Source organism: Cupriavidus sp. SW-Y-13 (genome assembly GCF_009793345.1).
GTDB lineage: Bacteria > Pseudomonadota > Gammaproteobacteria > Burkholderiales > Burkholderiaceae > Cupriavidus.
The window spans coordinates 805,342-863,012 of sequence record NZ_WHLX01000002.1; the positions used below are offsets into that span (position 1 = coordinate 805,342).

Genomic DNA, 57,671 nt, shown 5'->3' on the forward strand with positions numbered 1-57,671 from the left:
TAACCCCAGACGTAGGCCGACAGGCCAAGTTGATACGCATCGAACTCATTCCCCTTCGCGACGTTCTCCGGCGTTCCGGCTGTTTCCAGCAACGGGTCAGGCCAATCCTTTGCCTGACTTGCCGGGATCACACTGCAAAGAACTGCTGCCGCCAGACTCATGGTGATGCGCTTCGAGAGGCTTGTCATCGGGATGCTCCGTTAGTCAGCTGGGCAATATCGGCTCATGCCCAATCTGACCTAGTATGCCGAGCCAGTGCCCGGAAATGCTGCCCCCTTCGCATTTCTCGCAAAGTTTCAGAACGGTTCAGAAATCTTTCATTTCGCGGATGGCCTCGCCCTAGGCACCATGGCCACCATTCGGTGAAATCCGGTCAGTCAGATTCCCGGTATTCAAGGAGCTACCCATGTGTCGTCGAGGGAGAGCAGTCAGATCCATGTTAAGGATCGCCATGCCGCTGTTCGGCGCAACCGTAGCGTCAGCCCACGCGGAAGATTCGGCCGATCTGGCAAAAAAGTTGAGCAATCCTGTCGCAGCATTGATCAGCGTCCCGTTTCAGTTCAACTACGATCGCGGAATCGGGCCGGCCCATGATGGGGATCGACTGACGATGAACTTTCAGCCAGTCGTTCCCATTTCGCTCAATCAGGATTGGAATCTGATATCGCGAACGATCTTGCCCTTTACCTATCAGTCATCGGTCACGCCTGGCTCGGGATCGCAGACCGGACTGGGCGATACGGTGCAGAGCCTGTTTTTCTCACCGAAAGCGCCCACGGCGGGCGGCTTGATCTGGGGAGTGGGGCCGGCAATGCTATTGCCCACGGGTACCGAAAACCAGCTCAGCAGTCGCAAGTGGGGTCTGGGCCCAACCGCAGTGGGCCTCGTTCAACATGGCCCGTGGACCTACGGGATGCTCGGGAACCATATCTGGTCAGTTGCGGGCGACAACGGCAGGCCAGCGGTAAGCAGTACCTTCCTACAGCCATTCCTTGCTTATACGACGCCCACCGCGTGGACGTACACGATCAATACCGAGTCCACCTATGACTGGAAACAGTCGCAATGGAGCGTGCCGGTTCATGCGGGTGTCAGCAAGCTTGTAAAGATCAGGGATCAGCCGGTCAGTTTCGGATTGTTCGCGACATACTGGGCGGATTCGCCTGTCAGTGGGGCACATGGATGGGGCGGTCGCGCCGTGGTGACATTGTTGTTTCCGAAATAACGCCTGGCGCTTTGATGCGGGTATGAAATGCTCCGATCCTGCGGCGTTTGAAGATCGGAAAGAAGACTGGCTGGTAACCGCAGGATGTCGTTGGTACAGTCGCCCACCTCGCATAGAGGAGGGTACCTGCAACGGGATAAACCAGACCGGCAGGGCAGTAGCCGACCCGTTGCAGTCCCCTCAGCATTGCAGTGCCACCGGCAGCTTAGGCCGGTGAACGGTCATGTAGAGTCGCCGCCCCGGCCACCGGAGGTTTGCGATGGGTTGCATCTTAGTTTCGTCAGTTCAACGTTTTGGTCTGCCTGAACGCCGCCAGGATGGCCAGGTCATAGCCGATCTTCAGCAAGCCGCAGGCCAGCAGAGGGGCTCCGGTCCAGCCTATTGCCATGAGGCCACCGGCAAGCATCGGGCCGATCGCTGCGGCCAGGCTGCGCGGTACTGCGGTGAGACTTGCTGCCGCACTGCGCTCGGCGGGGGTGACGACTGCCATCACGAACGCCGTACGCGTTGGCACATCCATCTGGGACAGTGCGCTGCGCGCCAGCAGCAACAGTAGCGTCAGGGACAACGACGGTGCGAACGCCGCCGCAATCAGGAACATGCTGGATGGAATATGCGTGAACACCATGGTGTTCAATAGTCCGATCTTCCGGGCGAGCGGGACGGCGGCGAGTTGGGACGCGGTTGTCAGCAGTCCCGCCCAGAAGAAGAATTGTCCTGCTGCACCGGAAGTCATGCCGAAACGCTGCATTAGCCAAAGCGAGAGCAAGGCATTGACGACCAGGCCGCCTGCGAATGCATCCACGCTAAACAGCATTGCCAGCCGCACGACTATGCAGCGCGATGGACCTAACGGTGCTGGTGGCGACATTGATTGCGGATGTGGATCGGGCAACCTCGCATAGAGTGCCCACAGTGCGATGCCCGACAGCGTGTAGACGGCGAACATCAGACGCATGGCGTCAAGAGACGATACGCCGGCATGCATGGACATCCAGCCCGGAATGGCTGCGGCCAACGCCCCGAACGCTGCGGACAGGGAACCCGCAAGACCGTAGCGTGCAAACAGTGCCGTGCGTGAATCGGGTGTCGCCGCCTCAGCCAGTCGTGATTGTTCCAACGGCAGGAACACGCTCACATCGCCCGAGCTAGGGTTCAGTGTGCCGACGAATGCGACGATCAACAGTGGCCATAGCGATGTCAAGCCCGCAAAGGCCGCACCCGTGGCCGCCATCAGGACGGCGGCCAACATCAGCAGGCGTCGCTGTGCAAAGCGATGGCCGACAAATCCGACGAGGATGGTGGCGAGTGCGGAGCCGATCAGCGTGGCACTGCTGATCGCTCCCACCGCGAACTCGTCGAAGCCGAGGGCCAGCAGGTATGCGGGCAGGAGCACGGCAATGAAGCCATCGCAGAAGCCACGCAACGAGCGTCCGGCAAGAAGCGGCAGGACGGTTGCGTCGACACCGGACGGCACGATGAGGCGGGAAAGCATGGTGTGCCGTATCAATGGTGCAGCAATGGATAGACCACCAGACCAATTAATGCAGCGCCAGCAACAATCATCGGCTCTGACAGCTTCTTGAACTTGAGCAGCAGTGCAACTGTGGCGAGCGCCAGCAACGCAGTCGGGATATCGACGATCGAACGCTTCGCCAGAACGATCACCGCCCCGGTGATGGCGCCGATCGCCGCTGCGGTCACGCCATCGACGAACGCCAGGATCGCAGGCAGCTTGCCGTATTTCTTGAAATACGGCGCAGGGAGAACGGTGAACAGGTAGCAAGGCAGAAACGTTGCGGCAGCCGCGACGCAGGCGCCGGGGAAGCCCGCCACGAGGTAGCCGATGAAGCCCACCGTGATGACAACTGGGCCGGGTGTGATCATCGCGACGGCTACGGCATCGACAAACTGCTTGTCGTTCAGCCAGTGATGCTCGGTCACCACGCCACCGTACAGGAATGGCACGATGGCAAGCCCGGAACCGAATACGAACGCACCAGCCTTGGCGAAGAACACGGCGATTTGCGACAGCAGCGGCCAGTCAACCGTACTCATCAAGCCGCCCGCCGCCAGCGGGGTAGCCGCTATCGCATTCAGTCTGCCTTGCCGCAGCCATTTGGGCGGCGCGCGGCAGAACCATACCAGCACGCCGGCCGCGAGGAACAGCCACGCAACCTCCGATTCGGTGATCACCGTCACGGCGACAAGTACGAGATAGATCAGCCAGAGTAGCTTGTCCTTGCCTACGCTCTTCTTGGTCAGCTTGTAGGCGCTGATGGCGATGATGCCGATCACCGCAGCACCCACGCCGTAGAACACCGACTGCATCCAGCTCAGGCCACCAAAGCGCACATACGTCCAGCCAAGCGCCAACACCATCAGGAACGACGGCAGCACGAAGGCGATGCCGACCAGTGTCGCGCCGAGGATGCGGTAGTGTACGTAGCCGAGGTAGATCGCGAGCTGGGCAGCAAGCGGGCCCGGTGCGAGTTGCGCCAGCGATAGCCCCTCCTTGTAGTCGCCATCGGTAATCCACTGCCGCGTATCGACCAGATCCCGATGCATATAGCCGGCGAGCGCTACCGGACCGCCAAAGCCCAGCGTGCCAAGCTTCAGGAAGTACATCACCAGTTGGCGCAGCGTATAGCCGGGAAGCGCGTGCTCCGGCTCGATCAAGGTGGTTGGCTGGGGCGCGTTCATTGTCTTGCGTAGAGAGTGTTGCGGAGAGCTGGAAGCCGTCGACGAACTGGCGTGTCCTAGCGTTTGCGCGCGCTGGAGAAATGCGTATAGAGCGAGTCGAGGACATAACCGACCTCCTCCAGCAATGCGTCGTCATCGGACAGTCGCTCGCGTGCGCCGGCCAATATCGCTTCAAAGCCACTGGCTTCCGCTACGGGCGTGCCGCCGATGTCGAGCACGTGAACCATCTGGCCCAGTCGCGCCAGACCCTTGTTCTCGTCGAGTGCAAAACTGGCGAGCAGCACCTCGAAGGAAACCCGGTCGCCCACATGCGTGAAGGCGGCGCCATCGAAATCGAAACCGAGCACATCCTCCGGGCACTGGTGTATGTCGTCGAGCCACAGGAACGTGGCGTGGGGATCGATGAAGCGTCGGATCAGCCAGGCGCAGGCAACACGATCCACCCAGAGGTGCTTCCGGGTGGCCCAGCGACGTCCCTGGTACTGCATGGGATCTCGCTGTGGAATGCGGCCGGCCCCGCCTTGCGGTTCGCCCGGCGACAGCATGATGTCGATGGCCGCGTTGAAATCGCGCCACTGCGCTTCAGCGCGGGCCGTGGCCTCGTTCGGGAAGAAATCGATCTTGCGGATAGCGTCGTAGCCGCGGCCGTAACGGCGCGTCATGCGCAGGAGTTCCGCTTCGTCGGCATCGGCCAATGTTGCTCGCGCGCTGGAGACTTCCTTCATCCAGTCTGCATATTCGGCCGTGCGATCGAACAGCGCGCGATATTCGGCATCCTGCTCGGGGGCGGTGGCATGCACGGAAAGCGTCCAGACCTTGCCATCCTCCTGGATCGCGTCGGTAGAGAGGGCTCGCAGTGGCTCGTGCAATCCAGCGAGATCGGGTAGCAGATAGACCCCGTCGCGCAAGGCCGCCGCACCAAGCGCCTTGATGCCGCGCCAGAACCGCATGCGGGCGGTGGCGGCAGATGTGGGCAGGCTGACGATCAGCAGCACCCACGGGGAGGAGGACGGAACAGGAGTCATGCGCCCAGCTTAGTGGGTCGTAGTTCCTGTTTCAATGTTGTAGAGGTCTCTACAAAGAAGGGTTGTGTACGGCAGCTAAGTGTCGATTGCAGCGCAAATGATCGGCGACCCTCCTGTCAGGGTCGCCGATCCTCATCGTCTTACTTCACCGAAAAACGTACCGTCACCGTCTGACCATCGGCAAACGTCACCGTTGCAACCGCCTTGGCCCCCGACGGCAGCGCGATGGCGTCCTTGGCAACCAACGCGTTGTCGTTGCCCGGTGCCAGCGTGGTTTCCTTCTTGTCCGTGCCGGCCAGTACGGTCAGCTTGCCTTTGGCGCCAGTGACGGATTTCTTTTCGTCGTGATCGTCGACGTACAGGCTGATCTTGCCGTCCGTTTTCACCAGTTCGAACTGCATGTCGCTAGCGGTCTGCACCACGCCGCCGTACTGCGCCGGCTTTGCGCCGTGGGCATGGACGAGACCGGCGGTGCCCAGGGCGGCGGCAGCAATGGCGATGGCGATCAACTTCTTCATGGGATAACTCCAGAAAACGGGCGACTTCCAGGGCGTCGCCACGAAGCCCTTGGATCCAGTGCGATCCGTGCAATCAATACGCTTCGCGTCCGCCTTCCTTCACAATCCGCTCGATGGGTTCGCGTCCGAAGGACCAGACGATCACTGGTGTGAGCACGGCATCGAGCAGTGTGGAGCTGAGCAGTCCGCCAAAGATCACGACGGCCACGGGGTGCAGGATTTCCTTGCCGGGCGCATCCGCCGAAATCAGCAGCGGCACCAGCGCAAACGCCGCCACCAGCGCCGTCATCAGCACCGGCGTGAGCCGTTCGAGCGATCCGCGCACCAGCATGGGAATGCCGAATTGCTCGCCCTCGAAGCGATAAAGGTTGATGTAGTGGCTCACCTTGAGAATGCCGTTGCGCGTGGCGATGCCGGTGAGCGTGATGAAGCCCACCATCGACGCCACCGACAGCGTCAGTCCGCCGATCCACATCGCGGCCACGCTGCCGATCAGCGCGAACGGGATGTTCCCCATGATGGCGAGCGTCAGACGATGTGAGCGGTACCGCGAGAACAGCACGAGATAGATCATCGCCAGCGAGCCCAGCGCCAGTAGCGCAATCAGGCGGCTGGCCTGTTCCTGCGCCTGGAACTGGCCTTCGACGCTGACGAAGTAGCCACCGGGCAGCCCCGATTGCGCGATGGCGTCGCGTACGCCGCCGATGATGCGCGACATGTCGGAGCCATCGGTATTCGCGTAGACCACGATGCGTCGCCGGCCGTTTTCTCGACCCACCTGATTCGGGCCGTCGGCTTCCTCCACCGTGGCGATGGCCGAGAGCGGGATGGCGCCGCGCGGAGACTGGATCATGATGCGCGCCAGATCCTGCGGTGTGCGACCGGCATCGGGCAGGCGTACAACGAGATCGAACCGTTTCACGCCTTCGATGACTTGCGAGACGCGCGCGCCTTCGGCGAGCGTTTGCAGGCTCGCCAGCGCATCACCGGGCGCGATGCCGTACTGCGCAGCCTTGCGATAGTCGAGCCGGATATTGACCTGTGGAATCAGCACCTGCTTTTCCACCGAAATATCGACCAGCCCGGGAATGCCAGTGAGCCGTCCGCGCAAGTTCTCTGCGAGTCCACGCAGCGTGTCGAGATCGTCGCCATAGATCTTGAGCGCGATCTGCGCGCGCACGCCAGACAGCAGGTGATCGAGCCGGTGCGAGATTGGCTGACCGATGGCAACCGAGGCCGGCAGCGTGGATAGCTGCGCGCGAATGGCGGCCATCACGACTTCCCGGCTGCGGCCGGAGCGTTTTAGGTCCACATCGATTTCCGATGAGTGAACGCCTTCGGCATGCTCGTCGAGTTCCGCGCGGCCCGTGCGTCGGCCGACCTGGATCACCTCGGGCACCTGCCGGATCAGTGTTTCGGCCAGCGCACCCATGCGGTTGGCCTCGGCCAGCGAGGTGCCGGGATTGAACATCAGCGACATCACGAGCGAGCCTTCGTTGAAGGCTGGCAGAAATGCGCGCGGCAGGAAGGGCACGGTGGCCGCGGCGAGCAGCACCGTTGCCACGGCGGCGGACAGCACCATCCGCGCACGGGGAAAGGCCCAGCGCAGCACCCGCGTTTCCACGCCCTTGAGCCATCGCACCAGCGGACTGTCTGGATGATCGAGGCGCTTCATCGCCGGCAGCAGGTAGTACGACAGCACCGGCGTGACCGTCATCGACACTAGCATCGACGCGAGGATCGACACGATATAGGCAATGCCCAGCGGCGCGAACAATCGACCTTCGATACCGGGCAGCGCGAACAGCGGTACGAACACCAGCACGACGATCAGCGTGGCGTAGACGATGCCCGAACGAACTTCGATCGATGCGCGCCAGATGACATCGAGTACGGACGGCGGGTTGTCCATGGTCCGCCGCTGCTTGAGCCGTCGCAGGATGTTCTCGACATCCACCACGGCATCATCGACCAGTTCGCCGATGGCGATGGCGAGGCCACCCAGCGTCATCACGTTGATCGACTGGCCCAGCAGCTTGAACGCGAGCGCCGTCACGGCCAGCGACAACGGAATGGCGATCAGCGAGATCGCCGTGGTGCGCGCGCTAAGCAGGAACGCAAACAACACGATGGCCACCATGATGGCGCCATCGCGCAGCGCCTCGACCACGTTGCCGATCGATGCCTCGATAAAGTCGGCTTGCCGGAACAGGATCTGCGGCGCAGCCATGCCCGCAGGCAGGCCCTGCTTCAGTTCGCCAAGCGCCTGCTCAAGCTCTCGCGTGAGCTTGACGGTATCGGCTACCGGTTGCTTCTGCACGCTGACGATGACGGCTGGCAGGCCATTGAAGCCCGCGTCGCCACGCTTGACCGCCGCGGCGTGCCGCACCGTCGCGATCTGCTCCAGCAGCACGGGGGCGTTGTCCCGATAGCTCACGGCCAGTCCGCGCAAGTCTTCGAGTCGAGTGGTGCGCGCCAGATTGCGGATCAGGTATTCGCGGCCATTCAGGTCGATAAAGCCGCCGCTTGAATTTGCGGCGAAGTCGCGTAATGCGCGGCTGACATCGGCCAGCGTGACACCGAACTGCGCCATGCGTGCGGTGTCGGGTTCGACGCGCAACTGTCGGACTTCGCCACCAATGGGAATGACTTGCGACACACCGGGCACGGACAGCAACCGTGGGCGCAGCACGAAGTCGGCGTACTCGCGCGCCACCATGGGGCTGACTTTCGCGGCATCGACAGGCAGCGCAACCAGCATGATCTCACCCATGATCGACGACACGGGGCCGAGGATCGGCGTGAGACCACCGGGCAATTGCTCCTTGACCAACGCCAGCCGTTCGGACACCAGTTGGCGGTTGCGATAGATATCGCTGCCCCAGTCGAACTCCGCATAGACGATGGACAGGCCCACGCCCGACACCGAGCGCACGCGGGTGACACCGGGCATGCCGTTGAGTGCGGTTTCGATGGGGAACGACGCCAGCAGTTCCACTTCCTGAGGTGCCATGCCGCCGGCTTCGGTGATCACGGTGACCAGTGGTTTGTTGAGGTCAGGGAACACGTCGACCGGAGTGCGCCATGCGGTGAGCGCGCCGTACACCATCAGGATGATGGCGACGGCGAGCACCATCAGGCGATTGCCAAGGCTGGCGCGGACGATCCAGTTGAACATGGCGCGTCCTTATCGAATCTGATTGATCAGCGAGGCACCGCTCACAACGACGCGGTTCTCCGGCGACAGGCCGCGCGTGACCACGATGGTCCGTGCGTCGAGTATGCGAATTTCCACCGGCTGGGCGATAAAGCGTTGCGCGCCCGACTTGATCCAGACAGTCGGTTCATTGTTCTGGTTGCGCACTACGGCCTCGCTCGGCAGCGCGATACCCTTCACGGTGTCCGACAGATGCGCGATCACGGTGACGGGCTGGCCGACGGCAAACGTCGTCGAACCGTCGGTCAACCGGAATGTCAGCGGCACGGCGCCATTCTTGAGGCTGCGGCCTGCGCCGACGAATGACAGCTTGCCGCCGTCGACGAGCACGCCATTGCGGATACGGCCGACCAGCGAGGCATCCGCACTCTGCGCCTCGATCATGAGCCGTTGCGGATCGACGATCTCGAACAGGATGTCCTGAGCGGTCACCACCTGTCCCGCGATCACATTTGCCGATGCAATGACACCCCCAACAGGCGCGCGCAGCGTATCGGTGGGATGGAGGCTCGTAGCCACGGCCTCGCGCTGGCCCGTCAGGCTTTGCACTTCCGCGCGCGCCGCATCGATATCCTTGCGCGGAATGCTGTCTTGCAGAGATTCCAGTCGTTCCAGCCGTTGCCGGGCCAGCTTGAGATTGGCCGTCAGCGTGGCAAGCTGCGCCTGCTGGTTGCCAATGTCGAACGGCTCGTTCTTGTGCCGCAGCACCGCCAGGATCTGTCCCTTCGAGACGCGTTGCCCAAGCACCGGGAAGCCATCGTGCGGTGCTTCGAGCCAGCCCGGATGACCGGCCTGCACTCGGCCGCCGGCGTTGGGGTCCATCACGACAGACGCGTTCAGCGGCACCGTCTGCGGATGCTCGCCGGCTTGCGGCAAGACGGTGCGAATGCCCATGCGCCGTTGCGCGAGCTTGGGCACCTGCACGCTGCCATCCGGCAGGCGCGCGAGTCCGCTGGCTGTAGCGGTTGCACCCGGTGCATCGAGATGCTCGCCGCCGGGACCATGGGCACCGGGGGCGGCGTTGGCGAACAAGGCATGGCTCGCCAGGAGGGCGACGAGGGTCTGGGTCAGGAATGTCTTCATGATGGCTTTGCCCTTAACGAACGGTGCGGCGACGACGGAGGCGCCATGCCATCACCATCACGAACAGCACGACCAGAACAACCGCGCCGATTTTTACAACGGGGCTCGCGTACCAGTGGCCATGCGCGCCACCGCCCTGCGCCACGTGCAACTTTCCTTCGATCAGGTCCGTGTCGTTACCGGTGAGCAGTGTGAACACCAGCGCGTGGTCTCCCGGCTGCCGCAGTGCAGCCAGCAGCTTTGGCTCGGTGAAGGAGAAGCTGCCGATGTCGGCATTCAACTTCCCTTGCGCCTTCAACGCTCCGAGTTCGACTTCCAACGTTCCGGTCGTGACCGGCTCGTTGGTCACATAGCGATCGACGAGGACGGAGAACTCGCTGTCCTGCAGCGTGCCAACGAGTTCAAAGCTCTCGGTGTTGGCTTCGATGACCGGGCGAGTGGTAGCACCGGATGCCGTAGCGCCCGGCGCATCGAGATGTTCGCCATTGGGGCCGTGGGCACCCGGTGCGGCGTGCGCCGCAGATACGGTCAGGGCCGCGCAGAGCCAGATGGATGAAATCAGCAGTCGGATCATGGCAGCACTCCCAGTGCCTGGTTCAGGTTGGCAATGGCGAAGCCGCGCTGCGCGCGGACGCGGGTCAGTTCGACCTCGGCGTCCAGTGCCTGGTTTTGGGCGCGCAAGACTTCGGGCAGGCCGATCTCGCCGGCATTGAAGGTCTTGCGTAGAAGGAGGGCGCGTTCGGCCAGCGTGGCATTGCGCTGGCTGACGAGCGCAAGCTGCTGCTCGGCCAGTGCCAGCCTCTGCTGCGCGGTATCGATCTCGGATTGCACGACGCGTTCGGCGCGGTCCCGCTCCGCACGTGCGGTCATCAGTTCGGTCTGCGCAGCAGTTTCGCGCGGCAAGTTGCGCGCATCGGTGGCGAACGGAAAACGCACATAGACGCCGACCGTCTGGTCGCTGGGCAGGCCGCCGCCAGCGGAGTCACGACGGTAGGTCACGCCAACTTCGGGCGCGTCACGTCGGGATTTTTGCAGGTAGCCGATCTGGCGTTCTCCGCGCTCGACGGCCCGCAGCGCGGCGTCGAGCCGGGGATGCGGTGCGCCGGCGATCACTGGCGCCGGCAGTTCGTCGTAGCGCAGCGGCAACGCCTGGACGCCCGAGGTCTGCATGAGCCGCGCGCGCATCTCGATGACGCGTGCTTCGCTTTCCGTCATCAAAGCACGGTTTGCCAGCAGATCCTGTTCCGCGAACAGCAGGTCGGTGCGGGCCAGGTCGCCTGCGGTGACACGTCGCTGAACATCGTCGCGCAATGACCTCGCGACGGCCGTGCGGCGGCGCAGCACCTCGTTCTCCGATTCTGCGGCGGCGAGTTGCCAGACCCGTTCGCGCACTTCGGCTGCGACGGCGAGCTGACCGAGCATCATCGAAGATTCCGCCTCAGCAGCCTGTGCGTCCGCCAGTGCGCCCCGCGCGCTACGCTGTCCGGGCATCCAGACGGGCACGCCGAGCGCGACTTCGCTCTCGCGGATGCCGCGCCGATCCGTCAACTGGTCACCACGATGGCGCAGGTCGATAGAGGGCGAGCCCGCGATCAGCGCGTTGGCCTGGACGCGGCTGGCGGCGGCTTCCTGCCGGCGGCCCGCCGTGGTCTGCATGGCAACGGAGCGTTCCCAGGCAACCTCGAACAATGCGTGCAGATCCGTTGCCGGTGTCTGCGCGCACACGTCGGCCAGCATCGCGAACGATGCGGCCAGCAATACGAAAAACTTCTGCATGACTTCCCCAAACGCTTATGGCTCGACAAGCGTCACGGCGGGGCACCGTGTCACGTCAGGACACGGCGAGCAGGAAAGGACAAGGCCCCGCCGTCAGGCGGGCGCGTGAGGTGGACGTAAGGGAGGACCGAAGGCGACGGCGGGCACGGCGCGGGCTGCAAAGGCCGGCTTTACGTGCGTCATGTCAAGCAGAAGCGGCGAGGCCATCGACGGCAGAGCACCAAGGAGGTTCGACAGCAGGTCGAATTCGAGCTGGTGGCTGGCAGAGAGGAAATCGTCGTCCACGTCCGTGCCATCTTCGTCGTGGTGATGATGCGGGATGTTCTCCGCGTGTGCAGCCAGATGCTCGATCGTTTCCACTGCATCGGAAGCCTCGGACGATGCATGCGCGAAATGTCGCTCCGCCGCAGCCAGCGCGTGCAGCGGGAGAATCAGCATCATGAGAATGGCAATGATTCGCGACATGGCGCGGCATTCTACAGGACTGCAGGTATGGGTGGCGGAAGTCCCCGGCCCACGCAATGGAATGAAGCCGCGTCGAGAGCACGAAGGCGCAGAGGCGAACCCTCTTATGGGAAGGGCGCTTTCGTCACTCGGCGACCTGCTCGCCATCGGGATGGGAAAGCGCGTTCCCTGAGCTGGAGCCCGAAGATTGACGGGCAATTACATCTTGGCAATAAAGCCGGATCGTCGATGGCGCTGCATAGAATGCCGCGAACAGTTGGGCCTTCCATTGCGCCGGCTCTGCTGTGGTCCGCTGCATGTCTCCCGATCTTCCTTAGCCCTCGTATATCCATGTCGCCAATCCAGTACCAGGCTTCAGTCTTTTCTTCGTCTATCGACAGCTTCCTGACCCGTCATCGCATAGGAGTCTGGCGTGGTGTGGGTGCCGTGGTGCTGATTGCACTACTGGTAGGTGACTCGCGATGGGACGATTCGCGATTCTCGTCGCTGCTAGCCATCGTCGGTGTACTGGGCGTTGTGGCAGCAACCATCGGGCGCCTGTGGTGTGCGCTCTATATATCGGGCAGGAAGAGCGAGGAACTGGTGGTGGAGGGGCCGTATTCGATGTGCCGCCATCCGCTCTATGTCTGCAATTTCCTGGGCATCGCCGGATTGGGCGCCATGACAGGCTCGATGATCATCGTGGGATTTCTCGTAATTGCCTTTGCGCTCGTCTATCCCGCCGTGATCCGGTCAGAAGACCGTTTGCTGGCAAGGAACTTCCCGTCCTTCACGGAATATTTTGCGCGAACCCCTGCGTTCTTCCCGAACCGTTCGCTCTATCGATCCGAGCGTAGCTGGACGGTGCATCTCGGGTCCTTCCATCGAAACGTGGCCGATTCCATCTGGTTTCCGCTGGCGGCGCTGCTGTTTGAATCGCTGGACCAACTCCATGCCGAAGGCATCTTGCCGACCTGGATCCTGCTTGGCTGACCGGACGCCGAAATGCGAGGGGAGGTGGGGATCAGCGCCGTATATAGAATGTCCACCGCACCTAGAGATCGGAGAGCTGGCCATGGCTGATATCGACAGTTGGCTTGAGAATGCAAAGAAAGTGACGCACGAGGCATCGAGTGATCTCGATATTTCCGGCGTCCAGCGGCAGATTCGCCGCGAGCCTGCGCAGATGGTTCTGGCCGCGCGCCATGACATCTGGCGCGCGGTCGCCTGCGCCGCACTGGCGTCGCTGGTGGCGTTTACCGCGATTGATCGTATTGCTGGCGGCCTGCTGGAAAAGCCCCAGCCCACATGGGTGGCCGCCCCGTCTGCGGCGTCGCCATTCAGCCTGCTGATCGGGAAATGATGAAGTCGCGCACGCTCCGTTTATCGCTCTCCACGCTCGTTGGCGCGCTGGTGGGTGTCCTGGTTGCCATCGGCGGCATCTATTTCACGCATACGAACGAGGATTCGCATACGAGCCTGCACGAGGTGCTGCACGATGCGGTGCCGCTGGATGCCAACGAACGCGGCATCCTGGAGTTGAAGGAGCAGGCGTTTGCCGAGCGCCGGCGGGAAATCGAAACGCGGCTCCGGGCGGCCAACGGCAAGCTGGCCGATGCCATTGCGAAGAATCCGCAATGGACCCCCGAGGTCGAAGCGGCCACGCAGGAAGTGGAGCGGGCTGCGGGGGATCTTCAGCGCGCCACGCTCGTTCACGTGTTTGAAATGCGTGCGGGGCTGAAGCCCGAACATCGCGCGGCCTATGATCGTGTGCTGGTGGATGCCTTGCGTCGCGGGTCGCAGTGACCGGACTATCGACAGACAATTTCCTTGCCGAACGCGCTGCGGACGGCGATCAGCACGCCTTTGGCCAACTGGTGCAACGGCACGCGCGCGCGCTCGCTCAAGCTGCACGCTCGTTCGGCATTCCAGAGACCGACATCGACGATGTCGTGCAGGACACGTTTATTGCTGCCTGGCACGCGCTGGACGAATTCGATCAAGAGAAGGCTTTCCGTCCGTGGCTGTTCCGCATCGGTCTGAACAAGATGCGCGACCTCTATCGATTTCGGCGTGTCAGGCATTTTTTCTTTGGTGCAGCGGACGTCAATGACGCGGCAGTCGCCGACGTCGCCCCCACCGATGCGCCCGGTCCCGAGCGCGAGATTGGCGCGCGGCGCGAACTCGCACATATCAACAAGACTCTCGACAAGCTGGACCGCGCATCGCGCGAAGTCATCATCCTCACCTCGTTCGTAGAGATGTCACATGCCGAGGCGGCTGCCGCGCTCAATATCTCGCCCAAGGCAGTGGAAAGCCGGGTGGCACGGGCGCGGGCAAGGCTGACGGCGCTACTGGAAGCCGAAGAAAAAAAGATTTAGTCGCATTGCGAGGGGGCCTTGCATCGGGCGCCGTATTGAAAAGTGGAGCAGCCAATTTCGGCTTCATCTTTTCTCGCAATGAATCAGGTGACCTTCTCATTACCCACGATCGCGCGACAGGCGGGTGCCGCTGCCGCGCTGATGTTGATGGCGGCAGCAACAGTCCATGCAGCGGAAGCCCCGCCTTATGCCGATCTTCTGCGGCAGTCTCTGGCATTCGCACCGACCATGGCTGCACAAGCGGCCACGGTACGCGCTGCAGGTGCTGACGCTGCGCAGGCCCGCGCATGGCTCAATCCGCGTATCGACACGGTGATCGAGAATCTCGGCGCGCCTGCTGCGGATGGCTCGAGCCAACGTCAAAACACCTACACACTGAGCCAGCCGCTGGAAATCGGCGGAAAACGCGGCGCACGCATTGCAGTGGGCGAGCGAAATTTCGCTGCCGCGCAGGCGCGAGAGCGGCAAATCCAGGTCGCCTACTCGGCGGAACTGGCTGTCGCGTATGCATCGGCGGAAGCCATGCTCGCGCGCAAGACGCTGGCCTCCGAAAACCTCGGACGCGCCAACGATGAACTGAAGGCGGCGCGCGCGCTGGTGGAATCGGGCAAGGAAGCCTCGTTGCGCACCGCGCAGGCGCAGGCCAGTGTCTCGGCTGCGCAGGCTGCGGAAGCCGCCGCGCAAAACGATGCGACACAAGCGCTCGCGCGATTGTCCGCCATAACGGGCGCTACCGAACCCTATACCAGCCTTACCAGTTCGCTGCTGTCCGTGAAGCCGTCGCTACCCAATCAAAGCTTGCCAGCGGCCGATTCCTCCAGCGTGCTGGCAGCCGAAGCCGAACGCAATGCGTTGGACGCTCAGGTCGATGTCGAACGCAAACGCTGGATTCCCGATATCGCGCTGAGCGCGGGTGTGCGCCGCTATGGCTGGACCAATGCCAGCGGGTATGTCGTTGGCGTGACCGCATCGATTCCGTTGTTCGATCAAAACCGCTATGGCGTGAACGCAGCCGTCGAGCGTGTATCGGCGGCACAGGCCCGACTCGACAACGCGAGACTTGAGGCCGTGGCGGCACGCCGCTCGGCGATCTCGCAGGCCATGGCCACTGACCAGCAGCTTGCCGCTGCAGCCGTAGGCGAGCAGGCTGCCTCGGAAGCCTATCGGCTCGGGCGCATTGGATACGACTCCGGCAAGACCCCGCTCGTGGAACTGCTTGCCGTACGGCGCGCACTGGTGGAAGCGCGGCAATTGACGATTGATGCCCGACTGGCCCGCGTGCGCGCGCTGGCGGCGATGGCGCAGGCGGACGGCCGTCTGGCATTTGAGGAAGCACGATGATGACGAAGAACGAGCGCCGGCAACCGAGCTGGCCCATGATCGCCGGAGTTGCCGCCGCAGCGGCACTGGTTGGCTTTGGCGTGGCGCGCGGCCTGGGTTCGGGTGCCGAGTCCGGCAAGGCGGCTGCTGCACCGGAGAAGGTCGCCGCTTCGGCTCCGGCCGCCGAACCTGCCGAAGTGAAGATTCCCGGCGAGTATCTTGCTGCGGCCAATATCGCTGTAGAGCCGGTATCGGCCGGAGGTGTCGGTTCGGAGCTGCTGGCGCCGGCGACAGTGTCTGCGATGCCCGGCAGCGAAGCCGTCATCGTCTCGCGTGCTGCGGGTGCGGTACTGCGCATCCAGCGCAAGCTTGGCGATGCCGTGCGAGCCGGCGACGTGCTCGCACTCGTGGATAGCCCCGAGGCCGCCGCCATGGCTGCCGAGCGCAAGGTGGCGCAGGCCCGCGCGGATCTCGCACGCAAGACGTACGAACGCGAATCGAGCCTGTTCCAGCAAGGCGTGACGCCCCGCCAGGAGATGGAAGCTGCGCGCATGGCGCTGGATGTGGCGCAGGCCGAGGTGCAACGCGCGGCAACGGTGGCGCAGGCTGCCAAGGTATCGAGCGATGGTCGCTCGGTGGCCGTCGTCAGTCCCATCGCCGGCAAGATCACTGCGCAGGCGGTCACCCTCGGCGCTTATGTTGCACCTCAGGCTGAGTTATTCCGCGTGGCCGGATCGGGTGCCGTGCAAGTCGAAGCGTATGTGACTGCCGCCGACACCAGCCGCATTGCCGCCGGCAGCGACGCAACCATCGTGCTGGCCAACGGTGCGCCGCTGGCTGGCCGCGTGCAGGCCGTCACGCCGACGGTCTCCGGCAGTGCTCGCGCCGCCACGGTGGTGGTGACGCCAGTGGATGCGAACAACGGCCTGATCGTGGGTGAAGGGGTGCAGGTGCGTCTGCATACCAAGGCTGCCGATATGAATGCGATGTCGGTGCCCGAAGACGCCGTGCAGAATCTCGATGGCCGCGATGTGGTCTTTGTGCGCACGCAGCAGGGCTTCCGTCCGAAGTCCGTACTGGTGGGAACACGTAGCGGCGGTGTGGCGCAGATCCTGTCGGGCGTGCGCGCCGGTGAGCAGGTGGCTACGCGCAATGCGTTCTTGATCAAGGCAGAAATGAACAAGGCCGGCGGGGACGACGAATGATCGAAAGCATCCTGAGCGGCGCCGTCCGCTTCCGGTGGCTCGTGCTGTTCCTGACCGCTGTAGTGGGCGTGTTCGGCGCATGGCAGCTCAACCTGCTGCCCATCGACGTAACGCCGGACATCACGAACAAGCAGGTGCAGATCAACACCGTGGTACCGACGCTGAGTCCCGTTGAAGTGGAAAAACGCGTGACGTACCCCATCGAGACTGCCATTGCCGGCCTGAACGGCGTGGAGAACACGCGCTCGCTCTCCCGCAATGGCTTCAGCCAGGTGACGGTGATCTTCAAGGAAAGCGCCAACCTCTACTTCATGCGCCAGCAGGTCACTGAGCGGCTGGCACAGGCGCGACCCAATCTGCCGGACGGTGTGGAGCCGCAGATGGGTCCGGTGTCTACGGGGCTGGGCGAAGTCTTTCACTACAGCGTCGAGTACCAGTTCCCTGATGGCAAGGGTGCCACCGTGAAGGATGGCGAACCCGGGTGGCAAAGCGATGGCAGTTTCCTTACTGACCGTGGCGAACGTCTGTCGGATCGCGTGTCGAAGCTGGCCTACCTGCGCACGGTGCAGGACTGGATCATCCGGCCGCAACTGCGCACCACGCCGGGCGTGGCGGACGTCGATTCGCTCGGAGGCTACGTCAAGCAGTTCGTAGTGGAGCCCGATACGGCAAAGATGGCGGCTTACGGGATCTCGTACTCGGAGCTGGGCCAGGCGCTGGAGGATGCCAACCTGTCCGTCGGCGCCAACTTCATCCGCCGCTCCGGCGAGTCGTATCTGGTGCGCGCCGATGCCCGTATCAAGACGGCGGACGAGATCGCACGCGCCGTGGTGGCGCAGCGGCAAGGCGTGCCGATCACGGTGGGTCAGGTGGCCAACGTCAATATCGGCGGCGAACTGCGCTCGGGTGCGGCAAGCCGCAACGGCGTGGAGACCGTGGTCGGCAGCGCGCTGATGCTGGTGGGCGCCAATAGCCGCACAGTGGCGCAGGCCGTGGGCGACAAACTCGACCAGATCACCAAGACCTTGCCTCCCGGCGTGGTGATCGTGCCCACATTGAACCGTTCGCAACTGGTGGTCGCGACGATCGAGACGGTAGCCAAGAACCTGGCCGAGGGTGCGCTGCTGGTCGTGGTGATCCTGTTCGCGCTGTTGGGTAACTGGCGCGCGGCGCTGATTGCCGCGATGGTGATCCCGTTGTCGCTGCTGATCAGTGCCATCGGCATGAACGGCCTGAACATCTCGGGCAACCTGATGAGCCTGGGCGCACTGGATTTTGGCTTGATCATCGACGGCGCCGTCATCATCGTCGAGAACGCATTGCGCCGCCTGGCCGAGCGCCAGAAGCACGAGGGTCGCCTGTTGACATTGGAAGAGCGCCTTGAAGAAGTCATCGCATCGTCGCGCGAAATGGTGAAGCCGACGATCTACGGCCAGCTCGTCATCTTCCTGGTCTTCCTGCCGTGCCTGACCTTCCAGGGCGTGGAAGGCAAGATGTTCTCGCCGATGGTCATCACGCTGATGCTGGCGCTGGCCTCTGCCTTCGTGCTGTCGCTGACGTTTGTGCCCGCGATGATTGCCGTGCTGCTGCGCAAGGAGGTGTCGGAGACCGAGGTCAAGGTCATCGCGGTGACCAAGCAACGCTACCGGCCGTGGCTGGAACGTGCCGTCGCGCGCCCCGCGCCGTTCATCGGCGCAGGCGTTGCGGTGCTGGCGCTGGCCGCGCTGTCGTTCACGTTCGTTGGCCGCGAGTTCATGCCTACGCTCGATGAGCAGAACCTGAACCTGTCGTCGGTGCGGATTCCGTCCACGTCGATTGACCAGTCTGTGGCAATCGACCTGCCGCTGGAGCGCGCGGTCATGACGCTGCCCGAGGTGCAGACCGTGTATTCGAAGGCCGGTACGGCAAGCCTTGCTGCGGACCCGATGCCGCCGAATGCATCTGACAACTACATCATCCTGAAGCCCAAGAGCGAATGGCCGGAAGGCATCACGACCAAGGAGCAGGTGATCGAGCGCATTCGCGAAAAGACCGCGCCGATGGTGGGCAACAACTACGACGTGACGCAGCCCATCGAGATGCGCTTCAACGAGCTGATCGGTGGCGTGCGCAGCGATGTAGCCGTCAAGCTCTATGGCGAGAACCTTGATGAACTGGCCGCCACGGCGCAAAAGATTGCGGTGGTGCTGCGCAAGACGCCGGGTGCAACGGACGTGCGCGTGCCGTTGACGGGTGGCTTTCCCACCTTCGATCTGGTGTTCGACCGCGCCGCCATTGCACGCTACGGCCTGACCGTCAAGGAAGTGGCCGACACGATTTCCGCTGCGATGGCGGGCAGGGCTGCAGGCCAGGTGTTCGATGGTGATCGTCGCTTCGACATCGTTGTCCGCCTGCCCGGCGCACAACGCGAGAACCTCGATGTGCTCGGCGCATTGCCCGTCATGCTGCCAGCGGTGGATGGCCAATCGCGCGCCTCCGTTCCCTTGCGCCAACTGGTGCAGTTCCGCTTCACGCAGGGCCTGAACGAAGTGAGCCGGGATAACGGCAAGCGCCGCGTCTATATCGAGGCTAACGTTGGTGATGGTCGAGACCTGGGTAGCTTTGTCGACGATGCGGCGGACCGTATCGCCAGGGAAGTGAAGCTGCCACCGGGAATGTGGATCGAGTGGGGTGGCCAGTTCCAGAACCTGCAGGCCGCCACCAAGCGGCTGGCAATCATTGTTCCTGCATGTTTCGTGCTGATTGCTGCCGCGTTGTATCTCGCCATCGGCAGTGCAGTGTTGACTGCTACGGTGCTGACGGCTGTACCGCTGGCGCTGGCCGGAGGCGTGTTCGCACTGTTGCTGCGCGGCATCCCGTTCTCGATCTCGGCGGCAGTTGGTTTCATTGCGGTGTCAGGCGTGGCGGTGCTGAACGGACTGGTGCTGATCTCCGCCATTCACAAGCGGATGGAAGACGGCATGGCGCCGAACACTGCCGTGATCGAAGGCGCGATGGAGCGTGTGCGACCTGTGCTGATGACCGCGCTGGTGGCATCGCTCGGCTTTGTGCCGATGGCGATTGCCACGGGTACGGGCGCGGAGGTGCAGAAGCCGCTGGCAACGGTGGTGATCGGCGGGCTGGTGACGGCTACCGTGCTCACGCTGTTCGTGCTGCCGGCGATCTGCGGCATGGTGCTGCGGCGCCGTGCATCGCAGTCGCCAAATACCGCACCGATGCTGGAGTCGTAATCATGGATCCATGGGAGCACATCGATGCTTGAAGTCCTCGCCAATCGAACTTACCGGCATCTGTTTCTTGCGCAGGTCATCGCGCTGGTGGGCACTGGTCTTGCAACCGTTGCGCTTGGCTTGCTGGCGTATGACCTTGCCGGTGCCGATGCTGGCAGCGTGCTGGGCACGGCGCTCGCCATCAAGATGGTGGCCTATGTGGGGATTGCGCCCGTGGTGGGCGCTTTCGCGAACCGGCTACCCCGGCGCGCGTTCCTCGTGTCGATGGACCTGATTCGCGCAGGCGTGGCCATCTCGCTGCCCTTCGTGACGCAGGTATGGCAGATCTACATCCTGATCTTCCTGCTGCAATCGGCATCGGCGGCATTCACGCCGACGTTCCAGGCCACGATTCCCGATGTATTGCCGGAAGAGAAGGACTACACCCGCGCACTGTCGCTGTCGCGCCTCGCCTATGACATGGAGAGCCTGGCGAGCCCGGCGCTCGCAGCGGCGCTGCTATCGGTCATCAGCTTCCATTGGCTGTTTGGCGGCACGGTGGTCGGCTTCCTGATTTCGGCTGCAATGGTGGTGTCCGTGCGGTTGCCGCAATCGCGCGCTGTCGAGCGTTCGGGCAGCATCTACGCGAAGACGTTTCGCGGGATGTCGATCTATCTGCGCACGCCGCGTTTGCGCGGACTGCTGTCGCTGAATCTTGCTGCAGCGGCCGCGAGTTCCATGGTGATCGTGAACACGGTGGTCTACGTGCAGAGCAAGCTGCAGCGTCCCGCTTCCGATGTGCCATTCGGTCTGGCCGCGTTCGGCTTTGGATCGATGCTGGTGGCGTTGTTGTTGCCGCGCCTGCTCAACGACCGTCCCGATCGTCCTGCGATGCTGACCGGTGCCACGATCATGACGGCAGGGCTGGCCTTCGGCATTGCACTGACGGGATTCGCGCCCGCCGTGGAGTGGCCGGTATTCCTGCTGACGTGGTTCGTCATCGGTATTGGCTACTCGATGACGCAGACCCCGAGCGGCCGGTTGCTGCGGCGCTCCGCCACGTCCGCCGACCGTCCCGCCGTGTTCGCCGCGCAATTCTCGCTGTCGCATGCCTGCTGGCTCATCACGTATCCGCTGGCCGGACAGATCGGCGCGCGGTTCGGCATGACCGCAGCATTCGCCGCGCTTGCCGCGATCTCGGCGGTGGGTGTGCTGGCCGCATGGCGCTTCTGGCCTGCCAACGATCCCGACATCATCGAACACCATCATGCAGAAGGCGATACCGCACACCTTGCAGAAGGCGACCGTACCGGTGAGACCAGCCATCGCCACGCGTTCACCATCGACGACGATCACCCGCGCTGGCCAGACTCGCGCTGAGTTTCACGACTGGATTGGGGAAGGAGCAGACCGCATGAAGTTGCTCGTGGTCGAGGATGAAGTACGGGCAGCCGAGTATCTTCTCAAGGGACTTTCGGAATCGGGCTTCAGCGTCGACGTGGTCAACGATGGGCTCGACGGCATGCATGCGTTCAGGGAGGGCGAATATGACGCCGTCATCCTGGACGTCATGCTGCCGGGCGCGGACGGCTGGGCCGTCATCCGCTCCATCAAGACGCTGCGCGATACGCCCGTACTGTTCCTGTCGGCACGCGACGAGGTTGCGGATCGCGTGCGCGCGTTCGAGCTGGGCGCTGACGACTATCTGGTGAAGCCCTATGCGTTTGCCGAACTGCTCGCGCGTTTGCGCCGCTGCCTGCGGCAGACATCGGCGCGCGATTGCGAACGCATGCAGGTGCGCGATCTCGACATCGACCTGCTCGGCAGACGCGTGTATCGCGGCGGTAAATGGATCGAACTGACCAACCAGGAATTCATGCTGCTTCATCTTCTGGTACGCCGGCAGGGCGAGGTGTTGTCGCGCGCGATGATCGCCTCGCAGGTCTGGGATGTGAACTTCGAAACCAACACCAACGTCGTGGATGTAGCCATTCGTCGTTTGCGAGCCAAGGTGGACGATCCGTTCGACATCCGGCTGATCCATACTATTCGCGGGATGGGCTACGTGCTCGACCCGGATCGGGGCTGAACGGATGCCGATTGCGAAGTCATCGCGTCATACCGGCGAGCACGTGACCCCATTTGCATGGCGCGCCACGCTGCTGGCGCTCGTCACGATCGCGCTGCTGGTCGGCATGTTCAAGGCGCCGTGGCGCGGCGAATCGGCCACGCATGACGCGCGCGAGATGCTGGCTGCGGAGGTAGCTGCCGGGCATTCGCACGATGGCGACACAGGCATCGACACCGGAACCGAAAGCGTGTCCGGCCATGTGCATGGGCACGATGCATCCGATCACCAGCACGACGTGATGCACCTGCCGCCGGTGGTGCATACGATGCGGTGCCGGCTGGACTACGGCTGGCGAGCCGCTCACGTGCCGCAGCGATTGCCCGGGTCTCCGTGGCAAATCGAGCGGCCACCGCGTCAGCACACCCCTCTCGCCTGACAGGCCGCGCTGCGGCCGCCCCAACATCCAGAAATTTCGGAGTTTTATGCAAATGCCGTTATCACACGGAGGCTGGAACGCGCCCCTATTGCGCCGCTGCCTCATGTTCGTGACCCTTGCCGCGTTGCTGCTGTTCGCCATGAGCGGCGCAGCGTTCGCGCACGCCGTTGCCGAAGGCGACAAGGGCTACATACAGGAAATCACCGGTGTCCATGTGCTGCCCTTCATCTACCTGGGCGCAAAGCATATGGTGACCGGATACGACCACATCCTGTTCCTGCTGGGTGTGATCTTCTTCCTCTACCGCCTGCGGCACATCGGCCTGTATGTCAGCCTGTTTGCCATCGGGCATTCCACCACGATGCTGCTGGGCGTGTATTTCAACATCGGCATCAACAGCTACATCATCGACGCAATCATCGGCCTGTCCGTGGTCTACAAGGCGCTGGACAACCTCGGCGCCTACCAGCGCTGGTTCGGGTTCCAGCCCAACACCAGGGTGGCAACGCTGATCTTCGGCTTCTTCCACGGCTTTGGCCTTTCGACGAAGATCATCGAGTACGACATCTCGCCCGATGGCCTCGTCCCCAATTTGCTGGCGTTCAACGTCGGTGTGGAGATCGGCCAGTTGCTGGCGCTGTCCGCCATCCTGATCGTCATGGGCTACTGGCGCCGCACAGGCAGCTTCCTGCGCCATGCCTACACCGCCAACGTCGCCATGATGTCCGCCGGTTTTGTGCTGATCGGATATCAGCTCGCCGGCCTCTTCGTGTCCTAAGGATTCTCACGCATGTACAACACCGATATTCCGGCTCGCGCAGAGCTGCCGACTTCCGCGCAACTGTTTCGCTCCACCGCCATTGCTGCTGCAGCAGCAGTCGCCATCCTGATCACGATCGTGCTTCCTTCGGAGTATGCGATCGACCCGACAGGCGTGGGCCGCGCTCTCGGGCTCACGCAGATGGGGGAAACCAAGGTACAACTCGCAGCGGAGGCTGCGGCCGATGCGGCTGCCGACCGTAAGGCAGCGCAAGCGAGCCTGCAACCGAGAACGCAGCCCGAGCAGGCGCATGGTCACGACCATGCATCGCCTGATGCGCATGCCCACGACGCGCCGTCGGCGTCAGTCAGCGCTACCGCCGCCACTGCCCAGCCGCCAGCAGCGCCGCAGCCCGCTGCCGCAGCAGGGCGTTCGGACAAGGTCAGCCTGGTTCTGCGTCCTGGTCAAGGTGCGGAAGTGAAGCTCACGATGAAGGCCGGCGACAAGGCGTATTTCGATTGGACGGCCAATGGTGCCGCCGTCAACTTCGACGCGCACGGCGACGGAGGTGGCCGATCCATCTCGTACAAGAAGGGCCGTCAGGTTGGCGAAGACACCGGGGTCATCCAGGCAGCGTTCAACGGCAACCACGGCTGGTATTGGCGCAACCGTGGCGACAAGGACGTGACGATGACGCTGTGGACGCAGGGCGACTACACGGAGATCAAACGCGTCGACTGATCGGCGATCGGCGCTCCAGACGCATGACGTCGCGGCCCCGCCAGCCGGCTGGTTGGTGCGGCCGCGACGTTGCGGATCGACGCCGATATTATCCGGACGCAATCTTGTTGGGACGACGTCTGCATGGATCGCCAGATCGTGGCGTCGTCCGCATGACTTATCGGAGTTCGTGATGGACCGGAACGCCCCCGGCGCTGTCGTGGAATCGCCTGCGAGGCTAGCAGATCGCCGTCCTGTCATGGAGCGTAGGGAAGAGGGGTGTTGGCAGCGAGCTACAGCCACCATTGCAGCTACAGAACCAGCGGCACCTCCACACCCACCGGCGCTACATATTCCGTCATGCGTCGGCGCGAGAGATCCATATGGGCACGCACGATGTCGCCTGCCGTTTCGGGATCATGGCGCGCGATGGCCTCGATGATTTCGTCGTGCTGGTCGGCCGCCTTGCCGAGATCCAGTTCCATGTCGACGGGTGCGGGATGCCGGTAGAAGATCTTCCCCAGCCGCGCATGGTCGATCAGGATTCGGCGCAGGCTCGGCATCAAATACGGGTTGTGCGCCATCTTGCCGATCTGCAGATGGAACTGGTCGTTGTTGAGCACGCGGTTTTCCACGTCGTTCCGCTCGATGGCTTCGCGGAAGCGGCGCTGGATGGCCTTCAATTCCTCGATCTCCTGCGCGGTGGCGTTCGTCGCGGCGAGTTGCGTGGTGGCGATGTAGATCATCGGCGCGGCCAGGAAGAAATTCCGTAGCGACTGGTGGTTCATCGAGGACACCCGCGCCGCACGGTTGGCTTCCAGTTCGATATAGCCCTCGGCCGCCATCTGCCGCATCAGCTCCCGCACCGGAGGGCGTGACAGGCCAAATTCCTCGCTCAGCGCCAGCTCGTCCACCACTGCGCCAGGCGCCATATCCATGCTGACGATCCGCCGGCGCAATGCGTCGGCGAGCAGCGCCTTGCGATCCACCGATGCGTCGGAAATCGGCGCGTCGTCCGCGCCCGCCTTGGTTCTTGCCATCTCAGACCCCTGTCTATCAATCGTAGACATTCTAGGCCAACCGCCCGGCCAATCACTCATCTCCTTTGAAAAGTGCTGCGAAAGCAACGCTGCGGCGTATTTGATCTTGCCGCGCGTAAACCCTCATAGCTGTTTGTCTATCGTAGAAATATTCTTTGTCTACAAATGATAGACACGAAAAAGGGCGCGGCCAGAGACATCCAGGCAGGCGCTCAGGAGTGAGGCTCACATGACGAAAGTAACTGCGATACCGGCTGACGATTCCACCTGCGGCTGGTTTCACCTAAGCCGGGCACGCAAGCCGATGCCGGCGCGTTCCGGCAAGACCAGCGCGCGCTGGGCGATCATCGGCGCGGGCTTCACAGGCCTGGCCGCTGCCCGCCAGTTGGCACACCGGTTCCCGGACGACACCGTGGTGCTGGTCGATGCGCAGCAAGTGGGTTTCGGCTCATCCGGCCGGAATGCAGGCTTTGCGATCGACCTCCCGCACGACATCGGAGCCGACGACTACATCGGCGACATCGCCACGGCCCGGCATTGCATGAACCTGAACCTGACCGGCCAGCGCATTCTCAAGGGGTTGGTGGACGAGTACCGGATCGACTGCCAGTTCCGCGCGTCGGGCAAGTACCAGGCGGCCATCGAGGATCGCGGCATTGCGGTGCTGGACGCGTATCGGCGCGGGCTCGACAAGCTGGGCCAGCCGTACGACGTGATCGAAGCGGCGGACCTGCCCGGCCATATCGGCACGTCGTTCTATCGGAAGGCGCTTTTTACGCCGGGCACCGCGCTGATCCAGCCGGCCGCGCTGGTGAAAGGGCTGGCCGACAGCTTGCCGCCCAATGTGGAGTTGTACGAAAACACGCCGATCACCGATGTGGAATACGGCGACAAGATCGTACTCACGCATCGCGGCGGCAGCATCACCGCCGACACGCTGATCCTGACCAACAATGCTTTCGGCCAGCGCTTCGGATTTCTCCAGGGCACGATGCTGCCCGTCTTCACCTATGCCAGCCTCACGCGTCCGCTGACGGCGGCCGAGCAGGCGCAGCTCGGCGGCAAGGAATTCTGGGGCCTGATCCCGGCCGACCCGTACGGCACCACGCTGCGCCGCACGCATGACAACCGCATCCTGGTTCGAAACAGCTTCAGCTACAACGCGGATGGCCGCAGCCATCCCAAATATCTCGAACGCTTTGTGAAAACCCATCGCGATTCGTTCGAGCGGCGCTTTCCGATGCTGCCGGGTGTGGAGTTCGAATACACGTGGGGCGGCTCGCTCGCGCTCTCGCGCAATCACATGGGCCACTTTGGCCAGCTCGCACCCAACGTCTTTGGCGCGTTGTGCTGCAACGGACTCGGCATCACGCGGGGCACGGTCACGGGGCACCTGTTGGCCGAGCACCTTGCCGGCGAGCGCAATGAACTGATCGACTTTCTGCTGGCGTCGCCGGGACCGAACCGCAATCCGCCGGAGCCGTTCCTGTCGATGGGCGTCAACGCCAATCTGTGGCTCGGCCAGCGCCGGGCGGGAAGGGAGGTCTGAACGCATCACGCATGGATTAGCTGCACCCGAAGAAGGCCGGACCCAACGCAGGTCCGCGCACGACACGGTCAAACAGGAGACAAACGGTGGCAAACAACGTATCGATCGAGGACGTTCCTCTGAATGGATTTCATCAACTGCTATGCATCCGCTCGGGCGGCGGCTGGCTGCTGGACGGCTATGTGCTGAGCATCATCGGCGTGGCCATGGTGCCGCTGGCTGCCGCGCTGGACCTGAGCAGTTTCTGGCAGGGCATGGTCGCGGCATCGGCGCTGATCGGCATCTTCTGCGGCGGCTTTCTCGGTGGCGTGCTGACGTGCAAGCTGGGCCGCAGGAAGCTTTATTTCGTGGGTCCGACGATCTTCGTGCTCTGCTCCGTGCTCCAGTACTGGGCCACCTCCGGCGAGGAACTGTTCTTCATGCGTTTTCTGATCGGTATCGGCGTCGGGTTCGAATACCCGGTGGCTGGCGCGCTGCTCGTCGAATTCCTGCCGAAGAAGTATCGCGGCCCCCGTCTGGCGATGCTGACCATCCTGTGGTTTGCCGGTGCGGCACTGGCCTATATCGTCGGCAATGCGCTGCTCGGTTCCGGGCGCGCCGATGCATGGCGCCTGGTGCTGGCCAGCCCGGCCATCATCGGTGTGGTGTTGCTGGTGATCCGCATGGGTACGCCCGAGTCGCCGCGCTGGCTGCTGAGCAAGGGCAGGGCGTCGGAGGCGGAACGCATCATCCGCAAGGTCTACGGCCCGACGTTCTCGCTGCGCAACCTGCCCGAGCAGGCGGCCGAGAAGAAGGTATCGCTGCTGTCGCTGCTGCACTCCGGCTACGGCAAGCGCATGCTGTTCGTGTCGGTGTTCTGGAGTTGCTCGGTCATTCCCGTGTTCGCCGTCTATGCCTTTGCACCGACCGTATTGCAAGCGCTGAACCTGAAAGGCGAGTGGGCATCGCTGGGGTCGGTGGCCATCACCATGCTCTTCGTGGTCGGCTGCATCGTTGCCACGCGACTCATCAACACCATCGGCCGCCGCAGCATGCTGATCCACAGCTTCCTGTGGTCGGGCCTGGCGTTGCTGGGGCTGGGCGCGTGCTCGGACGGCAACCAGATGCTGGTGCTCGCGTTGTTCGGCGCCTATGCGCTGTTCATTGGCGGAGCCCAGGTGCTGCAACTGGTCTATCCCAACGAACTGTTCCCGACCGAGATTCGCTCGGCGGCCGTGGGGCTGGGCGCGTCGCTGTCCCGGATTGGCGCCGCCATCGGCACCTGGCTCGTGCCGATCTCGCTGCAGACCATCGGCATCGGCCACACGATGTACGCCGCTGCCGGCGTCACGCTGGTCGGTCTGCTGGTCTCGCTGTTACTCGCACCGGAGACGCGTTCGTTGAGTCTCCAGGAGGCGGCCTCGCTGAGCCGCTGACCCACCCCTCATTCCCTTTATCGAATTCCCGAAGTTACGGAGAGCATCATGAAGTTTCAAGGTATCTACACGCCGGCCATCACACCGCTGACCACCGAAGGCAAGATCGACAACGCCGCGTTTGGCGATGTGCTGGAGTCTCTGATCGAAGCCGGCGTGCACGGCATCATCATTGGCGGCTCCACGGGCGAGTACTACGCGCACACCACGGAAGAGCGCCTTGCGCTGGCCGCGTACGCCAAGGAAGTGATTGGCACCCGCGTGCCGCTGATCGTCGGCACGGGCGCGGTGCGCACCGAAGAATCTGTGGCATACGCAAAGGGCGCAAAGGCCATCAAGGCGGACGCCATCCTGGTTGGCTCGCCGCCGTATGCGCTGCCGACCGAAGCCGAAAACGCCATCCACGCGCTGACCGTGGACAAGGCCGCCGGCCTGCCGGTCATGCTCTACAACTATCCGGGTCGGATGGGTGTGTCGATGGGGCGCGAGTTCTTCCGCACGGTGACGTCGGCCTCGAAGAACTTTGTCGCCATCAAGGAAAGCTCGGGCCAGACATCGCAACTGCATATGCTGGCCACCGAGTTCCACGATATCGACATCTCGTGCGGCTGGGACGATCAGGCGCTGGAATTCTTTGCCTGGGGCGCACGTAGCTGGGTCTGCGCTGGCTCCAACTTCATTCCGCGCGAGCACATCGCGCTGTATGAAGCCTGCGTGATCGAGAAGGATTTCGATAAAGGCCGCCGCATCATGTCGGCCATGATGCCGCTGATGGATTTCCTGGAAGGCGGCAAGTTCGTGCAATCGATCAAACACGGCTGCACCGTGGCAGGACTGAAAGCCGGCGGTGTGCGCGCACCGCTGCAGGATCTTGAAGACACCGAGCGCCGCCGCCTGCAGGCGATCATCGTCGAACTCAAGCGCGTGGTGGCGACCATCGTCGGGGAGAAGGCGTAATGGCTCAACTCCTGACTGCTGTAGAGTACGCCGCCATTGCAGACAAGATCACGCTGCCGACGCAGGCTTTCATCGACGGAAAGTTCGTCCGCGCCGTATCGTGCAAGACGTTCCAGACCAGCAATCCGGCAACGGGACAGGTCTTGACGGAAATCTCAGCCTGCGATGCGCGCGATGTGGATGTTGCCGTGGCCAAGGCCAAGGCTGCGTTCGAGGATGGCCGCTGGCATCGCCAGTCACCGGGCCAGCGCAAGGCCGTGCTGCTGAAGTTCGCCGACCTGCTGGAAGCGCATGCTCACGAACTGGCCGTGATGGAAAGCCTGGATAGTGGCAAGCCGATCCGCGAATGCCAGAACACCGACATTCCCGAGACCATTCATACGATCCGCTGGCACGCCGAACTGATCGACAAGATCTATGACAGCACGGCGCCCGTGGGTTCTGCTGCGTTGTCGCTAGTGGTGCGCGAGCCGATCGGCGTGGTGGGGCTTGTGCTGCCGTGGAATTTCCCGCTGCTGATGCTGGCGTGGAAGATCGGTCCGTCGCTCGCGGCCGGATGTTCGATCGTGGTCAAGCCTGCCAAGGAAACCACGCTCACCGCACTGCGCGTGGCCGAACTGGCGCATCAGGCAGGCGTCCCTGCGGGGGTGTTCAACGTGCTGCCCGGCGGCGGCAAGGAAGTGGGCGAGCCGCTCGGCATGCACATGGACGTGTCGATGGTCAGTTTCACGGGTTCCACCGCAACCGGGCGGCTGTTCCTCAAGTACGCGGCGGAATCCAACCTCAAGCGCATCGTGCTGGAATGCGGCGGCAAGAATCCTGCCGTGGTGCTCAAGGATGTGGAGGACATCGACGCCGTGGCCCAGCACGTGGTCAACGGTGCCTTCTGGAACATGGGCGAGAACTGCTCGGCATCGTCGCGGCTGATCGTGCATGCCGATATCAAGGACGAGTTGCTGGCACGCATCGGTGTGCACATGCGCGACTGGAAGATGGGCGATCCGCTCGATCCCGAGCATCGTATCGGCTCGCTGGTGAGTGAAGCGCACTTCCAGAAAGTGCGTTCGTACATCGAGCATGCCGATGCAGAGCGACTGAACGTGACGTTCGGCGGTGGCACCAAGGGCGAATCGTTCGTGGAGCCGACTGTAGTAGATGGCGTACCGCCGGAGAGCCGCCTGTTCCGCGAGGAAATCTTCGGTCCCATCCTGTCGGTGGCCACCTTTACCGACATCGATGAGGCTATCGCGCTGGCGAACGACTCCGTGTATGGGCTGGCGGCATCGGTCTACACGAGCCACCTTAACCGCGCGATCCGGCTCTCACGCGAGATTCGCGCGGGCGTGGTGACCGTGAACTGCTTCGGGGAAGGCGATATCACCACACCGTTCGGCGGCTACAAGGAGTCCGGTTTTGGTGGTCGTGACAAGTCGATCTGGGCACATGACCAGTACACCGAGATCAAGACGATCTGGATCGATGTACCATCCACGGCCAACTGAGCGGTAGTCCCGCCAATCCCCTAACCACCGTTTCATCACAAGGTAGTCATGCAAAGCAAACAGGCAACGTTGATCGGACTCTTGGCCGTACTTCTCTGGAGTTCGATCGTCGGCCTGATCCGTGGCGTCAGCGAGAGTTTCGGCGCCACAGGCGGGGCGGCCCTGATGTATTCGGTCGCCTCGGTGCTGCTGTGGATATCGGTAGGGCCGGTGCGGATCAAGGCGCTGCCACGGGCATACCTTTTCTGGGGCAGCCTGCTGTTCGTGTCGTACGAGCTGTGCCTGTCGCTTTCCATTGGCTACGCGAACACTGGCCGGCAGGCCATCGAAGTGAGCATGGTGAATTACCTGTGGCCCACGTTCACCATGATGGCCGCGATCCTGTTCAACCGGCAACGGGCGAACTGGCTGATCGTACCGGGCTTTCTGGTAGCCATTCTCGGCGTCACGCTGGTACTGGGTGGCGATCAGGGACTCGACGCTGCCAGCCTGGCGGCCAACGTGCGCGACAACCCGTTGAGCTATGGCCTGGCGTTTTCCGGCGCCGTGATCTGGGCGGGCTACTGCACCGTGACGGCACGCATCGCACAGGGCAAGAACGGTGTCACGCTGTTCTTCATTCTGACCGCGTTGACGCTGTGGGCCAAGTACCTGTTCACGGGTGGCGAGGCGATGTCCTTCACCTTCGGCGGCGTGGTTTATCTCGCACTGGCCGCCTGTGCGATGGGCTTTGGTTATGCGGCGTGGAATGTCGGCATCCTGCACGGCAACGTGGCGGTGCTGGCAGGCGCGTCGTATTTCATCCCGGTGCTGTCCGCCGCACTCGCCACCACGTTGCTTCACGCGCCGTTGTCCTTCGCATTCTGGAAGGGCGCGGCGATGGTCGTGGCCGGGTCCATCCTCTGCTGGCTCGCCACACGGGGGAAGGGCGCCCGGACCGCACCATCTGGCGGATCGAGCCAGGCGACATAGCCCACTCACATTCCGGGGGCAACGTACCCCAAGGAAACACCCAATGACATCGGAGAGAGACAAGCGCACCCAGTGGCTGTGCAAGGCAGCCCTGTGCGCGATATCGGCATCCACCTCGGCGTCCGTCTTGGCGCAAAGCACAGTGACGCTGTATGGCGTGCTGGACGAGGGGATCAACTACACCAACAACGTAGGCGGACACAGCCAGGTGGCGATGGCCAGCGGCTTTCCGCACGGCAGCCGCTGGGGGCTGAAGGGCAGCGAGGATCTCGGCGGCGGCACCAAGGCCATCTTCCAGCTTGAAAACGGCTTCGATGTCGATAACGGCCGCGCCTTCCAGGGCGGTGCACTGTTCGGTCGGCAGGCATATATGGGCTTGACCGGGCAGCGATGGGGTTCCGTGACACTGGGTCGCCAGTACGACTCGGTGGTGGACTACCTCGCACAGACCACGGCGGGCGGCACGTGGGGCGGCTATATGTTTGCCCATCCGTACGACAACGACAACCTGATCAACACCTTTCGCGTCAACAACACGGTCAAGTACACCAGCCCTGAACTGGGTGGCGTCAAGTTTGGCGGCATGTATGGCCTCAGCGACGACACCAGGTTCTCGAACAATCGCGTGTTCAGCGCAGGCGCGCAGTACGCGAGGAACGGGCTGACACTCGCCGCTGCCTACCTGCAGGCCGACAATCCTTCGGCCTCGTCATACGGCGCCATCAACAACGGCGGCGACCAGAACCTGCCGGGCAGCCGCCTCAGGATCTGGGGAGCAGGGGGCACGTACGAAACAGGCAAGTTCCAGTTCGGTGTCTCGTACGCCCGGACGGAGGTGACGGACCCGCGCAGTTCCGCCTACGTTGGCGACATCACGCCGCCATCGGGCACGCTCGGTGCACTACGCTTCGACAACATCGAAGCGAACATCAAGTACCAGCCCGCCCGGCAATACTGGTTCGGGGCGATGTACGCGTACACGCGCGCAACGTTCGACGCCACCTCCGGCAAGACGCATCCGGTCTATCACTCGGTGGGGCTGATGGCGGACTACATCTTCTCGAAACGCACGGACATCTACGTGCAGACGGTCTACCAGCACGTGGGCGGCGACAAGACCGGCAGCGTGCTCGATGCGGCCTACGTGGTTGGTGCCGCGGGCGTGGCGTCAGGCCAGAACCAGGTGATGTTCAGGCTGGGGCTGCGGCACTTTTTTTGAACGGATTTTCGCTGCGTTCGAGGGCCACCTGCTGGAGGCAAATCAATTCCTGTGCAAATTGTTGATATCTCACCGAGGACTTTATGTATGGTGATCCTCGGCCTTCTTCACATGAACGTCCTCAGTGAGAACAGAGATGAAACAGTGCATTCACCTGGAACCAATCAGAGCGCGGGAACAGCATGGCGATGGCGTCCGTGCGCCTGAAAAACGAGCCGCCGCAGGGCGCATTGCCGGGCTTTCAGCCGTCGCTGCAGCAGCCATCGCCATGGCGGGGCCGGCAAGCGCCACGGCAAGCAGCGCTGACTATGCAAAGACGCGCTACCCGATCGTCCTGGTTCATGGCGTGACGGCCGCGGCAAAGATAGCCGGCGTCATCGACTATTGGTACGGTATTCCCAAAGTGTTGCGTGCCAACGGCGCCACGGTATACGTGGCCACGGTGCCCTCGTTCAATAGCGATGAAGAGCGCGCGTTGGCATTGCAGTCGTACGTACGCGCGGTGAAGCTGGAGACCGGCGCTGACAAGGTCAATCTCATCGGCCATAGCCAGGGCGGCACAACGGTGCGTGTGGCAGCGGCCATGTCACCGCAGGATATTGCGTCGGTAACCACCATTGGCAGCCCAAATCGCGGCAGCGAATTCTTCGATGTCATCGATAGCCTGATCAGCGGTGTCGGCAGCGTTCCGGTGGCGGGACCGGTGCTGGTCGGCATGGTTCAGGGTGTGGCCAATGCCTTGGGCTGGATGAATGGCGTCGTCAACGGACAAATGTGGGATCAGAACAGCCCAGCCGCTTTGCAGGTCCTGACCACGCAAGGGGCCGCCGCGCAGAACGTGCGCCTGGACGCCACACTGGCGCCCGGTTCCAGATCCGCATTGGGGCCTGACTGCAATACGCCGGGGGCCGCGGTGGAGCAGAGGCAGGCGCGCGATGCAACCGGGAAACTCGTCACCCACACCCAGGCTGCCTATTCCTGGACAGGGCACGGCGGCCCGGTCAACGTGTTCCGTTCCAATCTGTTCGACTTGTCCACACTGCCGCTGTCCGCGTTCGCAGACATCATGACCCTGAAGGGATCAGGCCCCAACGACGGGATGGTTTCAGTGTGTAGCAGCAAGTGGGGTCGTGAACTCGGCTCCTACTACTGGAACCACCTTGACCAGATCAATCAATTGTTCGGCATGTACCAGGATGCGGACCCGCGCACGGTGATCCTGAACCACGCCAACCGCTTGCGTAATGACCGGCTCTGAATCCCGGTCAGGGGTTGCCCTGGTACTGCTGGTGGGTGGGCTTGCGGGTGCGGCAGTGTACTGGGCGACCTTACCTGCCGAGCCGGCAACGCGTTCACCGCTCGCGCGATCCTCGATGGACGCGGTATCTGACATTTCCGTGCCGCTGGCGGATGCCGCGCGCATGCCTGCTATCGGCGCAATGCCCTCGCTGGCGGGTGTCGATATCCCGCCCGGTCCGGAATCGGATGCGCGAGGCAACCTGCGTCTGACGCGCGCCCTACGGACTTACTTCGATTTCTTTCTAAGTGCCCGCCATGCCTCGGGCGACACGCAGGCATTGGATCCGTTGGTCTACGACGATATTCGCAAGCACGTGCCGCAGCCGGCTGCCGGGCAGGCCATGCAACTGTGGCAGCGCTATCTCGCCTATCTTGCCGAGATGCAGCGGATACCCGCGAACCAATCTGTCGTCGACGGGACCGGCGCACCGGACGCAGCACAGATACAGCGACTGCGCGCCCACATTGCGGACCGCAGCGCAGTGCAGTGGCGACATCTGCCTGATGTGGCGTCGATCTGGTTTGGCGACGAGCAGACCTATGACGACGCCATGCTCGCCCGCCTGGAGGTTGCGATACAGTCCGGACTCGACGATGCCGAACGGGAGCGCCGCCTGGCGGCACTGGATGCCGCGCTGCCCGAGCCACTCCGTGCCGCGCGTGAAATGAACGCCAGGCCGCAGGCGATCACCGAAACCATTGCCAGCATGAAGGCTTCCGGACATAGCGCACAAGAGATTGGCGCAGCGCTGGCACAGACATTCAGTCCGGAAGTGGCGCAGCGCTATCAGCTACAGGCACAGGCCGACCACGCCTGGCAGCAGCGCTATGACGAGTATGCGACCCGACGCACGCATATCGAAACGGTCGCTGGTCTATCTGACCAAGACCGCGCGCAACAGCTTGCCACGCTGCGACAGCGAGCTTTCTCCTTACCCAGCGAAGCCTTGCAAGCGGAAGTCATGGACAGGGCCGCGGCAGCGAAGCGGGCCGGGGGGCCATAGCGGCGCTGCGGCATGTCTTCTGACGGCTGTGGTGTCATCAGCCGATCCGTCACTTTCCCAATCCCGAGAGATTTTCGATTCTCTTCGCATACGTCACCCGCGCTCCCCCCATGGGCGCTGACGTGCTTTCCCGAAAAAGCTGCCACGAGCGGGAACTTCTGCTCGGTCGCGTCGGCGTATCTTGCGCGCAGATTGTCGCTCACCCATGACATCCAACACGGGGCCGGCGATACGCACAACGATTCAAGCCTACCTACCGGAGTTGCCCGTCATGACTGGTACTGCGCGCGAGCACGCGAGGCTGTTGCCTCCTTATCCATCCTCCATCGCCAGGCGCTGCGCCAGCGTCGCCGCGCTGGCAGTCGTCGTCTCCTTGACCGGCTGCGTCAACTACGGCGGCATCCACAGTGACAGCCAGATCGCCACGCCGGGCCAATACGCCACCGCTGACAGCCTGCCAGCGCAGGGTGGCCAGTGGCCGTCGTCGGCATGGACCGATCAGTTCGGTGATCCGCAACTCACGCAGCTCGTGGAGGAAGCGATCCGGGGCAATCCCACCGTAGCGGAAGCCAAGGCCCGGCTCGACAAGGCGAGTTCGTACGTGGACGCATCGCGTGCCTCGCTCTTCCCGCAGGTGGGGGCGAGTGCATCGGCCACGCGCCTGCGGCTCTCGGAGAACCTGGCGCCGCCGCCCTTCGGTGGCAACTGGTACAGCGATTTCAGCACCCTTGCCAGCGCGTCGTGGGATCTGGACCTGTGGGGCAAGAACCGCGACCGCGTGGCGCGCGCTGTGTCCCAGCAGAAGGCCGCCGATGCCGATCTGCAGCAGGCCCGCGTGACGCTGGCCACATCGGTGGCCCGCACCTACAACCGCCTGGCGCAACTGTATGCCTTGCGCGAGATCGCCCGCAAGGAAGTGGCCGACCGCACGGCTATCGGCGCCATTGCCGATGACCGTGCCGCCGCCGGGCTCGACACGAACGTCGAGACACAAACGGCCCGCAGCAACGTGGCAACCAGCCAGGCGAGCGTGAGCCAGTACGAGGGCGAAATCGAAGTGGTGCGCTACCAGATGGGTGCGCTGCTCGGTGAAGGGCCGGATCGCGGGCTGAAAATCGCGCAACCCACGCTCAGCGTCGGCGCGCCTGTATCCCTGCCTGATGCGCTGCCTGCCGACCTGATCGCAAGGCGCCCGGACATCGTCGCGGCACGCTGGCAGGTGGAAGCGGCGTTGCAGGACGTGAAGGAAGCCAAGGCCGAGTTCTATCCCGATGTGAACCTTTCCGCGAGCCTCGGGCTCGATGCGCTGGGATGGGGCCGCCTGCTGAAGGCGTCGAGCCGACAGATCAGCGTGGGGCCGGCAATCCATTTACCGATATTTGATGCCGGCGCACTGCGCGCGCAATTGAAGAGCCGCTATGCGGACTTCGATGCGGACGTGGCGAACTATGACCGGACGCTCGTCAATGCCTTGTCCGAAGTGGCTACGCAGGTATCGGCCATCCGCGCTACCGATCGGCAATTGACCGATGCCCGCACGGCGCAGGACGCGGCAACACGCGCCTACACGCTGGCGGTAGGCAACTACAAGGCGGGACTCTCGCCGCAACTGCAAGTGCTGCAGGCCGACCAGATCCGACTCGCCGCCGCGCAGTCCGTGACCAATCTGGCGATGCAGCGCCGCGACCAGCAAATGGCGTTGATCCGCGCGCTCGGCGGCGGATTCGACGCACAAGCGGCCGGGCTGGCCATGCCCGACCAAGCCGCGCATGCCAATAAAGAAGGAGTCTGAACATGAACGCCGCCACACAACAGCCCGATACCGCACAGCCCGCCGCAGTGCCCACGACAAATCACGGCCTCCGCCGTCGCCTGATGGCGCTCCTCGCACTCGCCGTGCTCGGCGCTGGCGCGGGGTCGGCCGCCTACTATCTGCTCGTTGCGCGCTACCACGAGAGTACCGACGACGCCTACGTGAACGGAAACGTCGTGCAGATTACCCCGCAGGTGACCGGGACTGTCATCGCCGTACGCGCCGACGACACGCAGACGGTGCAGGAAGGCCAGCCACTCGTCGAACTCGATGGCGCCGATGCGCGCGTGGCGCTGCAACGCGCGGAGGCCAAGCTCGCGCAGACCGTGCGTCAGGTCAAGGGCCTCTTCGTCGACGATGCGCAATACGCCGCACAGGTGGCGGTACGCGAGTCGGATCTGGCACGCGCACAAGACGATTTGAAGCGCCGGCTGTCCGTATCGCAAAGCGGTTCGGTTTCGCAGGAGGACGTCTCGCACGCGCGCGACGCAGTCCGGACGGCACAGGCTGCGCTCGACGCCGCCCGCCAGCAACTCGCCGCGAATCGCGCGCTCACGATCAACACGACGATTGCCACCCATCCGGATGTGCAGGCCGCCGCAGCGCAGGTGCGCGACGCCTATCTCGCCAATGCCCGCAACATCCTGCCGGCGCCGGTCATGGGGTATGTGGCCGAGCGTTCGGCACAGGTGGGCCAGCGCGTGTCGCCCGGTACGCCGCTCATGGCCGTGGTGCCCTTGCAGGACGTGTGGGTCGATGCAAATTTCAAGGAGGTGGAACTGGCGCATCTGCGCGTGGGCCAGCCGGTCTCGCTGACGTCCGACGCCTATGGTTCGTCGGTGGTGTATCACGGCCGGGTCGTCGGCTTCTCCGCTGGCACGGGGTCCGCGTTCTCGCTGCTGCCAGCGCAGAACGCCACAGGCAACTGGATCAAAGTGGTGCAGCGCGTACCCGTGCGCGTCGCGCTGGATCCGCGCGAGCTGCAGCAGCATCCGCTGCGCATCGGGTTGTCGATGCAGGCTGACGTGGATGTGCGCGACCAGAGTGGTGGGGCGCTCGCCCACGCGGCGCCGGCCACCTACGAGACCAACGTGTTCGCCAAGTACGGCAGCGACGCCGATGCGGAGATCGCGCGCATCGTCTCCGACAACGCCGGCCTCGGGACATCGCAGGCCGCCGCAGGCCATCTCCGGAATGCGCCGGCCAGCAAGGCAAGCGCCACGTAATCCGTCGTGCTGCCGCGCGTCCCTTGACATTGAAGTTCATCAGGCTCCGTCATGTCCCAGATCCAGGCTCCACCCCCGCCCATGCAAGGCGGCCAGCTTGTACTGGCCACCATCGCGGTGGCACTTGCCACGTTCATGAACGTGCTCGACACCTCGATTGCGAACGTTGCGATTCCCACGATATCCGGCAACCTGGGCGTATCGGTCGATCAGGGCACGTGGGTGATCACCGTGTTCGCGGCGGCCAACGCCGTGTCGATTCCCTTGACCGGCTGGCTGACGCAACGATTTGGAGACATCCGCCTGTTCGTGGGGTCGATCCTGCTGTTCACGCTGGCGTCGTGGCTCTGCGGCATCGCGCCCACGTTGCCCATCCTGCTTGTGGCGCGGGTGCTGCAAGGCGCAGTGGCCGGACCGCTGATTCCGATGTCGCAAGCCATCCTGCTGGGCTCGTATCCGAAGCAGAAGTCCGCCACGGCACTGGCCCTGTGGGGCATGACGGCAACGGTCGGCCCCATTGCGGGTCCGCTGCTTGGCGGCTGGATCACGGATAGCTATAGCTGGTCGTGGATCTTCTACATCAACATTCCCGTCGGCATCTTTGCCGCCTCTGTGACGTGGATGCTGTATCGCAAGCGGCAGGGTCCGACACGCAAGACGCCCATCGACGTCGTGGGCCTGGGCCTGCTTGTCGCCTGGGTGGGCTCGCTGCAAGTCATGCTCGACAAGGGCAAGGACCTCGACTGGTTCAACTCTCCCGTCATCGTGGTGCTGGGGATCGTCGCCGTCATCAGCTTCCTGCTCTTCCTGATATGGGAATTGACCGATGCCAACCCCATCGTCGATCTTCGGCTGTTCACCCAGCGCAATTTCCTGGGCGGTACGGTGGCGATTTCCATTGCCTACGCCGTGTTCTTCGGCAACCTCGTACTGTTGCCGCAATGGATGCAAGAGTACCTGGGCTATCGCTCTGTCGACGCCGGCCTGGTCACCGCGCCGCTAGGGATCTTTGCGCTGCTGGTCTCGCCGATCGTGGGACGGGTGCTGACGCCGAGCAACGCGCGTACCGTGGCGACGCTGTCTTTCATCGGCTTTGCGGGCGTGTTCTACATGCGGACGCACTACGTGACGCAGATCGATACGTGGCACCTGGTGCTGCCGACGCTGCTGCAGGGCATTCCGATGGCGCTGTTCTTCGTGCCGCTCACATCGATCATCCTGTCGGGCCAGCGTCCCGAAAAAATCGCCGACGCAGCGGGACTTTCCAACTTCGCGCGCGTGTTCTGCGGGGCAGTGGGCACCTCCATCGCCGGCAATGCGTGGAACGACCGCACGGTTCTGCATCACGTGCGGCTCACCGAACAGGCGAGTATCGGCAATCCGATCTTCACCCATCAGATCGATGCGGTGCGGTCGCTGCTACACCTGAATCCCGCGTCGGCCCACGCGCTGTTCGATGCCACCGTGACATCGCAGGCCGCGATGATGGGCCTCAACGACATCTTCTACATATCGGCCGTGCTCTATCTCGTCATGATCCCGCTGATCTGGATCACCCGTCCCGTCAAGGGCGACGGCAAGGGGCCGGCGGTCGTGGCGCACTGAGGGTTAAGCCACTAAGCCAGCGGCGCGACGGTCGCGCCCTGGATGCCGTGGTCGCGCAGGGCATCCGTGACACGTCCCGACCCCTTCATGTCTTCCACGAATTGCGCCAGGAAGGCGGCCGCCTTGTCGCCGCGCGTTTTTTGCACGCCCATGGCTTGCTGGATAACCATGAAGCGTTCGCCAAGCAGTCGCAGACCGGTCATGCCTGCGATGTCGGCTTCAAGCTGTTGCTTCACACCAGCGGCCACGTCGTACTGGCTCGCAAGAAACGTCTTCACCACCGTCTGCGAGGACGGCGCATGGACGATGTCCGCGTGCTTCAGTTCGCGCGTCAGGAACAGGTCGTAGGCGCTGCCCTTGCCGACCACCACGCGCGTGCCTGCGCGGTCCACATCGGCATTGCTTTGTACCGGCGAGTCCTGGCGAACAAGGTAGTAGCCTTCGATCAGCACGTATGGCGCGGTGAATGCGATGCTCGCGCCGCGCTTGGGATCGATGGCGAAAAAGCCGACGTCAGCGTCTTCGGCCGCGACGATCTCCACCGACTTGCCTGCGGTCTCCACAACCACCAGTTCGAGCGGTACGCCGAGCCGCGCGGCAAGCGCCGTGGCCAGATCCACGGATACGCCCCCAGCAGATCCATCCGGCGTGCGGTGGGCGAGGATGGGGTTGCCAAGGTTGATGGAGGCGCGGAGCTTGCCCGTGGGCGCGAAGGCCTGGACGATGTCTTGGTCGATGGTCATGGTCGGTGGCGGTTCAATCGGGTTTTTCGGATATTCCGACGCTCAGGATAGCCTGACCGGCCGAAGGAAAGGAAATGGGATGCCGGCCAGCGGCCTGAACAAAAAAGCCACGTCGCGAAGGACGTGGCTTTTTCATCTACACGGGGATCGACAGAAGCCGTAGGCTTACCAGCGATAACGCACCCCCAGCTTCGCGCCAATCGCATTGCTGTCGCCGAAGTCCTGCAGGCTGGTGCGAGCCAGCAGTTCGCCGTAGACGCTGTAGCGGTCGTCGTTCCAGTTCAGCGATGCACCAACGCCCAGGCCAGCCCACAGTGCCTGTTCCTTGCTGACCACGCTGATATCCGCCACGCGTGCCGAGGTACCGTGCAGGAAGTCGTAGTACAGGTTGGTGATGCCGTACACATGCGAGCGGCTGGTCTTGCCGTTGGCGGCGGTCCACTTGGTTTCGTGATCCAGCGAAACGCCCAGGCGCGAGACCAGGCTGTTGCCGTTGTCGCGCGAGACGTTGGCACCGTACTGGTCGGTGAACGCATCGAAGCGCACCTGCGACCAGGCGAGTTGCGCCTGCGGCGTGATGGACCAGTTGCCGCCCAGTGCCAGTTGATGGCCGGCTTCCACGCTGGTAGCCACGCCGCTGCCGCGATTGCCGTTGGCAAGCTTGGCCGAGAGCGTCGACGAGCGGATATCGGTGTCGTACCACGTCAGCGTGGCGCGGGCATCCACGTACGAGCCATTGTTGCCGTACCAAGTGGCCGTACCGCCAAAGCCGTAGCCGGTGGCATCGATCGCACCGTTGCCGAACATCGACGAGACATTGGAGTTGGCAATGCCGTAGTGGAACGTCGGGCCTACCACCAGCGTGCCGGACTGGTTCTGGATGACGGGTGCATCCACACCGCCTTCGAACTTCCACATGCGCACGTTATAGCTTGCGCTCGTCGTGCTGGTGGACGGATCGATATGGGTGTTCGAACCTTCCACACGCGCCCAGGCACCGCGACCGATGATCGGCTTGCCGGCGTCCTGCTCGGCTTGCACCGACGCATTGGGCGACCACGAACGATTGCCCACGCGCTGTTGCAGCGTGCCCAGTTCGTTGAAACGTTGCAGCACGCTCGAATAGGCTTCATACAGCGGCACGGTCGGTGCCAGCAGCGGAGCGGCTGAGGTCGAAGCCGAGCTGCCGGAAACCGTCGTATCGGCCAGCGTCGAGCGCAAGTACCAGTCGCCATCGGCCGGCGTGGACACGCCATTCTTGTAGAGGCGGTACGCGTACGCACCGGCCACCACGGCTTGCTGGCCCTGGAACGTGTAGTCGCCCGCCAGCGTGAAGGCGCCATTCGATGCGCCTTGCACGTCGATGACCTTGATGCCATCGCTAGTTGTTGCGCCTGATCCGCCAACGTTGACCGCGCGGATCTGGCTGGTGCCCGAAGTGTCGCCCGTCACCACCAATCGTCCGGTCGCCGAGGTATCGCCACCGAACACGGTATTGACGCGCACCGTACCGCCATTGCCGATGTAGTTACCAGCGATGGTCAGTACGCCCGAGCCGCCGCCCGGCGTGACCGTGCCAGTGTTGGTGACATCGCCGAAGATCGTGCCGGTGCCTGACAACGTACCGGCTGCGTTCACGGTGACCGGACTCGTGATCGACCCATCGATGGCGAGCGTGCCGAGGTTGATCGTGGTCGGACCCGTGTACGTGCTGGCGGCGGTCAGCACCGTGGTACCCGTGCCGTTCTGCGCCAGACCGCCCGCACCCGAAACGATGCCGCCATAGGTGTAGGCGTCGGACCGGTTGAAGGCGAGGGTGGCGCCGGTGTTGACCACCACATTGCCGGCAAGACTGCCGCTGGTACCGCCATTGCCGATCTGCAGCGTGCCTTGATCGACCGTCCACGGTGCGGCGACCGTACCGGTGCCGATCAGCGCCCAGGTGCTGGCGCCAGTCTTCGTGAAGTTGTCGAAGTAACGGTATTGCGCGGTGTCGCCGATGGTGGAGACATCGAACACGCTGTTGGTGTCGCCGCCGAGGCGGAGCGTGTCGTTGGTGCCGAGCGCGCTGGCTACGACGTTGCCGACGATGTTGGAACCGGCTTGCAGTTCGAGCGTGGCGCTGGCGTTGGCCACAGTGCCGAACTGAATCGCGTTGGCGGCGCCGTCACCTGCTCGCACCGTTCCCGAGTTGACCATTGTGATGTTGGTGTTGGTCGCCGTCGATATCGCAGCGGCGCCTCGGCCGCCCTCGATGACCCCGGAGTTCTCGAGGGAGAACAGGGCGGTGCCGTTGCCGATCCGCACGCCGATCCCGCCACCGGTTCCTCCGCTCAAGTCGCTACCGCCGCGGATCGTGCCCTGGTTGACGAGACGGCCTGACGTAAGCGCCGCCGTAAAATTGACGCCAACGCCCCCCGTGCCGCCATTGACGTCACCACCGGAAATCGTGCCGGATGCACTGTTGATGACAGCGGTACCGTTGGCAGCGCTGATGCCTGCACCCCCTGTGCCTGCCGTGGCCCCGCCTCCTTTGATCGCGCCATTGTTGGTGAGCGACGCGCTACCCGCCAACACAAAACCCGTGCCACCAGCACCGCCGCTGTCTGTATCGGTCCCACCAGTGATCGAGCCGTTGTTGATAGAAGATCCGCCGCTGACGGCCTGACCACCGCCCGGCGAGGCGCCGGTTGCGCCAACATAGATGCCGTTGAATGTCCGGTCTCCGGTGAACCCACCGGCACCCGAAGCCCGGGTCAGCGTATAGCCTTGCGTATCGACGGTGACCCGCTTGCCGGCCGCCGGTAATGTAGTGGCGATAGTCAGCGTGAAACTGTTGGCTAGACGGATCGTCGCACTGGCGTCACCGTCAGAGTTTGCCGCCGACAGTGCGGCGCGAAGCTCGGTTTCATTGCTGACCAGATACTCGGCCGCCGACGCCCCCACCGGAAACATCAACGCCACCGCCAGAGTAATAGAGGACGCTTGCGGCGCGCGCACGGCTACCTGCCGCATTCCACGACAAAAATTGGACTTCATTGAACTACCCCGTTTCTTTGTATTGTTTTAGCTACAAAGCGTAGCCGGGGGCGATCTTAGATCACGTGATGACGCGTATGTAAGTACTACAAACAGCAGGGTTATGTGCTGTCGCGAACGTGCGACGGTGATTGAAGGAAGTGTTGCAATGGGTTGCCACCATGATCCAAATGGTCTAGAGCGCACGCTCTAAACGTGATTCCGCTTGGCGGAATCGCATCATGGTGGCGGGGAGGGTGGGGGTGGGTGGGGTGAGACGAACGACCTTCAGGCAGTCAGCATCCGCACCTTGACCTTGCGGCCCTTGACCTTGCCTTCGTTCAGGCGCTTCATCGCCTCGCGGCCAATGGTGCGATCCACGGCGATATAGGTCGACATCTCCATCACGTTGATCTTGCCGATCTGTTCCTTGGTGTAGCCTGCCTCGCCGGTCAGTGCGCCGAGGATGTCGCCGGGGCGGATTTTTTCCTTGCGCCCGCCCAGCATCTGCAGCGTGACCATCGGGGGCAGCAGGCGTCCGCCGTTCGAAGGCGTCAGTTCGCTGAGCGGATGCCACTTGAACGTGGTGCCCGTATGTTGCTCGATGTTGCCCACGCGGCCCATCTCGTCGAGGCTGGCGAGACTGAAGGCCCAGCCTGCTTCGCCAGCACGTCCGGTGCGGCCGATGCGGTGAACGTGCACCTCGGGGTCGGGCGTGACATCCACGTTGATCACGGCTTCCAGTTGCGCGATGTCGAGTCCGCGCGCGGCCACGTCGGTCGCCACCAGCACCGAGCAGCTCCGGTTGGCAAACTGCACCAGCACCTGATCGCGGTCGCGCTGTTCCAGATCGCCATGCAGCGCCAGTGCGGCATAGCCTTGCGCGTGCAGCAGTTCGGCCAGGTCGTTGCAACGCGCCTTGGTATTGCAGAAGGCGAGGGTGGTGGCCGGGCGGTAATGGTCGAGCAACAGGCCCACGGCGTTGAGGCGCTCGCCGTTCTGTACCTCGTAGAAGCGCTGGGTAATCGTGCCTGCGTCGTGCGCCTCGGCAACCTTCACCGTCTTGGGCTGGCGCAGGAAGCGGTGGGCGAGCTTGTCGATGGCAGCCGGATACGTGGCCGAGAACAGCAGTGTCTGCCGTTCCTTCGGTGCGTGGCTGGCGATGAACGAGATGTCGTCATGAAAGCCCATGTCGAGCATGCGATCGGCTTCGTCGAGTACCAGCGTGCTGATCGTGTCGAGGTTCAGGCTGCCGCGATCCAGGTGATCGATGATGCGGCCCGGCGTGCCCACGATCACGTGCGCGCCATGCTCCAGGCTCTCGGCTTGTGGCCGGATCGGCGAGCCGCCGCTGAGCGTCAGCACCTTGACGTTGTCTTCCGCGCGGGCGAGGCGACGGATTTCCTGCGTGACCTGATCGGCCAGTTCGCGGGTCGGGCAAAGCACCATGGCCTGCACATCGAAGCGGCGCGGATCGAGGCGGTGCAGCAGGGCCAGCGCAAACGCGGCGGTCTTGCCGCTGCCGGTGCGGGCCTGTGCGATCAGGTCCTGACCCGCCAGCGCCAGCGGCAGGCTGGCCGCCTGGATGGGCGTCATGGCTTCGTAGCCGAGTTGGGCCAGGGTTGCCTGCATCGCTGCGGAGAGAGGCAGCGTGGCGAAAGAGGTGGCGGAGGTGGGGGTGGTAGAAGTCATGCCGGATTATAGAGGCAAGGCCGGACGCTGACCTTCCATCTGCACCGGAGGAGGGCCGATGCGCTTCAAACGTCGTATTTTCCCTCCGGCGTGACGCCGACAGGCCACAACTATGTGTCCTGCCGCACCAAAACTCACATCTCGAAACGAACTTGCATTTTGCTGCGTTGCAAGAGTCTGATTAACTCCCTAGACGTTCGCGGTCCTGCGAGCGGATAACAAGGGCGTCGGTTTATCGACGGCCATGAGGCAAATTTGCCTTGTCGAGGGGGAGATGTACATGGAACAGCTGCACACGCCCGCCCATCAATGTCTGCCTTCGCTGACATCCGAACGACCCCCGGACGTGATGGACGACGCGGATCGAGGTCGGACTTCGGCATCGGCCAGCCACTCCTCCGAGGCTACGCGGACTTACCTGGATCGCTTGCAGCCCTACCTGAAACCCGAGGCCGGCGTGGTAGCCGGCAATTTCCCCGAAGCGCCTATCCGCTTCACGCGCGGCATGCTGGCCAACGCCCACTATTTCAGCCATCCGAAGTGGATGGACAACTGGCTGGCCGAGGTGCACCGGTATCCGGAGTTGCGCGACCGCTGGCTATCCGTGCTGGGATCGCTCGACGGCAAGGTCGTGGTCGATGTGGGCTGCGGACCCGGCAATGTCCTTGCGACACTGGGCGGGCATCCACGTATCGCCATCGGCGTCGACATTGCGGAAGGCAGCCTGTTGCGTGCGGCGTCGGTGGGCTATGTGCCGTTGCTCGCGGACGCCCATGACATGCCGCTGGCCACCGGCATCGCGGACATCGTGGCCATCAACGGATCGTTGCATCACTGCGACGATATGGCCGCCGTCCTGCGCGAAGCCGCGCGGCTCGTGAAACCGGGGGGCCTCCTGATTACCGATCACGATCCACAGCACAGCGCGTGGAATTTCCGCGGCATCGCCATGGCGCTGTGGCGCTTGCGCGTGCCGGTCTATCGCTGGCTGAATCGGGGCGGCCACGCCTCCGCAGACAACGAACAGCAATGGGCACTGGCCACCGAACTTCACCATCGCCCCGGCGATGGCTTGACGGCGCGGCTCGCCCACAGCGTATTCGATCCCCTCGGATGGCAGGTCCGCGTCTTTCCGCATAACCATTTTGTCGGTGCGCAGACCCTGAGCGGCGAGATTGGTCATGCTCCCCTGAAAATCCGCGTCGCCCAGCGCCTGTCCGGCATCGAGCCCGGAACCCCGCAAGCGGCGATGAGTCTGTTCTGCGTGGCGCAGGCGCCAGCGTTCGCGGGGTGAACCAGGGCAGGGCGGCAGGGCGCCGAGCCCGGCCGTCCCCGATGAAAATCACCATCATCACCATACTTTCGTATGGATACATGACTACGAACATATCGCTCATGCCATGGGTCCTCTCCTCAGGCGCAGAGCGATTAGATATTCGTATAGTCCCGCCTATTCCTCGGTCTGATGGCTAGGGCGGTGAAACCATGGTGTCATGCCGCAGTGGGCCAACGTCCCGTCTTCGGAGACAACGCTGCGTCTCTGACGCGACGCCTGTGGATATTCGCTACTGCCGGAGCCTATTGTCCGGCCCTTACTTGAAGAGAAGAGGATGATGCTGAAAAAGACCGTATCGACGCTGACCGTTGTCGCGCTCACCGCCCTTGGCGCCGTGCAACTGGCCCACGCGCAAAACACCTACAAGAAGGTGGACCCGTACACCGACGGTGCCAAGACCGGCAAGCCCGATCCGTATCTGGACGGTGCCAAGTCCGACAACAAGTTCGACCCGTACTCGGGCGGCGCGAAGAAGTCCACCCGCACCGACCTGGCTCCCCGCAAGGTCGATCCGTACACCGACGGCGCCAAGACTGGCAAGCCCGATCCGTACCTGGACGGCGCCAAGTCCGGCAAGGCCGATCCGTACACGGACGGCGCGAAGAAGTAATTCTTCGTCGGGTTCAAGGAAGACCTGAGCGGCGTCGCAGATTGCGACGCCGCTTTTGTTTTGACGGGGGGTTCTTGCGTCCGCTGTGTTACTCCCCTCTCCCGCTGCGCGGGAGAGGGGAGCCCATAGCCACTGGCGTCGGCTTCAGCAGACCACAAAAAACTACGGCTGAAAGCGTTCGACAGACGGCACTTCACCGCTGCCGCTGTAGCCACTGATCATCAGCACGCTGCCGTCGACAAGCAACACGGCCTGGCCCGCACCGCGGCCGTCAGACATCGGCGTGCCGGCAGTCCACGTATTGGTGTCGGGGTTGTAGATCTCGGTCGACGTCGCGCGGACACCGCCCGATGTGGCGCCGCCCGCAACCAGCACGCGTCCGTCAGCGAGCGTCGTGACTGTCGGTATGGTGCGCCGCTCCTGCATCGTGCTGGCGGTCCAGGTGGATGTGGACGGGGTGTAGCGCTGGGCGCTGGTCGAGCCGTCGGCCATGACGAGAAACGAGCCATCGGCCAGCCGAGCGGATAGGGTCACGTTGCCCAGGATGGGAAACGCCTCGGGCGTCGTGCCGCTATCGTCAATGGCGATACGCTCGGCGGTATTGACAAAGCCGCTCCCGTTCACGCCCCCCATGAGCAATACGTTGCCACCGGGGAGCAGGCCCGCAGCATGCTGCGCACGAGGAACTGCCGATGTCGTGGTCATCCGTGTCCACGCATTGGCAACGGGATCGAAAAGCTCGATGCTGTTCCGGAAGACGGTGCCGCCGTTCCCGTCATAGCCACCTGCAATCAGAACCTTGCCGTTTTGCAGCAGCGTGGCAGTGTGGTTCTCGCGTGTCTCGCTCATGTTGCCGGCGGGCGTCCAGATGCCTGTGGCCGGATCGTACAATTCGGCGCTGTTCACAGCGATAGAAAAGACGGCCTCGCCGCCCACGACAAGCACGCGGCCATCGGGCAACAGCGTGGCAGTGTGCCCGCTGCGCGCGGACTGCATTGCGCCAGTGAGTATCCACGTATTGATTGCCGGATCGTAGATCTCGGCCCTCGCCGTACTGCCACCGCCTTGGAACCCGCCGGCTACAAGCACGCGTCCGTCGTTCAGGCGGGTGGCCGTGAAGTAATGCGCAGGCACGAGCAGCGGCGCTGCAGTGCTCCACGTCCCCCGCGAGGTGACCGTGATCCGCACCTGCGCCTGTACGCTGCCTGCCGCGTTGCTGCCGGTAATGGTGTAGACGCCCATCGACTGCACGGCAGAAGGCGTGCCACTGATGACGCCCGTCGCGGTGTTGAGGCTCAGCCCGGCAGGGAGCGATGGCGATACGCTGAACGTGCCGATGGGCCCGCCGGTGGCCACTGGGGCATTCGGCGTAATCGGTTCGGTCGTGACATAGAGGGCGGACGTCGTGGTGAACGTCAGGCTCGCGGGTGCAACCAGGGCGGCCTGCACCGTAATCTGCAGCGTGGCGGTGGTGCTTCCGGCCGCATTGCTTCCCGTGACAACGTAGGCGGCAGCGGGCGTGATAGCGGTAGGCGTGCCGGTGATGGCCCCGGTCTGCGCGTCGAGCGAGAGGCCGGCCGGCAGTGCCGGGGTGACACTGTAGGTGGTGATCGGGCCGCCGCTACTCGTTGCAGTATTGGCGGTGATGGCCGCGCCGGTGGAGTAGGTGACCGTGGCTTCGCGATAGGTCAGCGCGGCCGGCGCGGACGCCACGCCGCGCACTTCGATCTGCACGCGTGCGGTGGCGGTGCCGCCGGCGTTCTGCGCCGCGACCGTATAGATGGCAGAGAGGCTCGCCGCAGTCGGTGTGCCGCTGATAACGCCCGTGGCAGCATCGATCGAAAGGCCAGCGGGTAGTGCGGGCGTGATCGTATAGCGCTCGACGGCGCCACCGCTCGCCGTGGGACGATTTTCCACAATCGCCGTGCCGACCTGATAGGAGGCAGACGTCATGCTGTAGGTCAGGCCGGCGGGAGGGGGCGGCGCCGCGTCGTCATCGCCGCAACCCGTGAGAAAGCACGCGAACATCAACGAGAGCAGCAGGGCGAACAGACGCTCGCGGCAGGCGGTGGGAAATGAGGCGAAGTGGCAAGACATGGACCGTACCCGGATTTATCAATGTGTACCGCCCCGTCGCGATCTGCGAGGGCGGTCGTCCGTAATGCTGGGACTTGCGCGCGATTGTAGCGATGTGCGCGAACCGCCGCGTCCCTATTTCGAGCGACGGTACAAAGGGGCTAACGACGTATCAGGGAAAACGCTGAGTTTGCATACGAATGCAAGAAAGTTAGTCTGCATACGTATGCAAACCCCACAACGGAAATCCTCATGATTCGTTACCTCAAGCGTGGCCGCGACGTGCAAGCGCGTGCCGAAGACGACACCGCCGTGCGCAATACGGTCGAAGGCATCATTCGCGATATCGAGTCGCGTGGCGATGCTGCCGTGCGCGAGTACAGCAAGAAGTTCGACAACTGGGAGCCACAGGACTTCCGGCTGTCGCAGGCCGCCATCGAGCGCGCGATGAAGAGCCTGTCGGCGCGCGAGCTGGAAGACATCCGCTTTGCACAGGCCCAGGTCCGCAACTTCGCCCAGATCCAGCGCGATTCCATGCTCGACGTCGAGGTAGAGACGCGTCCGGGCGTGTTCCTGGGTCATCGCCACGTACCGATCAACGCCGTGGGCTGCTACATCCCCGGCGGCAAGTATCCGCTGCTGGCGTCGGCGCACATGAGCGTGCTGACGGCCAAGGTGGCGGGCGTCAAGCGCGTGGTGGCCACGGCGCCGCCGTTCCATGGCGAACCGCACCCGGCCATCGTCGCGGCCATGCACATGGCGGGCGCCGATGAAATCCTGGTGCTCGGCGGCGTGCAGGCCGTGGTGGCCATGGCCGTAGGTACGCCGTCCATCGCGCCGGTGGACATGCTGGTGGGGCCGGGCAATATGTTTGTGGCGGAAGCCAAGCGGCAACTGTTCGGCCGCGTCGGCATCGACCTGTTTGCAGGCCCGACCGAAACCCTGGTGATCGCCGACGATTCGGTCGATGGCGAAATCTGCGCGGTGGACCTGCTGGGCCAGGCCGAGCATGGCCTGACCTCGCCAGCGGTGCTCCTCACCGACAGCGAAGCACTGGCGCATGCCACGATGGCCGAGGTGGAACGCCAGCTCAAGATCCTGCCGACCGCAGGCATCGCGGCCAAGGCGTGGGCGGATTTTGGCGAAGTCATCGTGTGCGACTCGCGCGAGGAAATGCTGCAGAAGGCTGACGAGATTGCCTCCGAGCACGTGCAGGTCATGACGCGCGATCCGGACTGGTTCCTCAACAACATGAGCAACTACGGTGCGCTATTCCTGGGCCCGCGTACCAACGTGGCCTTTGGCGACAAGGTCATCGGCACCAACCACACGTTGCCGACCAACAAGGCGGCGCGCTATACGGGCGGACTCTGGGTAGGCAAGTTCCTGAAGACCTGCACCTTCCAGCGCGTCACGACCGATGCGGCCAGCGCGGAGATCGGCGAGTACTGCTCGCGTCTCTGCCATATGGAAAACTTCGCCGGTCACGGTGAACAGGCCAATATCCGCGTGCGCCGCTACGGCAATCGTCCGGAAGTGCCCTGGTACGAGCCGGTTCCGGCACTGGAGGCGTAATCGTGACGTCCGCACTGCCAACCTTCGGCGGGTTCCGCCTCGACGGCAAGCGGGCGCTCGTCACCGGCGGCGGACGGGGCCTCGGCCTCGCCGCCGGGGTGGCGCTGGCCCAGGCGGGTGCGGCGGTCACGCTTGCCGCGCGTTCGGGCGACGAGCTGGAGGCAGCCTGCGCGGCCATCCGCGCGCAGGGCGGCCATGCCGACGCCATGGTGCTCGACGTCACTGACTCGCGCGCCGTGGCGCGGGAAATCGCCAACCGTCCGCCGTACCAGATCCTCGTCAATAACGCGGGCATGAATCGTCCCCGCCTGCTCACCGAGACGCCGGACGAGGACATTGATGCGGTCTTCGCGCTGAATGTGAAGGCCACGTTCTACGTCTGCCGCGAGGTAGCGCGCAGCCTGCAGGCGGCGGGCCTGCCGGGCTCCATCATCAATGTCTCGTCGCAGATGGGGCATGTGGGCAGTCCGCGCCGCACGCTCTATTGCGCGAGCAAGCATGCGATGGAGGGCATGACCAAGGCACTGGCCTGGGAACTGGGCCCGGCGGGTATCCGCGTCAATACGTTGTGCCCGACGTTCATCGAGACCACGCTGACCGCGCCGATGTTCGAGGACCGGACGTTCCGCAACTTCGTGCTGGAGAAGATCGCGCTCGGACGCTTGGGGCGCATCGACGAAGTGATGGGGCCGGTGGTGTTCCTCGCCAGCGACGCATCTAGCCTGATGACCGGGAGCGCGCTGATGCTCGACGGCGGGTGGACCGCGGCATGAAGAAAGTCACGGCCCATGACGTAGCCCGGCTTGCGGAGGTTTCGCAGTCAGCGGTCAGCCGCACCTTCACGCCGGGCGCGAGCGTGGCGCCGGACACGCGCGAGCGCATCGAGAAAGCCGCGCGCAAGCTCGGGTATCGCCCCAACGCCATCGCACGCAGCCTGATCACCCGGCGCAGCCGCATCATCGGCCTGGTGATGAGCTATCTGGAGAACCAGTTCTATCCGGTGGTCATCGAGCGGCTCTGCCAGGCGCTGCAGCAGGACGGCTATCACGTGCTGCTCTTTATCAGCCAGACCGAAGATGCCGACGAGGTGCTGACGGACATCCTGCAGTACCAGGTCGATGGCATCGTCATGGCCTCGACCTCGCTCTCGTCGGCGCTTGCCAGCGACTGCCAGAACGCCGGCATCCCCGTGGTGCTGTTCAACCGGGTGGCGCAGATGGGTGCGATGGGCGCATACGCCACCAGTTCGGTGACATCGCAGAACCGGGATGGCGGCCGCATGGTGGGAGAACTGTTGCTGCGCACTGGGCATCGGCGCATTGCCTGGCTGGCCGGCGCGGAGAATGCGTCCACCAGCCGGGATCGCGAAGCGGGATTGCGCGATGCGCTGGAAGCGGCCGGAATGCCGCTACACGCGCGCGCCGTGGGCCACTATGACTTTGCCGAAGCGCGCCGCGCCGTGCTGGCGATGTTCAAAGACCCGGCCAATCGCCCCGACGCCTTGTTCTCCGCCAACGACCACATGGCCATCGCGGCGCTTGAGACGCTGCGCACCGAACTCGGGCTGGAGGTGCCGCGCGACGTATCGGTGGTGGGGTTCGACAACGTACCCCAGGCCGCTTGGCCGTCGTTCCATCTCACGACCGTCCAGCAGAACATCGACGAAATGGTGGATGCCACGCGCAACCTGCTATTCGACCAGATGGGCGGGCAGATCATGGCCCGTAGCGTGGACGTGCCCTGCGTGCTGGTGGAACGAGGCACGGTCGGCGTGCGGGACGGTCAGGCTGGACGGAAGCCAACCAAGTCCCGCAAGACGCCTTGATGCATTGTCGTGGTCACGCACTGCGCCACGTCCGGTCCAGCACCATCCGGTACGAGAACCGCTCGGCTGGATGGATCGACCAGGCCATCTCGATGAGGTTACCGCTCGCGTCGCGATACTGGCGGTTGATCCACAGGCCGGCCGCACCGGGCGGCATGTCGAGCAGTTCGGCAATCTCGGCGGGCAGTGCCGCGGCGTGGATCACCTGCTCGATGCGGGAAACCGATACCTGGAACTGCTTCTCGATCAGATGAAAGACCGAGGCCTCGATGTCCTGCTCGGCGCCGCGCACGCCGCGGTAGTCCGGATGGACCCACACCTCGTTGTAGCAGATGGGCGTATCGGCATCGTCGCCGGTGCGCACCCCCCGGATCACGAGCCATAGCTGCCCGTGGTACGGCTGCAGCGCGGGGTCGGCATCGTCGCCCACTTCACGTAGGTCGCGCGACAACACCCGCATGCGCGTGGTGGCGGCGTACTGGAGCAGGTCGCCCACCTGGCCCACGGCCAGTTCATAGCCCTGCTTGGCACGCGCCGCCGTGACCACCGTGCCGATGCGCGGCGTGCGCTTGATCAGTTCGAGCCGGACCAGACGCTCGATGGCCGCGCGCACCGTATGGCGGCTTGCTCCGAACTGCTTGCACAACTCCATTTCGGTCGGGAGCTTGCTGCCTACCGGATATTTTCCCGATTCGATTTCCGCGCGCAGGCTCCGCGCGAGCGCGAGATAGCGCGGGCTGGCGTCGGTGCGCTCGTGCGGGACCGCGTCGGCAAAGTCATCGGGGAGGGGGCGGCCTTGTTCCATGAATCGCGTGGGCAGCGTCAGGTGAGGGATGGGAGTGGAGCATAGCCGGGACGCGTCATGGCGGGCAAGCGCTGTCATTGGCCGTGGCGACGGGCTTCGCACGGTCGCCCCAGAACAATAGTCCGGCCGCCAGCACCGGCACACCCGCCAGTGCCAGATAAGCCAGACTCAGGCTGTTTACGCGTTGCGCGAAATAGCCGAAGGCGGCCGGCCCAGATACCACGCCAAAGTACGTGCAGAACAGCGCGCCACCGGTGACCGACGCCACCCGCCCCGGCGGCGCCAGCCGCGCGACCTCGCCCAGATAGACGCCATTCCAGCCGATGGCCGTCGCGCCGAGCAGGGCGGCCACGAGGCAAAGCGGCGCCAGCGTCCACTGCGCCGTAAAGAGGCCGGTTGCCACGGTGGCCGCGCACATCAGCACGGCCAGCAGGATCAGCACGCCGCGCGGCGCGCCGGCCAGGTCCGCGAGACGGCCCCACGCGATGCGTCCGGCGATGCCTGCGCCCTGCGTAATCGCATAGATCAAGCCGGCTTGCGTCAGCCCGATGCCGATCTCGGTCGTCAGATACACCATCAGATAGCCGCTGACCGATAGCTGGCACGCCGAAAACAGCACCGAGACCGCTGCCATCGAACGCAGGCGGCTGTCGCCCAGCACATCGCGGAACATCTGGCGCAGGTTCGCCGCCACGACAAAACGGCCGGTCGCGGCATCGTCGTACATGGTGCGCAATGGCTGACTCAGGATGGCGATGGCAAGCGCCGCCGCAGCCAGCGCGCCAAAGGCGGCTTGCCACGAAAGGAAAGCGGCCAGCGGCGGCAGCAGCGCGCCGGCCAGCAGGCCACCGAGCGGCACGCCGGTCTGCTTGAGCGAGAAGACAAACCCCATGCGGCTGGCCGACGTGGTGCGCGCCAGGATCTGCGAACTGGCTGGCGTGATCGGGCCGTAGCCCAGCCCGCTGACGAGCGCGGCCACCGGCCGCAGTTCGGGCACGCCGGTGGCCAGCATGCAGAGCGCCGCCGCCTGGGCCAGCAATCCAAGCTGCGAGGCGCGCACCGGCCCCCACGCCTCGACGATGCCCGCGCCAGCGAGGCTGCCGGCCATGCCGCCCAGATAAACAAGCGACAGGAACAGGCCGACGCTGGGCAGCGCCACGCCCGGTATCACGGGCGCCAGCACCGCAAAGGCGAGCGTGGCCGCCGTGGCCAGCATCTGGATGGCCAGCGTGCTGGCCAAAGTCAGCGCCGGGCGACCGGGCGACGGCTGACCAATGCTCATGAAGCGTGACGCTTGTCGAAGTCCCACACGGATTCGAAATCCATCAGCGTGTTGAAGCGCGGGAAGTCATAGAGCTTGTCGCCGATGCCCAGCGACGTGCGGTTGGCCTGCAGGTGACCGTAGACATCCTCCAGCGCCTTACCCATCGCCAGGAAACCGACGGCCGGATAGATCGCGATGGCGAAGCCCATCTGTTCCAGCGTCTCGGCGGGGAGTACGGGCGTGCGGCCGGTCTCCACCACATTGACCAGCAGCGGCAGGTCGAAGGTGCGGCCGATGATTTCCAGCTCTTTCTCCGATTCGGGCGACTCGACGAAGAGGATGTCGGCGCCAGCCTTCGCATACGCTTCGGCGCGGCGCAGCGCTTCGTCGAGCCCCAGCGTCGTGCGGGCATCGGTACGGGCCAGGATCATGAAGTCGCGGCTTTCGCGCGCTTCCACGGCCACCTGGATCTTCTTGACCATGTCTTCCATCGGAATCACGCGCCGTCCCGGCGTATGGCCGCATTTTTTCGGGAATTCCTGGTCTTCGAGCTGGATCACGCTGGCACCGGCGCGCTCGTAGCCCCGCACGGTATGTGCGACGTTGAGCAGGCCACCATAGCCGGTATCGCCGTCGCAGATCATTGGCACGGTGGCGGCGGAGCAGAAGGCGCCCACGCGGTTGACCATGTCGGTGTAGGTGGCCAGGCCTGCATCGGGCAAGCCCAGGTACGACGCCACCGTGCCATAGCCGGTCATGTACAGGCAGTCGAATCCCATGCGCGTGGCAATGCGCACCGAGATCATGTCGAACACGCCGGGCGCGGCAATCAGGCGCTTGCGTGCCAGCAGTTCGCGCATCGACGGACGGGCGGTGCCCTGGGAGGGAGTGGTGTTCATCAGGCGGCTTCCTTGACGGGATAGATACGGAGCTTCATACCATGGGCGTTGGCCAAGCGGGCCTCGAATGCGCGAATTTGCGGCGTGATACCGATGCCGCGAAATCCACCGCGCACGCAGGCCGCATCCACATCCTTGTAGGCATCGAGCCATCCCAGCGGCAGCGGCTGGGCCTGCGGCAGCGACAGCCACAGGCGGAACAGATGCCGCTTGCGCTCGGGTTCAGGGTGATCTTCGTACTCGGTGCGCGAGTGCAGGACGATATGGTTGTTCAGCAACTGGATGTCGCCCGGCTGCAGGTCCATGTCGTAGCACAGGTCTTCCCGTGCGAGCAGCGTATCGAACAGGTCCAGCGCCTCGGTCTGCTGGGCGGACAAGCGCGGCACATCGGGAAAGGTGGCCTGCGCGCCCTTGATGTGATTGCGGATGTGGCGGCACGCGAACTGCCCGTCGCGCACGCCGAAGATCGGCGCGGTGTACCACGGCGTTTCCTCGGGCGCGTGCTCGCCCTGCCGGCTGAAGACCAACGGCTTGTAGAGTTCAAGAGCCAGGTCCGGACGCAGGCGCACCATCTCGTTATGGGCGGCGACCGAACTGGTGATCAGACTCGACCCGCCGGCCTTGGCGGTGCGCACGCAGAACAGGCCCACCATGTCGCTGCCATCGGCATGGAAGTCCAGTCCCGAGCGTGTGTTGTAGCCGCGTCCGGTGCTGGAGCGATAAGTGCCGCCTGCATCGCGCACGTCGGACACGAACTGGCTGAGCTTGCCCTGCGGACGGGCTACGCCCAGCAGCAGCCCGATGCCCCAGAACAGCTTGCGCAGCGCGTCGGCATCCCAACGATCTACCGGAAAGCCGCGCAGCAGCTTGAGGCCAAAGCCGCCCTGCGTCTCGTCGATCAGCGCCACCAGCCGGCGGCGCACGCGGGCATCGAGCGGGAAATCCTCGATGGACATGTCGAACATGTCCTTGCCGGTACCCAGCGCGTGGCGCAACGCGTGTTCGAGCGCGGCGATCTCGTCGGCGTCGAGCACATGAATCCAGCGCGGGTCGCGTTCCATGTCGGCGCGGGTCCAGCCACCCGGCACGGGGCGGATCGTGTCGATGGAGGGCGTTTCGTTCGTGGTCGTATCCATATCCGCTTGTCTCACTCCGCTTGCAAATTGACTTCCTTGGCCAGACGTTGCCAGGCCTCGAAATCCTTCTTCACCTGCACGTTAAACTCGTCCACCGGCTGGGCCACGGGCGTGGCGGCCTGTTCGGCCAGGATCTCCTTCATGTCCGGCGCCATGACGATGTCGTGCACTTCCTTCTGCATGCGCTCCAGCGCCGCTTTTGGCGTCTTGGCCGGGGCATAGAGGCTGTACGAGGTATAGACCTCGAAATCCTTCATGCCCGATTCGATCATGGTTGGCACGTTGGGCAGGACAGGGGAGCGCTGCGCGCCGGTCACGGCCAGCGGACGCAGCTTGCCGGACGTGATGAACGGCTTGGCGGTGAGCACACTGGTCACGCCCACCGTGGTCACGCCGCCGATCACATCGGTCATCAGCGGCGAGCCGCCCTTGTAGGCCACGTTGACCATGTCCAGGTGCTGGTACTTGTTGTACATCTCGCCAACCAGCCGGGTCATGTTCTCGGAGCTGCCGTACGAATACTTGTCCGGCTTCGCCTTGACGTGTTTGGCGAACTCCACCGCATTCGTGGCAGGGAAACCGCTTTGCGTGACGAACACCAGCGGCGACTTGCACACCATCGTCACGCCGATCAAATCGGTGAACGTGTCGTAGGGCATCTTCTTGTAGAGGATGGGGTTCAGCAGGTGCGTGTTCACCACCAGCACGTAGGTGTGGCCGTCCGGCGCGGACTTGGCGACGACATCGGTGCCGATGATGCCGTTGGCGCCGGGGCGGTTCTCCACCATGACCGGTTGCTTGAGCCGCGGCGTCAGCCGCTCGGCCAGCCGGCGCGCCACGATGTCGGTGCCGCCGCCTGCGGAATACGGCACGACGATCCTGACTGGCTTGTCCGGGAATTCGGCTCGGGCGGGTAGGGCGAACACCGCCAGGCCAAGCGCCAGCAGCGTGAGTTTCTGGGGGGCGAACATGCGTTTGTCTCCTCTTTCCTGCGAGGT

The 57,671-nt window shown here is 63.8% G+C and carries 49 protein-coding genes (1 of these 49 running past the window's edge); 29 read left to right on the forward strand and 20 right to left on the reverse strand.

Going from position 1 to position 57,671, the window contains the following annotated elements:
* Positions 1 to 188, reverse strand: the 5' portion of a protein-coding gene (locus tag GA566_RS19365) for a DUF1254 domain-containing protein (RefSeq protein WP_160473724.1). Its footprint begins 1,243 nt before the window's first position; only the first 188 of its 1,431 coding nucleotides appear in the window; its start codon is at positions 186 to 188; its stop codon lies beyond the left edge, outside the window.
* 248 nt (positions 189 to 436) lie between these two features.
* Between GA566_RS19365 and GA566_RS19370 the strand changes: the two genes are divergently transcribed.
* Entirely contained in the window at positions 437 to 1,225 is a 789-nt protein-coding gene (locus GA566_RS19370) for a transporter (RefSeq protein ID WP_160473725.1), read from the forward strand.
* A 280-nt stretch (positions 1,226 to 1,505) separates the two neighbouring features.
* Here GA566_RS19370 and GA566_RS19375 read toward each other — a convergent pair whose 3' ends face one another.
* From GA566_RS19375 to GA566_RS19415, 9 genes are all read right to left on the reverse strand, one after another.
* On the reverse strand, positions 1,506 to 2,720 hold the full coding sequence (locus GA566_RS19375; RefSeq protein WP_160473726.1) for an MFS transporter: 1,215 nt from the start codon (positions 2,718 to 2,720) through the stop codon (positions 1,506 to 1,508).
* An 11-nt stretch (positions 2,721 to 2,731) separates the two neighbouring features.
* Positions 2,732 to 3,928: a chromate transporter gene (locus GA566_RS19380; RefSeq protein ID WP_160473727.1), complete on the reverse strand. Its 1,197-nt coding sequence runs from the start codon at positions 3,926 to 3,928 to the stop codon at positions 2,732 to 2,734.
* Positions 3,929 to 3,984: 56 nt separating this feature from the next.
* Positions 3,985 to 4,953, reverse strand: coding sequence for a chromate resistance protein ChrB domain-containing protein (locus GA566_RS19385; RefSeq protein WP_160473728.1), 969 nt, complete (start codon positions 4,951 to 4,953; stop codon positions 3,985 to 3,987).
* A gap of 140 nt (positions 4,954 to 5,093) precedes the next feature.
* Entirely contained in the window at positions 5,094 to 5,471 is a 378-nt protein-coding gene (locus GA566_RS19390) for a hypothetical protein (RefSeq protein ID WP_160473729.1), read from the reverse strand.
* Between the two features lie 73 nt (positions 5,472 to 5,544).
* Positions 5,545 to 8,649 (reverse strand): efflux RND transporter permease subunit, encoded by a 3,105-nt coding sequence (locus GA566_RS19395; protein ID WP_160473730.1) that lies wholly within the window; start codon positions 8,647 to 8,649, stop codon positions 5,545 to 5,547.
* A 9-nt stretch (positions 8,650 to 8,658) separates the two neighbouring features.
* On the reverse strand, positions 8,659 to 9,771 hold the full coding sequence (locus tag GA566_RS19400) for an efflux RND transporter periplasmic adaptor subunit (protein WP_160473731.1): 1,113 nt from the start codon (positions 9,769 to 9,771) through the stop codon (positions 8,659 to 8,661).
* Positions 9,772 to 9,784: 13 nt separating this feature from the next.
* Positions 9,785 to 10,345 carry a hypothetical protein gene (locus tag GA566_RS19405; protein WP_160473732.1) on the reverse strand — a complete coding sequence of 187 codons (561 nt, stop codon included), beginning with the start codon at positions 10,343 to 10,345 and terminating at the stop codon, positions 9,785 to 9,787.
* On the reverse strand, positions 10,342 to 11,547 hold the full coding sequence (locus tag GA566_RS19410; protein WP_160473733.1) for a TolC family protein: 1,206 nt from the start codon (positions 11,545 to 11,547) through the stop codon (positions 10,342 to 10,344). The genes GA566_RS19405 and GA566_RS19410 overlap by 4 nt, the downstream gene beginning before the upstream one ends.
* Before the next feature lie 93 nt (positions 11,548 to 11,640).
* A complete protein-coding gene (locus GA566_RS19415) occupies positions 11,641 to 12,012 on the reverse strand; it encodes a hypothetical protein (protein ID WP_160473734.1) in 372 nt (123 codons plus the stop codon).
* A 330-nt stretch (positions 12,013 to 12,342) separates the two neighbouring features.
* On the opposite strand from GA566_RS19415, the gene GA566_RS19420 reads away from it, so the two are divergent.
* The 12 genes from GA566_RS19420 (at position 12,343) to GA566_RS19475 (ending at position 24,114) form a co-directional block, all read left to right on the forward strand.
* Positions 12,343 to 12,984: an isoprenylcysteine carboxylmethyltransferase family protein gene (locus tag GA566_RS19420; RefSeq protein ID WP_137925224.1), complete on the forward strand. Its 642-nt coding sequence runs from the start codon at positions 12,343 to 12,345 to the stop codon at positions 12,982 to 12,984.
* An 82-nt stretch (positions 12,985 to 13,066) separates the two neighbouring features.
* Complete coding sequence (locus tag GA566_RS19425) at positions 13,067 to 13,354, forward strand: CnrY/NccY family anti-sigma factor (RefSeq protein WP_160473735.1); 288 nt, start codon at positions 13,067 to 13,069, stop codon at positions 13,352 to 13,354.
* The gene (locus GA566_RS19430) at positions 13,351 to 13,797 is read left to right on the forward strand and encodes a periplasmic heavy metal sensor (protein ID WP_137925226.1); all 447 of its coding nucleotides are present in this window, start codon (positions 13,351 to 13,353) and stop codon (positions 13,795 to 13,797) included. Before GA566_RS19425 ends, GA566_RS19430 begins: the two co-directional genes overlap by 4 nt.
* Positions 13,794 to 14,372 carry a sigma-70 family RNA polymerase sigma factor gene (locus GA566_RS19435; protein WP_160473736.1) on the forward strand — a complete coding sequence of 193 codons (579 nt, stop codon included), beginning with the start codon at positions 13,794 to 13,796 and terminating at the stop codon, positions 14,370 to 14,372. Before GA566_RS19430 ends, GA566_RS19435 begins: the two co-directional genes overlap by 4 nt.
* A gap of 78 nt (positions 14,373 to 14,450) precedes the next feature.
* Entirely contained in the window at positions 14,451 to 15,713 is a 1,263-nt protein-coding gene (locus GA566_RS19440) for a TolC family protein (RefSeq protein ID WP_160473737.1), read from the forward strand.
* Positions 15,710 to 16,897 (forward strand): nickel/cobalt/cadmium efflux RND transporter periplasmic adaptor subunit NccB, encoded by a 1,188-nt coding sequence (gene nccB, locus GA566_RS19445; protein ID WP_160473738.1) that lies wholly within the window; start codon positions 15,710 to 15,712, stop codon positions 16,895 to 16,897. The genes GA566_RS19440 and nccB overlap by 4 nt, the downstream gene beginning before the upstream one ends.
* On the forward strand, positions 16,894 to 20,127 hold the full coding sequence (locus GA566_RS19450) for a CusA/CzcA family heavy metal efflux RND transporter (protein ID WP_160473739.1): 3,234 nt from the start codon (positions 16,894 to 16,896) through the stop codon (positions 20,125 to 20,127). The genes nccB and GA566_RS19450 overlap by 4 nt, the downstream gene beginning before the upstream one ends.
* A gap of 24 nt (positions 20,128 to 20,151) precedes the next feature.
* Positions 20,152 to 21,486, forward strand: coding sequence for an MFS transporter (locus tag GA566_RS19455; protein WP_160473740.1), 1,335 nt, complete (start codon positions 20,152 to 20,154; stop codon positions 21,484 to 21,486).
* A gap of 34 nt (positions 21,487 to 21,520) precedes the next feature.
* Positions 21,521 to 22,195, forward strand: a complete 675-nt coding sequence (locus GA566_RS19460) for a heavy metal response regulator transcription factor (RefSeq protein ID WP_137925232.1) — start codon at positions 21,521 to 21,523, stop codon at positions 22,193 to 22,195.
* A gap of 43 nt (positions 22,196 to 22,238) precedes the next feature.
* The gene (locus GA566_RS19465) at positions 22,239 to 22,613 is read left to right on the forward strand and encodes a hypothetical protein (protein WP_160473741.1); all 375 of its coding nucleotides are present in this window, start codon (positions 22,239 to 22,241) and stop codon (positions 22,611 to 22,613) included.
* A gap of 103 nt (positions 22,614 to 22,716) precedes the next feature.
* Positions 22,717 to 23,391, forward strand: coding sequence for a HupE/UreJ family protein (locus tag GA566_RS19470; protein WP_237380498.1), 675 nt, complete (start codon positions 22,717 to 22,719; stop codon positions 23,389 to 23,391).
* A gap of 12 nt (positions 23,392 to 23,403) precedes the next feature.
* On the forward strand, positions 23,404 to 24,114 hold the full coding sequence (locus GA566_RS19475) for a transmembrane anchor protein (protein ID WP_160473743.1): 711 nt from the start codon (positions 23,404 to 23,406) through the stop codon (positions 24,112 to 24,114).
* A 290-nt stretch (positions 24,115 to 24,404) separates the two neighbouring features.
* Here GA566_RS19475 and GA566_RS19480 read toward each other — a convergent pair whose 3' ends face one another.
* Positions 24,405 to 25,133: a GntR family transcriptional regulator gene (locus GA566_RS19480; protein ID WP_160473744.1), complete on the reverse strand. Its 729-nt coding sequence runs from the start codon at positions 25,131 to 25,133 to the stop codon at positions 24,405 to 24,407.
* A gap of 229 nt (positions 25,134 to 25,362) precedes the next feature.
* On the opposite strand from GA566_RS19480, the gene GA566_RS19485 reads away from it, so the two are divergent.
* The 11 genes from GA566_RS19485 (at position 25,363) to GA566_RS19535 (ending at position 39,694) form a co-directional block, all read left to right on the forward strand.
* Positions 25,363 to 26,682, forward strand: coding sequence for an FAD-binding oxidoreductase (locus GA566_RS19485; RefSeq protein ID WP_160473745.1), 1,320 nt, complete (start codon positions 25,363 to 25,365; stop codon positions 26,680 to 26,682).
* 86 nt (positions 26,683 to 26,768) lie between these two features.
* Positions 26,769 to 28,097 carry an MFS transporter gene (locus GA566_RS19490; RefSeq protein ID WP_160473746.1) on the forward strand — a complete coding sequence of 443 codons (1,329 nt, stop codon included), beginning with the start codon at positions 26,769 to 26,771 and terminating at the stop codon, positions 28,095 to 28,097.
* 48 nt (positions 28,098 to 28,145) lie between these two features.
* On the forward strand, positions 28,146 to 29,054 hold the full coding sequence (locus GA566_RS19495; protein ID WP_160473747.1) for a dihydrodipicolinate synthase family protein: 909 nt from the start codon (positions 28,146 to 28,148) through the stop codon (positions 29,052 to 29,054).
* Complete coding sequence (locus tag GA566_RS19500; protein WP_160473748.1) at positions 29,054 to 30,556, forward strand: aldehyde dehydrogenase; 1,503 nt, start codon at positions 29,054 to 29,056, stop codon at positions 30,554 to 30,556. Before GA566_RS19495 ends, GA566_RS19500 begins: the two co-directional genes overlap by 1 nt.
* A 48-nt stretch (positions 30,557 to 30,604) precedes the next feature.
* Positions 30,605 to 31,528 (forward strand): aromatic amino acid DMT transporter YddG, encoded by a 924-nt coding sequence (gene yddG / locus GA566_RS19505; RefSeq protein WP_137925241.1) that lies wholly within the window; start codon positions 30,605 to 30,607, stop codon positions 31,526 to 31,528.
* 43 nt (positions 31,529 to 31,571) lie between these two features.
* Positions 31,572 to 32,747, forward strand: a complete 1,176-nt coding sequence (locus tag GA566_RS19510; protein WP_160473749.1) for a porin — start codon at positions 31,572 to 31,574, stop codon at positions 32,745 to 32,747.
* 136 nt (positions 32,748 to 32,883) lie between these two features.
* Positions 32,884 to 34,005: a triacylglycerol lipase gene (locus tag GA566_RS19515; protein ID WP_160473750.1), complete on the forward strand. Its 1,122-nt coding sequence runs from the start codon at positions 32,884 to 32,886 to the stop codon at positions 34,003 to 34,005.
* Positions 33,992 to 35,050: a lipase secretion chaperone gene (locus GA566_RS19520; protein WP_160473751.1), complete on the forward strand. Its 1,059-nt coding sequence runs from the start codon at positions 33,992 to 33,994 to the stop codon at positions 35,048 to 35,050. Before GA566_RS19515 ends, GA566_RS19520 begins: the two co-directional genes overlap by 14 nt.
* 271 nt (positions 35,051 to 35,321) lie before the next feature.
* The gene (locus tag GA566_RS19525; RefSeq protein ID WP_160473752.1) at positions 35,322 to 36,842 is read left to right on the forward strand and encodes an efflux transporter outer membrane subunit; all 1,521 of its coding nucleotides are present in this window, start codon (positions 35,322 to 35,324) and stop codon (positions 36,840 to 36,842) included.
* Positions 36,843 to 36,844: 2 nt separating this feature from the next.
* Positions 36,845 to 38,089 carry an efflux RND transporter periplasmic adaptor subunit gene (locus GA566_RS19530; RefSeq protein WP_160473753.1) on the forward strand — a complete coding sequence of 415 codons (1,245 nt, stop codon included), beginning with the start codon at positions 36,845 to 36,847 and terminating at the stop codon, positions 38,087 to 38,089.
* A 51-nt stretch (positions 38,090 to 38,140) separates the two neighbouring features.
* Positions 38,141 to 39,694, forward strand: a complete 1,554-nt coding sequence (locus GA566_RS19535; protein WP_160473754.1) for a DHA2 family efflux MFS transporter permease subunit — start codon at positions 38,141 to 38,143, stop codon at positions 39,692 to 39,694.
* A gap of 11 nt (positions 39,695 to 39,705) precedes the next feature.
* On the opposite strand, the gene GA566_RS19540 is transcribed toward GA566_RS19535, so the two are convergent.
* The 3 genes from GA566_RS19540 to dbpA all read right to left on the reverse strand — a co-directional run bounded on the left by GA566_RS19540 (position 39,706) and on the right by dbpA (position 45,147).
* Positions 39,706 to 40,437 (reverse strand): ABC transporter substrate-binding protein, encoded by a 732-nt coding sequence (locus tag GA566_RS19540; RefSeq protein ID WP_160473755.1) that lies wholly within the window; start codon positions 40,435 to 40,437, stop codon positions 39,706 to 39,708.
* Between the two features lie 165 nt (positions 40,438 to 40,602).
* Positions 40,603 to 43,476, reverse strand: a complete 2,874-nt coding sequence (locus GA566_RS19545; protein ID WP_202126839.1) for an autotransporter outer membrane beta-barrel domain-containing protein — start codon at positions 43,474 to 43,476, stop codon at positions 40,603 to 40,605.
* A gap of 267 nt (positions 43,477 to 43,743) precedes the next feature.
* On the reverse strand, positions 43,744 to 45,147 hold the full coding sequence (gene dbpA, locus GA566_RS19550) for an ATP-dependent RNA helicase DbpA (RefSeq protein WP_160473756.1): 1,404 nt from the start codon (positions 45,145 to 45,147) through the stop codon (positions 43,744 to 43,746).
* Between the two features lie 280 nt (positions 45,148 to 45,427).
* Here dbpA and GA566_RS19555 point away from each other — a divergent pair, with 280 nt between their 5' ends.
* Both GA566_RS19555 and GA566_RS19560 read left to right on the forward strand, forming a co-directional pair.
* Positions 45,428 to 46,441, forward strand: coding sequence for a class I SAM-dependent methyltransferase (locus GA566_RS19555; RefSeq protein ID WP_237380500.1), 1,014 nt, complete (start codon positions 45,428 to 45,430; stop codon positions 46,439 to 46,441).
* A 319-nt stretch (positions 46,442 to 46,760) separates the two neighbouring features.
* Positions 46,761 to 47,093 carry a hypothetical protein gene (locus tag GA566_RS19560; RefSeq protein ID WP_137927239.1) on the forward strand — a complete coding sequence of 111 codons (333 nt, stop codon included), beginning with the start codon at positions 46,761 to 46,763 and terminating at the stop codon, positions 47,091 to 47,093.
* A gap of 162 nt (positions 47,094 to 47,255) precedes the next feature.
* Here GA566_RS19560 and GA566_RS19565 read toward each other — a convergent pair whose 3' ends face one another.
* A complete protein-coding gene (locus GA566_RS19565) occupies positions 47,256 to 49,190 on the reverse strand; it encodes a kelch repeat-containing protein (RefSeq protein ID WP_160473757.1) in 1,935 nt (644 codons plus the stop codon).
* A gap of 231 nt (positions 49,191 to 49,421) precedes the next feature.
* Between GA566_RS19565 and hisD the strand changes: the two genes are divergently transcribed.
* Genes hisD through GA566_RS19580 form a run of 3 tightly spaced genes read left to right on the forward strand, consistent with a single transcriptional unit; the run spans position 49,422 to position 52,569 of the window.
* Positions 49,422 to 50,744: a histidinol dehydrogenase gene (gene hisD, locus GA566_RS19570; RefSeq protein WP_137927230.1), complete on the forward strand. Its 1,323-nt coding sequence runs from the start codon at positions 49,422 to 49,424 to the stop codon at positions 50,742 to 50,744.
* 2 nt (positions 50,745 to 50,746) lie between these two features.
* Complete coding sequence (locus tag GA566_RS19575; protein WP_249359612.1) at positions 50,747 to 51,517, forward strand: SDR family NAD(P)-dependent oxidoreductase; 771 nt, start codon at positions 50,747 to 50,749, stop codon at positions 51,515 to 51,517.
* Positions 51,514 to 52,569 (forward strand): LacI family DNA-binding transcriptional regulator, encoded by a 1,056-nt coding sequence (locus tag GA566_RS19580; protein WP_137927229.1) that lies wholly within the window; start codon positions 51,514 to 51,516, stop codon positions 52,567 to 52,569. Before GA566_RS19575 ends, GA566_RS19580 begins: the two co-directional genes overlap by 4 nt.
* Before the next feature lie 13 nt (positions 52,570 to 52,582).
* Here the strand turns inward: GA566_RS19580 and GA566_RS19585 are convergent, their stop codons facing one another.
* Genes GA566_RS19585 through GA566_RS19605 form a run of 5 tightly spaced genes read right to left on the reverse strand, consistent with a single transcriptional unit; the run spans position 52,583 to position 57,644 of the window.
* On the reverse strand, positions 52,583 to 53,374 hold the full coding sequence (locus GA566_RS19585; protein ID WP_160473758.1) for a GntR family transcriptional regulator: 792 nt from the start codon (positions 53,372 to 53,374) through the stop codon (positions 52,583 to 52,585).
* Positions 53,375 to 53,429: 55 nt separating this feature from the next.
* Positions 53,430 to 54,656, reverse strand: a complete 1,227-nt coding sequence (locus GA566_RS19590; protein WP_160473759.1) for an MFS transporter — start codon at positions 54,654 to 54,656, stop codon at positions 53,430 to 53,432.
* Positions 54,653 to 55,498, reverse strand: a complete 846-nt coding sequence (locus tag GA566_RS19595; RefSeq protein WP_370459364.1) for an oxaloacetate decarboxylase — start codon at positions 55,496 to 55,498, stop codon at positions 54,653 to 54,655. Before GA566_RS19595 ends, GA566_RS19590 begins: the two co-directional genes overlap by 4 nt.
* Before the next feature lie 38 nt (positions 55,499 to 55,536).
* Positions 55,537 to 56,673, reverse strand: coding sequence for a TauD/TfdA family dioxygenase (locus GA566_RS19600; protein ID WP_160473760.1), 1,137 nt, complete (start codon positions 56,671 to 56,673; stop codon positions 55,537 to 55,539).
* Between the two features lie 11 nt (positions 56,674 to 56,684).
* Positions 56,685 to 57,644, reverse strand: a complete 960-nt coding sequence (locus GA566_RS19605; RefSeq protein ID WP_160473761.1) for a tripartite tricarboxylate transporter substrate binding protein — start codon at positions 57,642 to 57,644, stop codon at positions 56,685 to 56,687.
* Between the last annotated feature and the right edge of the window lie 27 nt (positions 57,645 to 57,671).

Coding starts and splice junctions, on each gene's coding strand:
- GA566_RS19370 (WP_160473725.1), top strand. CDS start 437: ATGTTAAGGATCGCCATGCCGCTGTTCGGCGCAACCGTAGCGTCAGCC.
- GA566_RS19375 (WP_160473726.1), bottom strand. CDS start 2,720: ATGCTTTCCCGCCTCATCGTGCCGTCCGGTGTCGACGCAACCGTCCTG.
- GA566_RS19380 (WP_160473727.1), bottom strand. CDS start 3,928: ATGAACGCGCCCCAGCCAACCACCTTGATCGAGCCGGAGCACGCGCTT.
- GA566_RS19385 (WP_160473728.1), bottom strand. CDS start 4,953: ATGACTCCTGTTCCGTCCTCCTCCCCGTGGGTGCTGCTGATCGTCAGC.
- GA566_RS19390 (WP_160473729.1), bottom strand. CDS start 5,471: ATGAAGAAGTTGATCGCCATCGCCATTGCTGCCGCCGCCCTGGGCACC.
- GA566_RS19395 (WP_160473730.1), bottom strand. CDS start 8,649: ATGTTCAACTGGATCGTCCGCGCCAGCCTTGGCAATCGCCTGATGGTG.
- GA566_RS19400 (WP_160473731.1), bottom strand. CDS start 9,771: ATGAAGACATTCCTGACCCAGACCCTCGTCGCCCTCCTGGCGAGCCAT.
- GA566_RS19405 (WP_160473732.1), bottom strand. CDS start 10,345: ATGATCCGACTGCTGATTTCATCCATCTGGCTCTGCGCGGCCCTGACC.
- GA566_RS19410 (WP_160473733.1), bottom strand. CDS start 11,547: ATGCAGAAGTTTTTCGTATTGCTGGCCGCATCGTTCGCGATGCTGGCC.
- GA566_RS19415 (WP_160473734.1), bottom strand. CDS start 12,012: ATGTCGCGAATCATTGCCATTCTCATGATGCTGATTCTCCCGCTGCAC.
- GA566_RS19420 (WP_137925224.1), top strand. CDS start 12,343: ATGTCGCCAATCCAGTACCAGGCTTCAGTCTTTTCTTCGTCTATCGAC.
- GA566_RS19425 (WP_160473735.1), top strand. CDS start 13,067: ATGGCTGATATCGACAGTTGGCTTGAGAATGCAAAGAAAGTGACGCAC.
- GA566_RS19430 (WP_137925226.1), top strand. CDS start 13,351: ATGATGAAGTCGCGCACGCTCCGTTTATCGCTCTCCACGCTCGTTGGC.
- GA566_RS19440 (WP_160473737.1), top strand. CDS start 14,451: ATGAATCAGGTGACCTTCTCATTACCCACGATCGCGCGACAGGCGGGT.
- nccB (WP_160473738.1), top strand. CDS start 15,710: ATGATGACGAAGAACGAGCGCCGGCAACCGAGCTGGCCCATGATCGCC.
- GA566_RS19450 (WP_160473739.1), top strand. CDS start 16,894: ATGATCGAAAGCATCCTGAGCGGCGCCGTCCGCTTCCGGTGGCTCGTG.
- GA566_RS19455 (WP_160473740.1), top strand. CDS start 20,152: ATGCTTGAAGTCCTCGCCAATCGAACTTACCGGCATCTGTTTCTTGCG.
- GA566_RS19460 (WP_137925232.1), top strand. CDS start 21,521: ATGAAGTTGCTCGTGGTCGAGGATGAAGTACGGGCAGCCGAGTATCTT.
- GA566_RS19470 (WP_237380498.1), top strand. CDS start 22,717: ATGTTCGTGACCCTTGCCGCGTTGCTGCTGTTCGCCATGAGCGGCGCA.
- GA566_RS19475 (WP_160473743.1), top strand. CDS start 23,404: ATGTACAACACCGATATTCCGGCTCGCGCAGAGCTGCCGACTTCCGCG.
- GA566_RS19480 (WP_160473744.1), bottom strand. CDS start 25,133: ATGGCAAGAACCAAGGCGGGCGCGGACGACGCGCCGATTTCCGACGCA.
- GA566_RS19485 (WP_160473745.1), top strand. CDS start 25,363: ATGACGAAAGTAACTGCGATACCGGCTGACGATTCCACCTGCGGCTGG.
- GA566_RS19495 (WP_160473747.1), top strand. CDS start 28,146: ATGAAGTTTCAAGGTATCTACACGCCGGCCATCACACCGCTGACCACC.
- GA566_RS19500 (WP_160473748.1), top strand. CDS start 29,054: ATGGCTCAACTCCTGACTGCTGTAGAGTACGCCGCCATTGCAGACAAG.
- yddG (WP_137925241.1), top strand. CDS start 30,605: ATGCAAAGCAAACAGGCAACGTTGATCGGACTCTTGGCCGTACTTCTC.
- GA566_RS19510 (WP_160473749.1), top strand. CDS start 31,572: ATGACATCGGAGAGAGACAAGCGCACCCAGTGGCTGTGCAAGGCAGCC.
- GA566_RS19515 (WP_160473750.1), top strand. CDS start 32,884: ATGAAACAGTGCATTCACCTGGAACCAATCAGAGCGCGGGAACAGCAT.
- GA566_RS19520 (WP_160473751.1), top strand. CDS start 33,992: ATGACCGGCTCTGAATCCCGGTCAGGGGTTGCCCTGGTACTGCTGGTG.
- GA566_RS19525 (WP_160473752.1), top strand. CDS start 35,322: ATGACTGGTACTGCGCGCGAGCACGCGAGGCTGTTGCCTCCTTATCCA.
- GA566_RS19530 (WP_160473753.1), top strand. CDS start 36,845: ATGAACGCCGCCACACAACAGCCCGATACCGCACAGCCCGCCGCAGTG.
- GA566_RS19535 (WP_160473754.1), top strand. CDS start 38,141: ATGTCCCAGATCCAGGCTCCACCCCCGCCCATGCAAGGCGGCCAGCTT.
- GA566_RS19540 (WP_160473755.1), bottom strand. CDS start 40,437: ATGACCATCGACCAAGACATCGTCCAGGCCTTCGCGCCCACGGGCAAG.
- GA566_RS19545 (WP_202126839.1), bottom strand. CDS start 43,476: ATGAAGTCCAATTTTTGTCGTGGAATGCGGCAGGTAGCCGTGCGCGCG.
- dbpA (WP_160473756.1), bottom strand. CDS start 45,147: ATGACTTCTACCACCCCCACCTCCGCCACCTCTTTCGCCACGCTGCCT.
- GA566_RS19555 (WP_237380500.1), top strand. CDS start 45,428: ATGGAACAGCTGCACACGCCCGCCCATCAATGTCTGCCTTCGCTGACA.
- GA566_RS19560 (WP_137927239.1), top strand. CDS start 46,761: ATGCTGAAAAAGACCGTATCGACGCTGACCGTTGTCGCGCTCACCGCC.
- GA566_RS19565 (WP_160473757.1), bottom strand. CDS start 49,190: ATGTCTTGCCACTTCGCCTCATTTCCCACCGCCTGCCGCGAGCGTCTG.
- hisD (WP_137927230.1), top strand. CDS start 49,422: ATGATTCGTTACCTCAAGCGTGGCCGCGACGTGCAAGCGCGTGCCGAA.
- GA566_RS19580 (WP_137927229.1), top strand. CDS start 51,514: ATGAAGAAAGTCACGGCCCATGACGTAGCCCGGCTTGCGGAGGTTTCG.
- GA566_RS19585 (WP_160473758.1), bottom strand. CDS start 53,374: ATGGAACAAGGCCGCCCCCTCCCCGATGACTTTGCCGACGCGGTCCCG.
- GA566_RS19590 (WP_160473759.1), bottom strand. CDS start 54,656: ATGAGCATTGGTCAGCCGTCGCCCGGTCGCCCGGCGCTGACTTTGGCC.
- GA566_RS19595 (WP_370459364.1), bottom strand. CDS start 55,498: ATGCGCGAACTGCTGGCACGCAAGCGCCTGATTGCCGCGCCCGGCGTG.
- GA566_RS19600 (WP_160473760.1), bottom strand. CDS start 56,673: ATGGATACGACCACGAACGAAACGCCCTCCATCGACACGATCCGCCCC.
- GA566_RS19605 (WP_160473761.1), bottom strand. CDS start 57,644: ATGTTCGCCCCCCAGAAACTCACGCTGCTGGCGCTTGGCCTGGCGGTG.